Here is a 57,671-nt window from a genome sequence, read left to right on the forward strand (position 1 = left end):
TCTTTCACCTATTTTATCCCCTAAATATAGGTAAAACTAGGGGGAATTTCTTTTACCCGAATAAGAATGTACAAGAGAAGCATTGTGTATAAAGCACATATATGAATAATGCAATATTTTTCAATGTTACTGTAAAATGAAGTTTTGGCCCTGAATGCACCCAAATTGAGAATTTACACCTTCTAGCGCAAACGTTTGCGGATACGTTTACGTAACTTTTTCCTTGTAAAACCTTCATAATTAGTTTTATGCGATGATTTTTTTGATAACATTATGTAAGGAAAGTGCATCGAAAGATCCTTTTCTTAGCTATAAAAATGCGGTTACTGAGCTATGCAAACGTTTGAGTTAATGAACTCATCAAAAGTCGGAATCCGATCATTGGATTAGCTGAAATCTTAGAATAATTATATTTTAATTAAACACTTATGAAACGAAAATTACTATTGTTGTTACTTTCCTGTGCGGCCAGTTTTTCGGCACTGGCTCAGCAAACGATTTCAGGAAAAGTGACAGATTCGGATGATGGCATGCCACTTCCGGGCGTTAACGTTTTGGAAAAGGGCACAACTAATGGTGCCGTTACTGATGTTAACGGACAGTTTAGCCTAAGCGTAAAAGATGATGCCGTTTTAATCCTTTCTTATGTGGGTTATTCTACACAAGAAGTGGCCGTGAATGGCCGATCTTATCTTGATATTAAATTGTCTACCGATGTTACTCAACTTTCCGAAGTGGTGGTTGTAGGTTATGGTACACAAAAGAAAGAGGATGTTACTGGTTCAGTAACAGCTATTAGCACCAAAGATTTTAATAAAGGAGCTATAGCATCCCCACAGGATCTAATAAAAGGTAGAATATCGGGTGTGCAGGTAACTAACGCAGGTGGTGCACCAGGATCATCATCTACAATTAGAATTAGAGGTGGATCTTCATTATACGCTAGTAACGATCCGTTAGTGGTTGTAGATGGTGTGCCATTATCTAATGAAGGAATTAGTGGTGTAAGAAACCCATTAAGTTTAATCAACCCTAATGACATTGAGTCTGTTACGGTTTTGAAAGATGCTTCTGCTACTGCAATTTATGGAGCTAGAGCCTCTAATGGTGTTATCATGGTAACTACCAAACGAGGAAAAGCCGGTAGCGGAATGAATATTAACTACTCTGGCAATGTTTCACTGTATACCATACCTAAAACTGTGGACGTAATGTCTGGTGCTGAATATTCGGCTCTTGTAAATGAAAGAGTGAGTAGCGGACAAACTGCAGCTAGTGCTCTGGATTTATTAGGAACGGCTAATACAGATTGGCAAGATCAGATTTTTGAGCAGGCTATCGGTACAGAACACAATGTTTCCTTATCAGGATCTATGAAAGCTATGCCTTACCGTGCCTCTGTGGGATATACTAATCAGGATGGTATTCTAAAGACTACTAATTTCGAAAGAACAACTGCTTCGATAGGCCTAGATCCATCATTGCTAGATGATCATTTGAAAATCCATGTTAACCTTAAAGGTGCTTTAACAAATAATAGGTTTGCTGATGAAGGGGCAATTGGATCTGCAGTAACGTTTGATCCTACGCAATCTCCATATGATGAAACTTCCCCTTACGGAGGTTATTTCTACTGGGCTCAGAATGATGGAAACCGAATTACCATTGCGCCTACGAACCCTCTTGCTTTAATAGAACAAAGAAGAGATGAGTCAGATGTTAAGAGATATATCGCCAATACTCAATTTGAATACAATTTTCATTTCTTACCAGAATTAAGTGCCAACTTAAACTTAGCTTATGATAAATCTAGTTCAGATGGTACCATAGTAGTGCCTGAAACAGCAAGTTTTGAAGTGGATCAAACACTTGGAAATGGAAGAAGAGGTACATATTCTGCAGAAACTAAGAATGAGCTTTTAGAATATTACATGAAGTATAAAAAGGAGCTTCCATCTATTTCTAGCCGTATAGAAGTTTTAGGAGGATATTCATGGCAGCATTTCTATAGAGAGAATTCTGGAATGGCAAAAGCGTATTTAGAGGAAACAGTTAAAGACTCTCTTACAGTAGATAAATCTGAAAATTATCTAGTGTCTTTCTATGGAAGAATGAACTATACTTTTAAAGATAAGTACGCTCTTACAGCTACTGTAAGAAGAGACGGTTCGTCAAGATTTGCTGAGGATAATCAATTCGGTACTTTTATCTCAGGTGCATTTGCCTGGAATATAAAGGATGAAGAGTTTCTTAAAAACGTATCATTCTTATCAGATTTGAAGTTAAGAGTAGGTTATGGAGAAACAGGTCAGGAGAATGTAGGGCCTTCATATCCAGCAATTCCTACAATCACATACAGTAATGGAAGGGCAAGATATCCATTTGGAAATACATATTACAATACCATTAGGTACAACGGTTATGATGCTAACCTGAAATGGGAAGAAACGGTGACATATAATGCTGGTGTTGATTTTGGATTTTTAGATGGAAGAATCAATGGTAGTTTTGATTACTACATCAGAAAAACAGATGATCTTTTGAACGTTATTCCAATTCCTATTGGAACTAACTTTACCAATGAAATCCTAACCAATGTAGGAAACCTTGAGAACAAAGGTTTAGAGTTAAGTTTAAATGCCATACTTGTAGACGGTGATAAATTTAGATGGGATGCTGGTTTTAACTTAACAAGAAACCAAAATAAGGTAACTAAGTTAACTGCTGTTGACGATCCAACTTTTATTGGAAATTTAACCGGAGGAATTGGCGGAGCCACAGGTAATAATATACAGGTAAACAGAGTTGGCGAAAGTGCAAATTCATTCTTTGTATATCAGCAAGTATATAATGAGGCAGGCGATCCTGTTGAAGGCTTATATGTGGATCAAAATGAAGACGGGATCATTAATGACCTCGATAGGATAGTTAAGGAAAATCCTGCACCGAAAGTTTATATGGGCTTCTCTTCAAACTTCAGTTATGGAAAGCTAAGCCTTGGATTTAATGCAAGGATGAACCTGGGCAATTATGTGTATAATAACGTTGCGTCTCAATATGCCACTTATACCAACATTTACAACCCACAAGGTTATTTAAATAACGTTTCTACCTCAGTGAGAGAATCAGGATTTAACAATCCTCAATACTTTTCAGACTATTATATTGAAGATGCATCGTTCTTCAGAATGGATAACATGACCTTAGGTTATGATGTAGGTAGAGTAGGAACAGATGGATTAAATCTCAGCTTAAACTTTACAGTACAAAACGTATTTGTAGTATCTAAGTATGATGGCCTAGATCCAGAATTATCAAATGGTATTGATAATAACATTTACCCAAGACCAAGAACCTTTATGCTTGGTGTGAATTTTAATTTCCAAAAGTAAAGACTGAGTTAAAATGAAAAAGATATATATACACATATTAATCATTTTCGCGGTATTGACGTCGTCATGCGTAGATGATTTAAATGTATCACCAATAGATCCGGATGATCAAACCCCTTCAGATGTTTTGGTGGACGTAGATGCATACAAACAGCTGCTAGCTAAATTATATGGAGGTTTAGCACTAACAGGCCAGCAAGGTCCTGCCGGACAAGGTGACATAGCTGGAATAGATGAAGGTTTCTCTTCATATTTAAGAGGTTACTTCTTACACCAGGAAATGACTACTGATGAGGCTGTTATAGGTTGGAATGACCAGACGATAAAAGATTTTCATGATCTAGATTGGGGAGCAAGTGACGCCTTTATCAGAGGAATGTACTCCAGAATATTTTACCAGATCACTTTAGCTAATCAGTTCATTAGAGAAACTTCTGATGTAGGTGGTTTGTCTGCAAGTGAGCAGGATGAAATCACAGCTTTTAGAGCTGAGGCTAGATTCCTAAGAGCACTTAGTTATTGGCATGCAATGGATTTGTTTTCTGATGTTCCTTTTGTTACCGAGGCGGATGCCATAGGTGCATTCTTACCGGAGCAGGCTACAAGATCTCAAATCTTTGAATACATAGAGTCGGAGCTTATCGCTATTAATGAAGATTTAATTGCTCCCGGACAAAATGAATATGCCAGAGCTGATCGTGCAGCTGCTTGGGCTTTATTAGCTAAATTATATCTCAACGCAGAGGTATATGTGGGTGAAAATCATTATACAGAATGTATCGATTATTGTAAAAGAATAATTGATGCTGGTTATAGTTTAGAGTCAGATTACTCACACATGTTCTTAGCGGATAATCAGGATTCACCTGAATTTATCTTTCAAATTGCGTTTGATGGACAAAATACTCAGTCATATGGAGGAACTACTTTCATAATTCATGGGGCAGTAGGTGGATCTATGTCTGCAGCAGCCTTCGGTATAGATGGTGGATGGAGTGGTATGAGAACCACTAGCGCCTTTGTTAATAAGTTCTCTGATACTTCTGGAGATACTGATAGCAGAGCCATGTTCTACACTGATGGTCAGTCATTAGAAATAGATGATCTTACAGAATTTACTCAAGGTTACGCAATAGCAAAGTACAAAAATGTAACTAGTACGGGAGCTCAAGGTTCTAACGCTACGTTTACAGATACTGATTTCCCTGTTTTTAGATTAGGTGATATCTATCTTACTTATGCCGAAGCAGTTCTGCGTGGTGGTTCTGGAGGTAGTACAGGAGAAGCTTTAACATATGTGAATGCTTTAAGGGAAAGAGCTTATGGAGATGCTTCGGGTAATATTTCAGCCGCTCAACTGAACTTAGGTTTCATTCTTGATGAAAGAGCTCGTGAGTTATACTGGGAATGCCAAAGAAGAACTGACTTAGTAAGATTTGGACAATTAACCACCAGTGAGTACATCTGGCCTTGGAAAGGTGGAGTGAAATCAGGAAAGGCGGTTGATGTTAGGTATAACATTTTCCCATTACCTGCTTCAGATGTAGCGGCTAATCCTAATTTGAAGCAACCGGGTGATTATTAATTGTCAGGTTTAAATTAAAAGAAATCAAAATGAACAGATTTATATATATTCTTTCACTATTATTCGTGGGGCTTATTATGGCCTGCGAAGATGATTCTGAAAAGGTGGTGGTATCTTCAGATCCACTTGATCCGGAGTTGACTTTTCCTACCACACCTGGAATAGCTTTCGCAAAGGCGAACGAAGATTCAACTATTACTTTTAAATGGTCGGAGGCTGACTTTGCCATTAAAGCGGTGACACATTACGGTGTTCAACTTTCACTAGATGAATCGTTCGCAAGTAATGTTACTATATTAGAAGTTACTGAACAGCTGAGTGGTGGAGCTAAGGTGAGTGCCATCAATAAAGCCCTAATCGATTGGGAACTTCCTATTGATGAGTCGGTTGAAGTATTTAGCAGAGTTTTTGCTACCGTTAACCCTAATGTAGATACGGCATTTTCAACTGCTGTAAGCTACATTATGACTCCTTATGAGACACTTCCTGAGTACCCTATGGTATATGTACCAGGTGCCTACCAAGGATGGTCTCCAGGAGAAGTTAATGGTCGATTATTCTCATATGAAAGCAATGATGTTTACGAAGGAATTATTCGTCTTACAGGTAGTGATCCTGTAGAATTCAAGCTTACTCCAGCTCCTAATTGGGATAATTCTTGGGGAGGAACGCTAACAGCTGATGGTGATGGCTATACAGGTACTTTAGATGGAGGTGATAACTTAAAGGCAGCTCCTGGTACTTATAAGTTTACTTTTAACACTACAGATTTAACTATTACCCTGGAAAAAACTGATGATTGGGGTGTGATAGGTTCTTCTGTGGCACCGTTTGACTGGTCTGCCGATGTGGATATGTTCTACAATGGGCAGAGAAAGATGTGGGAGATCACGGATGATTTCAAAGCTGGAGAATTCAAGTTTAGAGCCAATGATGACTGGGCGAAGAACTATGGAGACTCTGAGCCGGATATGGTGCTCGACACAAATGATGGTAATAACATCAAACTTGATTCGGATGGAAATTATACCATTAGGGCCAATTTTGAAACAATGGATTATACAGTAGATCAAAACTAAAATGTAAGTGCCATTCGATTTTCGGATGGCACTTTTTTTCTATGCTTATGAACAAATTTTACTACTCAATACTAACCCTATTACTCATCTCATTTTCTGGTTATGCTCAAGTAACCACCAACCCCGAGATAGTAGTTGCTAGTGAGCCTGTAACTATTACTGTAGATGTTACTGGTACTGGCTTGCAGGACTATACTGATGATGTATGGCTTTGGACATGGATCAAGGAAGGCAACGCCACAGGTGATGCTCCTACTAATGTGAATCCGGCTACAGCGGCCCAGGATGCTGCTAAAATGACGCGCTCAAATGAAGATCCGAATATTTATTCTATCACCCTTACACTCAGTGAATTCTATAATGTAGACGCTGCTGATATGGATGTTGTTGGCCTACTGTTGAAAGGCCGTGATTGGAGTAACGGGCAGACGCCAGATTATTCAATCGATATTAGTGAGCCTGGGTTTTCAGTGAAAATAACTCAGCCTTCTACTTTTCCTTTATTCTTGAATGAAGGAGATAATCTGAATATTGAAGCGACAGCTGCTGAAGAGGCAAGTTTATCACTTCTTGTGAATGGAAATGAGGTGGCCTCAACTATCGGCAGTATATTGTCATACACATTAGAAGCCGGAGTGCCCGGAAAATATGTTGTAACGCTCAACGGTACAAGCGGTGAAGAGGAAGCTTCTGATTCCTTTACATTTCTGGTAAGAGAAGAAAGTCCTACGGCTTCACGGCCTGAAGGTGTTATTCCCGGCATTAATTATCATGAAAATGATAATACAAAGGCCACTTTATGTCTGCAAGCTCCGGATAAACAGTCGGTTTATCTGTTAGGGGACTTCAATAACTGGGAGATTGATCCAGATTATCAGATGAATAAAGACGGCGAATTCTATTGGTTGGAGATTACTGGACTTACACCAAATAAGGAATATGTTTTTCAATATCTGGTAGATGAAAGCATTAAAATAGGAGACCCTTATGCAGATAAGATTGTAGATCCCGCTAATGATCCATACATTTCTAATGATACTTATCCTGATCTAATAACCTATCCGGATAATAATGTAATCAGTGGTATAGCTACCGTACTTCAGACAGGACAAACGCCTTACAACTGGGAAATAACGGATTTCGATAAGCCTGCCAGTGAGGACTTGGTGATTTATGAGTTACTAATCAGAGATTTCGATATCAGACATGATTATCAAGGGGTACTCAATCATATAGATTACCTTGCTGGTCTGGGCATTAATGCCATTGAGCTTATGCCCATCATGGAATTTGACGGAAACCTTAGCTGGGGTTATAATCCAGCCTTCTTTTTAGCTTCTGACAAATATTATGGTTCTAAAAATGAATTAAAAAGGTTCATAGATGAATGCCACAAGAGAGGGATAGCAGTTATTTTGGATATGGTGCTTAATCATACTCATGAAAAGAATCCTATTGCTCAATTGTATTGGGACTATGATAACAACAGACCAGCGGCAGATAATCCATGGTTAAACCCGGAAGCGAAACATCCATATAATGTGTTTAATGACTTCAATCATGAGTCTTCTTATACAAAGGCTTTTGTGGATACAGTGAATAATTACTGGGTAAATGAGTACAAGTTCGATGGTTATAGATTTGACCTTACAAAAGGGTTTACTCAGAATTTTAATACTGATGTAAACGCCTGGAGTCGGTATGACCAGTCAAGGATAGACTTACTGACCAGAATGACTGATAAGATATGGGCCAATGATCCATCTACGTATGTGATTTTTGAGCATCTGGCAGAAAATAGCGAAGAGCTAGTGCTGGCTAATTACGGTATTATGCTTTGGGGCAATATGAACCACAATTATAACCAGATTACTATGGGTTATGCTGAAGAATCAGACCTGAGCTGGGCATACTACGGTACTAGAAACTGGAATGATCCCAATTTGATCTCCTACATGGAAAGTCATGATGAGGAGAGAATGATGTTTAAAAATATTAACTATGGAAACGCTGAGGGTGATTACAACACCAGAGAACTTAAGGAGGCTGTGGACAGAACTACAGCAGCTGCTGCATTTTACTATCTGATTCCTGGCCCTAAAATGTTATGGCAATTCGGAGAGCTGGGTTATGATATCAATATCGACTTTAACGGTAGAACAGGGGAGAAGCCTATTCCATGGGATAATTCAGGTGCTGGCTTAGATTATAATCTGGATGATGATCGTACAGACTTGTATGATGGTTTTGCTAAAATCATAAGCCTTAAAAATGATTATGGTGTTTTTAGGTCAGACAATGTAACCATGTTTGGAGGTAATACCCTCATAAAGGAGCTTTTGATAGAAAATGACACAGACACTGACAGCCCTGCAAGTGTAGATGAAATGGATGTGTATGTGGTTGGTAACTTTGGCGTATCAGAGACCAGCATTGCGGGACATTTTACTCACACAGGTGCCTGGTTTGATTATTTTTCTGGTAAGCAGCTGGACGTGGCTTCAACAGAGCAAGCTGTGGTTTTAAAGCCAGGTGATTTTAAGATTTATACTGATTTTAGAATTAGTGAAGAAGTAATCACATCAGTTCAAGATGCCGTTTCTAACGATGCCCAGTGGGGATTTTATCCTAATCCGGTATTGGATAGATTACAGTTGAAAACTGATGGTTTAAATAACTACTCTGTTAAGATTCTGGATATTAATGGAAGAGAGTATTTGAGTGAAGAAAATCTGCAGGAAAATGCATGGTTAGATGTTCATACATTGAAAAAGGGAATATATATTATCCGAATTTCGAACTCTAACCACACATTTGCGCAGAAGTTTGTTAAAAACTAATCCTTAATTGATCCCCAGGCTTACACTATCTTTATTGGATAGTGTAAGTCTTGGTTTCAAAGCCTATATAGCTAAAGACTAGTTTATCCGATTTATTGTTGAGTTTTATCTTAAATGAGCCATCTCTGTCGCTAACAGTACCTGAGGTTGAGTTCTCAATGATAATATTAGTGCCTGGCAATGGCTTTCCATCCTGATTTTTTACTATCCCCGTTACCTCAAGGCCATTATGCTTAATGTCTAGTTGAAAGGCATCTGAAGGAAGTTCTATTATGTCATTCATCTCCACTTGGGCTGTGTTATCATCATTTCCCAATTTGAAAGTAACAGGTAACACAATTCTTTGCTTTACAGCTTTGCCTCTTTGTTTACCAGGTTTCCATGGCGCTCCTTCAGCAGCTTTTAGCAGGGCAGATTTTGCTTCCTCATCGCATCCTGCTCCAATGCCTTTTACAGCTACCACGTTAGTTAATGCACCAGTTTCATCCACAACAAATTGCAAATAAACCTTACCTTCTACACCCATTTTTCGGGCTTGTTGAGGGTACTTCATAACTTTGGCTAATTCTTCATAAAAAGCCTGATATCCACCTGCAGGCATTGCCGGATCTTCAACGATTACAAAAGACTCTTCATCACCACTTTGGACATCAGCTACTTCCACAATTTTGTCAAGAGGTCCATCTTGGTTCACAATCATCCCTATCATTTCCCTTTCTTTATAAACTTTCATAAAGCCTATACTCTGTGGGTCGATGTTTTTAAGTCTGGCTAAAGCCTCATCATTACTTGCATCAGTTTCCATATACACAAAATGAGCATTAGGGTGTTTCTTTTGCAGAGATGCTAGTTCTGGCTTTAGCTCCTCAGGAATTTCACTTTGGTGAGCAGTAGCCATTACGTCTGATACATCTTGTATTACCTCATCATTACAAGCAAGAGCTATAATTAATAAAGAAACTACAGGTACCAGAGCAAACCATTTCCAGGTTTTAAATTTTGTTATTGGACGGTTCATCATTTTAATTCTTTTTAACGTGAAAGATTGATTGAAATGGTGAGCCAGACCCAGACTCATTTGATTAAGTGTCATTTTTGCAAGAATGTAACTATAGTGCTGAGTGTCAGTACTTTTTAGTATCGACTGATCAGCCAGATATTCATGAGTATGCTGTAGTCTTTTCTTTAAAAACCACACCAATGGGTTGAGCCAAAAGAGTACTTTAAGAAATTCGTAAATCACTATGTCCCAGCTATGTCTTTCTTTAATGTGGACCAATTCATGATCTATTATTTTTTGCCTTTCTTCTTCTGTCAGTTTAACGCTGTTGTCAAAAAACAGAAGGTTGAAAAAAGCAAAAGTGGGTAGCTGTCCGTCTGTGAAGATAAATTGATGATCTTCTTTAGGAGTAGACTTTTTAGTATTCTTAAAGTTCAAAATCTGAATAACACGATAAAAGAACACCGTTAATAGTATAGCGCTTATAGTTAAATAAATAAAGGTGACTACACCAAAAACTGTGAAATTGCCTAAGTCAATTGAAATGAGCGATATCTCACTACTTTCATCCTTGCCAAATACTGTAAATTCAGGTAGCGTAAGGATATTACTGATCCCAACTTCTGCACCACTTGTATTTTGCTCTATCGGAATAAACGACCCTAAGTGGAGTAGTGGTAAAACTAGAGATACCACTGCAGCTCCCAGTAGATAGAATCTAATAAATTTATGATGGTTTTCTTTTCTTAGGCAGCATATATAAAACAGCCCTAAAACTATCAGGCAAATATTAGCTTCAATGAAGAAATTGATAATATCATTCATCTGTATCTTGCTTTAAGTCATCTTTTACGTGCTTCATTAGCTCATCCATATCTTTTATATCTAAGTCATTTTCCTTAGCAAAGAATGATACCAGCTTTTCAAAAGAACCATTGAAATAGCCAGAAAGAAAGTTGTTGAAATAAAACTTGCTATAATTATCCTTTTGTACAATAGGGTGGTACTCGTAAGTTTTACCGTAAGCGGTATGATTTACAAAACCCTTTTGCTCCAAAATTCTAATGATAGTCGATACCGTATTATAGGCAGGCTTGGGGTCTGGCATTTTTTGTATAATGTCTTTTACAAAACCTTTTTTTAAGTCCCATAATATCTGCATCACTTGTTCTTCAGCCTTCGTTAGTTCTTTCATAATTTTATTATTCGCGAATTAATAGTTCAAACATAAAACTAATTACTTAGTTTATCAACTATTTTTTTAGTTATAAAAATTAAAATATTATTAACTGATTGATTTTCAGTTTATTGATATTGTGTAAAACAGTAAGAAATTATGTTAGCACCCATTTTTAATGCCTCTTGTCTCTTTGCTTCAGGATCATTATAAATGATCTGATCTTCCCAGCCATTACCCAAATCGGTCTCATAACTATAGTAACACACCAATCGGCCTTTGTAGATCAATCCGAAACCCTGGGCTGGTTTGCCATCATGTTCATGAATCTTGGGTAGTCCATTGGCAAATTCATACTTCTGATGATAGATAGGATGGTCAAAAGGTAGTTCTACAAATTCTAGTTCCGGAAATACCTTTTTCATCTCCAACCTCACAAACTGATCCAGCCCGTAATTATCATCTATGTGAAGAAAGCCACCTGCGGCCAGGTAGGTTCTGAGGTTTTGAGCCTCACTTTCAGAGAATACCACATTGCCATGGCCTGTCATATATATGTAAGGGTAGAGGAATATATCAGGACTTCCCACCTCAACGTATTCATCTTCAGGGTAGAGGTCAGTATTCAGGTTCTGATTACAAAATTTAATCAGGTTAGGCAGGGCAGTTTTATTTCCATACCAGTCACCACCACCATTATATTTTAGTTTGGCAATTTTAATCTTACCAGGGTTTTGTGCTACGCTTAAACTTACAGTGCTTAATAAAATTATGATGGTGAATATCTGTCTCATAGATGTAAAAATATAACATTCTGGCAAAGTGGCGAAGTATTTAACGTTTTGTTGTTGGCTGAATAATTTCTATCCTATAGATTTGATAACAATTTTAAAGTCTTGGATTCTAGTAATATCATAATAAATATAAGAAAGCTGGTTCGCCATGTTAATCTTGAATCTAAAAAGATTCAGAAGAATTATGGCATTAGCATACCCCAGTTGCTTACACTGAAGTACTTACAAGATAAAGTAGATTTCAAAGCCACACACGGAGAAATATCTCGTTACCTTAATTTGAATAATAGCACAGTTACCGGTATTGTGAATCGACTGGCCTTAAAAGGCCTTATTGCAAAGGAGCAGGACCAAAGGGATAAGCGCGTAGTTTATGCTGTTTTAACTCCGGGCGCTCATCAGATTATAAAGGATAGTCCGCAACTCATGCATGATGAACTCTCCGAAAAGCTATCACATCTTACACCAGAAAAGATAAGCCAAATAGAACAGGCCTTTCAGTTAGTGATTGAGGTGATGGGCATCCAAAATCTTGAGGCGAACCCCATGTTAGGTTCGGAAGAGGAGCCTATCTCTTCTAAATAGGCCATAAAACGATCTAAATAAGGATTCCTGCCTGAAAAATGGATTTTATCATATCATATCCATAGTTTTGCATCAAATTAGTTTCTATAGAAAATATTTTGTGAATGCACGTAGTGGATCTGGTGATTTTTGCCATTTATATGCTTTTAATGTTAGGCGTAGGCTTTTTCTTCCTGAAGAAAAATAAAAACACAGATGATTATTATGTAGGAGGGCGAAGCATGAGCCCATGGCACGTGGGGCTATCAGTGGTGGCAACCGATGTAGGAGGGGGCTTTTCCATTGGTTTAGGCGGTCTTGGATTTACCATGGGGATATCAGGCTCGTGGATGTTGTTTACCGGCTTGGTAGGCGCATGGTTAGCAGCGGTGCTTCTTATTCCAAAGGTAAGTAAGCTATCAAAGGACTTAAATCTGTTAACCTTTCCTCAAATTTTCGGACATTTTTACAATAAGCATGTAGCACTGTTAGCAGGAATCATTTCTGCGGTGGGATATTTAGGTTTTACCAGTTCTCAAATACTGGCTGGAGCCAAACTAGCCTCAGCATCATTTATTGAGCTGGATATGAATACGGCCTTAATCATTATGGGAGTTATTGCTATAGTTTACACCGTAATGGGAGGGATGAAAGCAGTAATTTATACAGATACTATCCAGTGGATCATTCTCATGTCAGGGCTCATATTTATAGGTCTACCGCTAGGATACTCCGCCATTGGTGGTTATGATGCTATTAAGAATACACTCTCAGCAGATTTCCTCTCTATGAGTAATCTCAGCTGGCAGACTTTTGTAAACTGGGGAATTACCATTATTCCCATCTGGTTTGTAGGTATGACACTTTACCAGCGTATTTATAGCTGTAAGGGCGAGAAAGATGCTAAGAAAGCGTGGTTCATTGCCGGTTTGTTCGAATGGCCAATAATGGCATTCATGGGGGTGCTTTTAGGGTTGTTTGCCAGAGTAGGAGCCGAGCAAGGTATGTTTGAGCACTTAGGTTACGAAAGCGTAGCCTCACTAGATGCTGAAATGGGTTTGCCACTTTTGCTAAGAACGGTATTGCCGGTAGGCTTAATGGGGCTTATGATGTCGGCCTATTTCTCAGCCATCATGTCTACGGCAGATAGTTGCCTTATGGCGGCATCAGGTAATTTACTTACAGATGTGTTCGGTAAATATTTTCATGTAAATAAAAGTGACAAAAGTATTCTGAGAACATCTCAGATTCTCACCTTGGTAGTAGGAGTAGCGGCTTTGATCTTAGCCACCTTTATGCAAAATGTGCTGGAGCTTATGCTTTATTCCTATTCTTTTATGGTTTCCGGGTTATTCATACCCATTATAGGAGCATTATTTATTAAAAACAGTAGCTCTCTGGCCGCATTTAGCGCCATGCTTACTGGCGGAGTTGTTACGCTCACGCTTATTCTAACAGGTGTAGAGCTGCCTTTAGGATTAGACGCCAATATCTATGGAATAATAGCCTCAGCCATTGTATTTTTCATTATTAATGAGGTGAGAAAGAAGCGAAAAGTAGAATTGAATTAAACTTATGAGTACAGTAAAAGTTAATAATAAGAAAGAAACAGAATATATGATTGAATATAATATCCTCAGACCTGCTAATACCGTGGGTCTAATACAAAGAGAAGAGGTAGCTAATTTTTTGTTTGAGCACCTGGACGAGTACGGGGATCCTAAAGAGGACATTTCTAAAGCCATTGACTACGCACTAAATACTGGTGTTACACCTGGTGGTTTCGTAGTTACGGCCAGAAAGGATAACGAGGTTATTGGAGCTGTAGTGATGAACAGAACAGGTATGAAAGGCTATATTCCTGATAATATTTTGGTTTACATAGCCATCAACTGTGATTACCGTGGTCAGGGTATTGGTAAAGAACTGATGAAAAGGGCCATCGATCATGCTGAAGGAGACATCGCGCTGCACGTAGAGCCTAATAACCCGGCTAAAATTCTTTATGAAAAACTAGGATTCACCAACAAATACTTAGAAATGAGGCTTAAAAAATAAGCTTCAGTACAGATGGAACTAGATAAAACATTTCTGCAGGTGCTGCAGGAGTTAAGGTACGATATACATCAATACCCAGAAGTGTCAGGCGAAGAAAAGCGCACCGCTGCTAAGATAAAGCAGTTTGTGGTGCAATATAATCCTGATGAGGTAGTAGAAGGAATAGGAGGAACGGGTTTAGCCTTTATCTTTAACGGGAAGGATTCTGGTCCTACAATAATGTTCAGGGCAGAATTAGATGCCTTGCCTATTCATGAAATCAACGATTTTGATCATCGCTCTAAGTATGATAATAAAGGTCATAAGTGTGGGCATGATGGTCATATGATAATGGTAGCTGGCCTGGCAGGTCTATTAGACAAAACGAGACCTGAGAGAGGAAAGGTAATACTCATGTTCCAGCCTGCAGAAGAGACAGGACAAGGTGCCAGATGGATGCTGGATGACGTGAAATTCGAAGGTATTAGGCCTGACTTTATCTTTGCGCTGCATAACCTTCCAGGTTTTTCAAAACATCAGATTATTTTGAAGGAAGGAACATTCGCCGCAGCCTCCAAGGGACTAATCATTGAGCTCGAAGGTAAAACCTCTCATGCCGCAGAGCCTGAAAATGGTAATAGCCCTGCTTTGGCTATGTCTGAACTTCAGAACTTCATGTATCATTTGGTTGATAATACAGCTGATTTACAAGGCTTTAGTTTAGCGACAGTGGTGCATTCGCGTTTAGGAGAGAGAGCTTTTGGAGTCACTCCTGGTCACGCAGTGGTGATGACTACCATCAGGGCCTATGATGATGAAGACCTTCGAAAAATGCAGTCAACGGCCGAAGTCTTTGCTCAGAAATTAGGGAAAAAGTATGGTCTTCAGGTGAAAATTTCGGAAACTGAGTCTTTTAGCTCAACATTAAATAGCCCTGAAGCTTTAGATATGGTGAAAGTAGCGGTTGACCAGTTGAATTTGGATACAAAGGAAAAAGATATTCCATTTAAATGGAGTGAAGATTTTGGGCTATTTACCCAAAAGTTTAGCGGATCTCTGTTTGGTCTCGGAGCCGGAATAGATACGCCTGATTTACATAATCCTGATTATGATTTTCCTGATGAAATAACTTCAACAGGCATTAAAGTATTTTATAACATAATTGATAACCTTTTGAATAAGGATGTTGCATGATACCTCATCTATCATGTTGGACTTTGACGCCTTGTCTTCCAATATTGATTTTATTAAAAGCCGCTTAAAAAGTGGAGTAAAGCTCTCGTCGGTGGTTAAGGGTAATGCCTACGGCCATGGCATTAAGGAACTTATCCCATTATTAGAAAGATGCGATGTGCATCATTTCTCAGTATTCAGCGCTCAGGAAGCTGCAGAAGCATATGCCGCAGCCACTCAATCATGTACCATTATGATAATGGGTTTCTTGGCTGATGCTGATTTGTTATGGGCTATAGAAAATGAAATCGAATTCTTTGTCTTTGACATTGAAAGAGTAGAGCAGGCACTCACTGTCGCTAAAGAGATAGGTAAAAAGGCAATCATTCATGTAGAACTTGAAACAGGGTTTAACAGAACTGGATTTAATAAAAAGGACCTTTTAGAACTCATTGATCTGATCAAAGAAAATGATCAATACTTAAAGGTTCGAGGTGTATGCACACATTATGCAGGGGCCGAAAGTGTGGCCAATTATGTTAGGGTCAAAAAACAAATTAGTAACTTTAACAAGCTTTACAAGTTAATAGAAAAGGCAGGTATTGAAGTAGAAATGAGGCATACGGCCTGTTCAGCTGCTGCCATGGCTTATCCTAAAACCCAAATGGATATGGTAAGGATAGGTATTTTACAATATGGTTTTTGGCCTAGCAAGGAAGTTTTTATCGATTATCTGAATAATAGTAAGAATGAAGATAAAAGAGATCCTCTGAGACGAATCATTACCTGGTCTAGCAGTATTATGACCATAAAGGAGGTGAAAACCGGTGATTTTATTGGTTATGGCACCAGCTATTTAGCACAACAAGACATAAAAGTGGGGATAGTACCGGTGGGCTATGCTTATGGCTACAGCCGCATTCTCAGTAACCAGGGCAGAGTGCTCGTAAACGGTAAGAGAGTGGGTGTGGTAGGAATGGTAAATATGAATATGATGATGGTTGATATTACTGAAGTTCCAGATGTAAAAAGAGGTACTACTGTAATATTAATTGGAGAACAAGATAATGTTGATATATCTGTGGCATCATTTGGAGAGTTAAGTAATCAATTGAACTATGAGCTTTTAACTCGCCTGCCCCATGATATTCCAAGAATAATAAAAGAATAATGGCTTTTTTAGAACTTTACAAGGATAGACTTAAACATAATTATAATTACTTAGCTACTTTATTTGAAGGTAGAGGCATAGAATGGGGAGTGGTAACTAAACTTCTCTGCGGAAATAAGGAGTACATTAAAGAGATCATTGATCTTGGAGCCACTGAGATTCATGATTCCAGAATCAGCAACCTCAAGGTGGTTAAAAGTATATCTGAAGATGTTCAAACCGTGTACATCAAGCCTCCGGCTAAGCGAAGTATCTCCAATGTAATCAAATATGCCGATGTAAGCTTCAATACCAGCTTTGCTACAATAAAAATGCTCTCAAAAGAAGCGCAGAAGCAGAATAAGGTGCATAAGATCATCATTATGATTGAAATGGGTGATCTAAGAGAGGGAGTTCTCGGTGAAAATGTGATTGAGTTTTATTCAAAGGTCTTTGAGCTGCCGAATATTAATATTTCAGGCATCGGAACCAATCTGAACTGCTTACATGGTGTTATGCCATCTCAGGATAAGCTCATCCAGCTAAGTCTGTACAAGCAACTGATAGAGGCTAAATTCAACAGGCAGATTCCTTGGGTTTCTGGCGGTACATCAGTGACAATACCTCTTTTACTGAAGGAAATGCGCCCGATGGGAGTAAACCATTTTAGGGTGGGAGAAATCCTTTATTTTGGACTTAACCTCTTCACAATGAAGAAGGTAGACGGAATGAAGGACGATGTATTTAAGCTTTATGCAGAAATCATCGAATTATATGAAAAGCCAAAGGTTCCTATCGGGGAATTGGCAGAAAATCCTTCCGGCGATATTCTGGAGATCAATGAAGAGGATTATGGCAAAACATCTTACAGAGCAATCATAGACATAGGCCTCTTAGATATCTCACCTGAGTATCTAATTCCTGACGACGATAGCATTGAGGTAACAGGAGCCAGCAGTGATATGCTGGTGATCGATCTGGGAGAAACCACTAGAGACTATAAAGTGGGTGATCTTATCTCATTTAAGCTGAGATATATGGGAGCACTTAGCATACTAAACTCCGATTATATAGATAAGAAGATCATTTAGATTCGTCATGATTTTTATGATGATGCTTACCCTGCTTACTGAATCTGATGGCACTAAACTTTATTACTGATACGAACACGACACCTCCGATGATATTTCCTATCGTAGTAAAAAACTGAAAATGCATATAATCAAACCAACTTACCTCATTAGAGGTGAGTACACCTGCAAAAACCTCTATTGATCCTACTATGGAGTGATGTAAGCCACCTACACCAATTAATGCGGTAATCAATACAACCATTATCATTCGGCTTATAGTTTCTTGAGATGACGTAACAAGCCATGAAAGTTGCCCCATAAGCCAACCGGCAAGAATGCTGCTTCCTGTAATGATCAACCAATCATACTTAACCAGTTTGTGAGCAATATGATAAAAAGCATCTACACTGATGATTTCCATTGACGGGCCTTGCAGCGCGAGTATTCCGGCCATAATATAACCACCTAAAAGATTACCCAGATAGACTATGCTCCAGAGTTTCAATAAGCTCTTAACATTCGTCTCTTTTTGTAATACCGGGATCACCGCCAGGGTGGTGTGCTCAGTAAAGAGTTCAGACCTACCTATCACCACAAATATAAATCCTACAGGATAGGCCGCAGCCAGAATTAGATGCATTACAGGTTCAGAAACCTTATCATGCACCAATGTGTAAAGAATGCCTACTAAGAACAGAGTAAATCCAACCTCTAAACCTGCGGCAAAGGAGGAGACAAAAAGTCCCAGGGGAGAACGTTTATGCTCAGCCAGTCCAGTATCTATCTGTTCTTGAAAAATGTGATAAATGGTCTTAGGTTCATTACTCACATCTTCCACCTTTTGTGGCTTAGGTTTTAAAAAATTGAATATGCTCATTAGTTAGGTTTTGTGAAGAATAATAAGCAGGAGAAGGGCTAAAATGTTTTAGTTTTTGTTGTGTATTTTTTTCTACATAAAGTTGTGGCAGCTACTCACCTGATATTCGTGTTTAAAAAATCACCCGTCCTATTGTGCAAATATGGCATATATTTTACCTTACAGTTGTTAGCATAGTTCTTGACACCTAATGATTAAAAAACATTAATAGTTATGAGCAATCAAACAGAAGTGAAAAAAGCGAAAGAAAATAAAAAATCAGAAAAGGGGAGTAGACTTTGGGCTTATAAGAAGCTTGGATTCTCAAAACCTGAAACTGCAGAAATAGTAAATACACTTAATCAGTTATTAGCCAATTATCACGTTCATTATCAAAAACTCAGAAACTATCACTGGAATGTGAAAGGTCCTGACTTTTTTGATATTCATGAAAAATTTGAAGATCAATACAATCAGGCTAAGCTAAACATAGATGCCATTGCAGAGAGAATTAGAGTATTCGGATATACTCCTATGAGTACTTTGAAAGAGTATTTAGAGCATAGTGAAATCAAGGAAACAGGTACTGATATGGACGGAATGTCTATGGTGAAGGAAATTTTAAATGATTTCGAAATCTTATTAGGTTTTATGGTGAATGTAGCTGATGCCGCTGTAGATGTGGGCGATGTAGGTACCGAAAATATGATCAATGGATTTGTAGAAACCATGGAGAAAAGTCACTGGATGTTTACTGCATTTGCAACAAAGGATTAAAAAGTTTAGATTAGTTAAACCACAAGGCTACATTCAATTGTAGCCTTTTAATGCTCTATTATGGAAGTTCGAGGAAACGAAATACTTGTCCCGGTTGACTTTACTTTAGCTGCAAAATATGGTGTAAATAATGCCATAAATCTTGCCAACCGCCTAAACACTAATATTCACCTAGTTAATTTCATACCACCACCAGATGCCAATAAAGGCAAGGAAAAGGAAGAAGAATATGATTTCAGCGAAGCGCTCAGATCTTCAATTAATCTTCTCAAAGAAAATCAAACCAAGCTCACAGAGTTGGTGCATGAGATAGATGGTTCGGAAAACATCCACTCTGAAATAAAGATGGATAAGTTCGCCAGAGGTATTAAAAAACAACTCAAGAATCAAAATATTGGACTAATTGTGATGGGGCTTAACGGTCACTTGAGTATCGGCGATTCACTTTGTCAAAATAAAAAGGCCAATGAAATTATAAGGTCAGGCTGCCCTGTTTTGGTATGTAATGAAAACGTTAATGACTTCAATCAGTCGAATTCAATAGTAGTCTCAATGGATGAAGATTCTTTTCTAGACGACAATTTTGATAAGTTCTTAAGGATCTCTAGAAACTTATTCAAGAAATGGTATTTCGTCCATGTAAACCATTCCAACGATAAAAAGACATGGAGTAAGTCTGGAATAGAACAATTTCTTGCTAAACATCAGGTGAAGCCTACATCTGTTCAGATAATTGAAAGTTCCGATAAGGAGCAAGCAATTTTAGAATACGCTGATGCTAAGAATGCCGGATGTCTAGCTGTTAACAGACACGGCAAAACATCAAGCTTCTCAGATTGTAAGGTAGAGGAAATCGTTAGTTCTGGAAAGTTTCCTGTGTTTATTTACTAAGAGCGTCGACACCCAATATCCAATTAGGATCTGGGCAATTCTCTAAATATTTAATCTTTTCAGAAGGTTTTGCTACACCTGGATAATCTCCGGATTTTCCGTCCAAATCTCTAATCAGTTGGAAATGTAAATGTGGTGGCCAGTGCACGTTCTCATCGTAAGCACCTAAAGTAGCTATTTGCTCACCTTTCTTGATAGACTGTCCTGCAGACTTCCCATCCAAAGAGGTCTTGCTGAGATGGCCATATAATAAATAGAACTTCTCTGAATCTAATTCATGTTCCATAATTATAGTTGGACCATAGTCTCCAATAAGATCATTATTCTGTAAGCTATGTATTTTGCCATCCAGTGGTGAGTATATCGCCGTACCTGCTTCATCCCAAATGTCGATTCCCAGGTGTATGGATCTTGCTTCATCATTAGGAGCTGCAAAATTGTGATTCATTCTATAGATAATTCTATCCTCACCGTAACCTCCAATAGCAGCTCTATATTTACCTCTGCTTATTTGGCCGAATATATACTTGCTAAGTAAATGATTATCAGAAAGATTAAGATTTAATAGATCGGTATTTTCAGAACTTAAATCAATGCGCCAAAGACGCTCTTTATTGAGGTCATAGGGCATGATTGAAGCAAATGTTGTTTGATAGCTTTTTAATGTTTTTTCAAAATTTGTCATAAAATTTTTATCTCCGATTAAACCTTTTCCTGTGTCGCTTATCTAAGTGTAAAATTAACGAACAAAATATTGAAATCTAAAAATCAAAATCTATGAAAAGTTTAAATGTCGTTATTGTAATGTTGTTTATGGCAGTTGGTTTGGTTTTAACAAGTTGCGATAAAGAGGCTGTAGAAACCAATAATAATGAAACAGTGGTAAATTCAGACTCTGATATGGAATCGTCATTTGAAGATATTGATGATCTTGCCAGTACTATACTTGAAGCCACTGAATCAAATTCAGGCGGTAGAATAGCCGGAGAAGCAGATGATAGAGTATGTGAAGGGGCTATTACATTTAGTGGTGATGCTAATTCAGGAACCATCGTTATTGACTTTGGCGCTGGCTGTGAAGATTCTTATGGCAATGTGCGAAAAGGAAAAATTAATATCGCCTATACAGGTGGCAGGTTCCAATCCGGTTCTGTTGTAACTACTACCTTAGATGGCTATTCAATTAATGATATCGCTATAGAGGGTACCAGAACTTTAACGAATATCACAGAATCAGCTAATGATTATCCTACCTTCAGCATTTCACTTACAGGCTGTAAAATCACCTGGCCTAACGATGATGTTGCAACTAGAACTGTAAGTAAAGTACGTGTTTGGAAAAGAGCCAGTAGCCCTATCAATGATGAAGTTTGGATTACTGGTGAGGCTTCAGGTGTAACTAGAAGAGGCGTGGCTTATAATACCACCATAACAGATTCTTTAGTATATAAAGCGTCTTGCCGAGTGAGCACTAGAGGAAGACTGGCGCTGGCTGGTACTAAAATAATTGAAACAGAAAATAAAATCATCACAGTAGATTACGGAGATGGTAACTGTGACAGAAGAGTAAGCATTGTTGTAGATGGTAAATCCGAGAATGTAAATCTGGACTAAGTCCGCAAAACTCCTAAAAATAGCAATGGCATCTACTCTCAGGGTAGATGCCATTTTTTTATTATAGCAAGTTTTATTTGTGATCCTCTATTTACTTATTGTCATTTTTTGAGTGAATAGTTTTATAATTCCACCATTTTAAGGGTTTACCCCGACCACATTTAAGTGTAATTACCTAAGCCTTATGAGGGTAAAGATTACTATTTAAAATACAAAATTTCACCGATTGAATGAGTGCTGTCAAAAGATACCTTTGTAAGAGACCGTAAGGTTAAAATACGACTTTTCTATTTAAACAAAAATCAAATGGCACTCGATAAAAAAGAAAACAAAGAAGTGGCTGTGGCCCAAAGCAGCAACGGTAAAACCGCTTCTTCGAAGAGCAAGAAAGTTACCGCTGAGGTAGATTTTCTGCAGGTTATGGAGGGAGCTGCCCTGCCCATAATTATGTCTAATGAACAAAACGAAATCGTTTATTTTAATAACGCAGCAGAAGAATTGTGGGGATACAGTAGAAGCGAAGTAATAGGAAAAAGTTCTACCATGCTGGCACCTGATTACGATGGTCAAGACTCTGAAGAGGATCTAAAAAACAATCCAACCATGGAGGCTGTGGTTCAAACTAAGAAAGGTAAGAAGGTGGATGTGTGGTTTACACGCAGTGAATGTATTACCAACGGCGAAAAATTATATACCTCTTTCATTCAGGATATAACAGAGAGAAAGAAACTGGAAGGAGAGTTCCAAAACCAAATTGAGCAATCTAAAGCTCAGGAAGAGGAGCTTCGGCAAAATATGGAAGAGTTAGCGGCAACTCAAGAAGAAATGCAGCGTCGCCAGGCCGAAATGGAACATCTGAAATCTAGTGTAGACTCAGGATGGGCTTCAATTGAGTTTGAACCGGATGGTACCATTCTTACAGCCAACGCTAATTTTTTAGACGTGCTTGGTTACGGATCTGTTGAAGAGATTGAAGGCAAGCACCACCGTATTTTCTGCGAAGATGAATATGTTAATTCTCATGAGTATAAAAAATTCTGGTCAGAACTGGCAGCGGGCAAGATACAAGATGGTGAATTTAAAAGAATAACAGCACTTGGGCAGGATGTTTGGATCAATGCCTCATACACGCCGGTGAAAGATGCTTCAAATAAGGTGATTAAGGTAATAAAAATTGCCTCGGACATTACCGATATGGTTGAAGCCAGGAGGCAGGGAGAAAATATTAAAAAGTCAGTCGATACAGGTTGGGCATATATAGAGTTTGAGCCAGATGGCACTATCACTTCATGTAATCAAAATTTCCTGGATGCTATGGGATATATGAGCGTGAGTGAAATTGAGGGAAAGCACCATCGTATCTTCTGCGACCCATCTTATGCATCCACAAAAGAATATAACAATTTCTGGAGGGACCTAGGATCAGGAATAAGCAAAAATGGTGAATATGAAAGAGTAACTAATGATGGTAAGAAAGTTTGGTTACAGGCAGCTTATACGCCCATCAAAAACGCAAAAGGCATTGTCGAAAAAGTAATCAAGATAGCGGCAGATATTTCTGAGGTGAAATTACCTGTGTTAGAGGTAAGTAAAATTATCGGTGATATGGCGCAAGGTGATCTTACTCAGTCATTTAATATGAATGCCGAAGGTTATGTGAAAGAGATGGGAGATGCTCTTAACGTAGCCATTGAAAATTTGAATGCACTTTTAGGTACTATAGATGAGAGTGCCCAGCAGGTGGCCAGTGCTGCAGATAATATGAAGGATAGGACAGATGGGATGAAAAATAATACTGCAGAAATGGCCTCTGCTATCTCTCAAATGGCAAAAGGTGCTCAGGATCAAGCTCAAAAGACAGATGAGTCTTCTAAACTAACCGAGCAAGTATTAGAGTCTGCAAGTTCTATGGAGGCCAAATCAGAAATCATTAACAGGGCAGCTGAGAAAGGTGTGAAAAGTTGTGAAGACGGGTTGAAAATCATTAAAAATCTGGTGACGAATATGACAGGGATTAATGAATCTGCAGGCTTGACATCAGAATCTATTAAAGTGCTTACTGAGAGAGCAGAAGAGATTGCGAGGACGCTCAATGTCATCACAGACATTGCCGCTCAAACTAATTTGTTAGCCTTAAACGCAGCCATAGAAGCAGCCCGTGCGGGAGATGCGGGTCGTGGGTTCGCAGTAGTGGCAGAAGAGATTAGAAAACTTGCTGAAGATTCAAGAAAGTCCGCTGTAGATATCGAGAAGATCATTGGTGATGTTCAGAAGGATACTCAATCAGCATCTAAGGCTATTGATATTATGACCACCAGCGTGAAAGATGGTTCAGGAGCTACCAGAGAAGCTGAGAAGATATTCGAGGAAATCTCATCATCATCTGAGGAGACTCTTGAGTTGAGTAAATTCATAAAAGAAGCCAGTTCCTCTCAAAAAGCATCGGTTGATACCGTGGCTAAGAACATTGAGCAAATCGTAGTAGTGGCAGAAGAAACCGCAGCAGGAACTGAAGAGATTGCTACTTCATCAGGCTCACTGAATAACGGTATGGAGGATGTTGCATCATCAAGTAGTCAGCTTACGCAGATATCACTTGAGCTAAAACAAAGAGTAAACAAATTTAAATTAAAAGGTTATGCAACGCATACAAGGCGATAAAGTCAAGGACAAGACTCAAGAGAATGACAATGAGCAAAAAGGTAAAGTGTCGCAGATAGTTGTGTTTAAGCAGGGAGAAGAGGAGTATGCGATGCACATTGACCAGATAAAAGAAGTAGTCATCACTCCTGGTATAACCAGACTGCCTCAAACACCAGAATATGTTCTTGGGGTAGCTAATATCAGAGGTAATATCATAGCCATTCTAGATTTGGAACAGAAGTTCGGTCTTAAAAAAGATGTAGCTAGAGAAGGTGGTGAGAAAAACTTTACGCTGGTCATAGAAAGTGAAGAGTTTAAAATGGGTGTATTGGTAAATGATGTTCCAAATACCCTGTCGGTTTACGAAAGTGAAATCGAAGAAAGTTTAAATGTAATACATGATTCTAGTATGGAGCAAAATTACATTAAGGGCATTGTGAAGAAGGATGGGAGACTGATTATTATGATAGACACCCTTAAAATAGTGAATGCCTCGGAAATGAACAGTATTGCTCAATCTGTAGCCTAAATTAAATTAATTTAAATATGTCAAAGAATGTATTAATTGTTGATGATTCGCTCTATATGAGAAAAATCATTAAAGATGCAATGGAAGCCAATGGATATACGGTTATCGGTCAGGCCGCTAACGGTGAAGAGGCCATAGATATGGCTTTTGAACTCATGCCTGATCTTATAACGCTTGATAATATACTGCCAGATATGATTGGTACCGATATTTTAAAAGTATATAAAGAAGAGGGTTTAAAATCTAAAGTGATCATGATCAGTGCGGTAGGGCAGGAGTCTGTTGTAAATGAAGGTATTTCATTGGGAGCGGTAGACTACCTGGTGAAACCATTTACTAATGACCAATTGATAGCTGCCATAGCCAAAACCTGATGATGAACATTCATGATTAAAACTCTGATAGTAGAAGATTCCGGGCTGATGAGGATGCGAATATCAGATGTGTTACGCTCTGCCGGGATCGTGGAAATTGTAGGGACTGCAAAAAACGGCGATGAAGGTTTAAAAGCTATTAAACTTAAAAGACCTGATGTAGTAATTACAGATATGGTTATGCCTGATTATGATGGTTTGTATTTGGTGAAAAATGCCATGAAAGAAAGTCCGGTGCCTATAATTGTCTTGAGCTCTTTGGATAGAAAAAGTGCTCAGGTTTTTGAAGCGCTATCTTCAGGAGCTTTTGAGTTTTTGGATAAGCCAAGAAGTCAAAGAGGACTAGGTTTTAATAAACCACTTATAGATCTGGTGAAGACAGCCGCAGGTGTAGACACCGACAGTCTGAAATCTACTGGCGCTGTTAGAAATCATTTAGAGCACACCTTTGATAGTTTACTTACCTATGAAGTAGTGGCAGTAGGGGCCTCAACAGGAGGGCCATCCGCCATTGAAGTTTTTCTGAAGGGATTGCCGGCCAATTTTCCAGTGCCTATTGTCATAGCACAGCACATGCCTCAGAGGTTTATAGAATCCTTCGCTCAGCGATTGGATACCTACACTAATCTAAAGGTTAAAACCGCAGAGATAGGTGAGACTTTACGTCCGGGGCATATTTATCTCTGTTCAGGTGAATATAACACTGAGGTGGTTCCAGATCATGGTAATGGCAGGCCAATCTTTGCAAAAAAACAAAGAAAGTATAAAGAATTTAATCACCCTTCAGTAGACTGTATGTTTGATTCTGTCGCAGAATATTATAAGAACAAGGCCATTGCGGTAATATTAACTGGGATGGGTAAAGACGGTATGGAGGGTATTGTGAAAATCAAAAAGGCCGGTGGGCTGACCATAGCTCAAAATGAAAAGAGCTGCGTAGTATACGGAATGCCAAAAGCCGCGGTAGATGCTAAGGCCGCTGATTATGTGGTTCATATAGATGAACTCCCCGGTTTCGTGACAAGTTGTTTTTGTTAACCTAAATCTAGGTGATTATGAAATCTAATGATGAAGAGTATAAAGAGATTTTTTTGGCTGAGGCACTGGAGAATTTTGAAGAAATTAACAAAGTTCTCACCCAACTTGAAAAGAAGCCTACGGATGCAGGTTTTATCAATACACTTTTTAGAATAACGCACACCATGAAGGGGAATGCTACAGCCATGGGCTTTGATGGCATTAGCTCTCTTACACATATAATGGAGGACCTTTTCGGTGAGGTAAGAAATAAGAAAATTGATCTCGATAGTGAAATATTCACCGCTTTATTTAAAGCCGTAGATGTATTAGAAGCCCTTATTAATTCTATTAAAACTGGTGATAAAGTCCAGTACAGAGGCATTCAAACCAAGCTTAAGGTAATTATAGAACGTGCCAAAGACGGAGGTGCTTCTGCTGATACAGAGGAAGTCAAAGAGGAAAAGAAAAAACCAGCACGCAAAGCCAGTAGCAAAACTAAAGCTAAGAGTCCAGCGAAAAAGAAAGAACCTGTGGCCAAGAAAGAGGATCCGGTTAATGAGTCTGAGCAGGAGTTAACAGATCAGGATCTGGAGCAAATGCTTGAGGAGCCTGTCCAGGAAGAAGAGTTAGAGGTGGTTTCAGATTCAAAAATTGTAGTATCTGATCTGGTACATGTGCCAGTAAGAAAGCTGGACAACCTCTTAAATCTTGTAGGTGAGCTGATCATAGAAAGAGATAGAATTCTAGCCTCCCATGGATCAGGTACGCATTCAAGTGAATTTTCAAGATTAAATCGTATCTCATCAGATTTGCAGTATTCGGTTATGAATGTGCGATTAGTACAGGTGGGGTTTCTCTTCAATAAATTCCACCGCGTAGTTAGGGATGCTGCTAATCTTGAGGGTAAGAAAGTGAAGCTAGAGTTGTCTGGAGTAGATACGGAGATTGATAGAAATATTCTTCAGATTATCAGCGATTCTCTTATTCATTTGATTCGAAATTCTGTGAGTCACGGTATTGAAGTGCCTGAGGAGAGAAAATCATTAGATAAATCCGAAGAAGGAGTAATATCACTTAGCGCTTATAATGATAGTGATGGCGTGGTCATAGAGATTAAGGACGATGGTAAGGGAATTGATGTTGAAAGGGTTAAAACTAAAGCTATCGAGAATGGCTTGATTAACGCGGACATGCTTTCTCTTATGAGTCAGGATGAAGTCCTGATGATGATTTTTGAGCCTGGGTTTTCCACCAGAGAAGAAGTCTCAGCACTCAGTGGTCGCGGTGTAGGCATGGATGTGGTTAAAAAGGCGACCGACTCAATTGGGGGTAACATAAAAGTGGAGACAGAAAAGAATAATGGAACCACTATACGTCTTAAGCTCCCATCTTCCATGGCTGTAAAAGGTACTCTTCTTTGTGTTATGGATGATGAAACTTATGCTATTCCATTATCATATACTGAGGCGGTGGTTTCCTTATACAAAAAGGACCTCCATAAACTTAGCAGTGGTTTAGTAAGTACTTACCTGGGTAAAACCATTTCTATTGTCTTCCTAAAAGATTTATTCCGCTTAGATAGGGAGAAGAATGTAGATAGAAGAAAAGTCCTTCAAATGGGGTTTGATAATCTACACCCAGAAGCGCAACTGCATGTGGTTATAGTCTCTCATAATGGACGCACCATAGGTCTGGTAGTAGATAAATTGCTTCAACAAAAAGAGATTGTAGAAAAGCCTCTTTTTAAACCTTTGGATAATATAAAAATAATTAGTGGGGTCACGATTTTAGGTAATGGCAGGGTATGTCCAGTCTTAAATATAGCCTCTATCAATAACATGGTATTCACAGCTACATTAGCTAATCAAAAAGCTTATTAAAACATGAAATTAGATAAAAAAACAGAACGAATTGCTATTAGTTTGCTTGATAAGGGGTATAAGAATGCTGCCAACTCATTTTCTGCTTTAACGAACGATGGAATTACCATAAAACCAGCCAGAATTGAAATTTTACAAAATGACTGGCGGGTTTTGCAAAATCTGAAATCTGAAGATGAATTGATATTATTAACCACCTCAATGATGGGAGAATTGGCCGGAAAAAGTTATCTTATATTTAACAGGCGCGAGGCAGATGAAATTCATGCAGCTTGCATGCCGCCCAAAGATAATGAGCAGGCCAAGATGATGGAAACGGAGGCTATTCTCATGGAATTGGATAATATCCTTTCAGCCGCTGTTATCACTGAATTCTCTAATTATCTTGGGGTTTCTATTTATGGAGATGTACCTCATTTATCCCGAATTAGTCACCATGACTTGGTGGATAAGTTAACCCATGATTTAAAAGATACAGGCATAGAAGACTGTTTCATCATGGCAGATACCGAATTTGTTTCAGAAAACAATTCAAAATTAAGACCCCAGTTTATCTGGAAATTAACCTCAGACTTTCTAGATAGAATTGGAAGTGTAGATACCAGACAAAAAGATCTTGTGTGATGAAATCCTTTAACGAATACATAAGCGCTGCTGCAATAATTACTACTGTAGTAGCAGTAGAGTTCATATTTCATAATTCCTGGCTTACGTCAGGACTTATTATTGCTGCAGCATCATTATGTATTTGGTCGAAGTATCGGTCTCATGAAGCCTTGGAGGAGCAGACTAAAACTAGAAAAATAGTAGAGAAAGGAATGAACGAGGCGTCAAGGGTGATTGCTAATCTAGGCAAGGAGGGAGAAAGGCAATTTTCTGTACTTGATGAAGAAAATGAATTAACCAAAGCTATTCTAAGGGTTGATGCTGATATGAAACGCTTCAACGAAGAAGAGCAAAAGAGAAATTGGAGGATTGAGGGGTTGGCAAAGTTTAGTGAGCTTTTAAGATCACATGATAAAAATGTAGAGCAGTTATCAGAAGATATAATTACTAATTTGGTGAGATATATCTCTGGTAATCAAGGCGGATTGTTTGTTCATAAGAACGATGAGATGGGTGAATATCTTGAGTTAACCGCCTGTTATGCTTATGATAAGGTTCGAATAAGGGAAAAGAGGATAGAGATAGGGCAAGGGCAAATTGGTCAGTGTTACTTAGAGAAAGAAACAGTCTACTTACTGGATGTGCCAGAAGATTATGTTACGATAACCTCTGGATTGGGGCAGTCAACGGCTAGAAATGTTGTACTTGTTCCATTAAAATTGAACGAAACTGTTTACGGTATAATTGAATTAGCTTCTTTCAATGCCTTTCCTGCATATAGGATAAAGTTTTTAGAGCAGCTGGGTGAAAATATAGCCTCAGTGTTCGCTTCAATGAGAAATAATGACCATACCACTCATTTACTTCAAGAGGCTCAGACTTTAACTACTGAGTTGCAGTCTAGGGAAGAGGAAATGAGGCAGAATATGGAAGAACTCAGTGCTACTCAGGAAGAGATGAGTCGCAAGCAATCTGAGCTGGATGGAATTGTTGGGGGTATCAACAGCACGATGGGCTTAATTGAGTTAAATACTTCAGGCAAGATCGTTCATTCCAATACTATTATATCTGAAATTCTTGAGTATTCTGAATCAGAATTGAGACTAAGGACTTATAATGATATAATTGGTATGGAAGATACCAATAGGGATTTTCTTAGGGAGATATGCAGCTGTCAAAAAGATACAAAACATTATCAGACCAGATCAAAAACAGGAAAGCCTAAATGGCTTTCGGTTTCATTTTCTCCAATACAGGACAATGCCGGGGAAACAAGTAAAATTCTTGGATTGGTAAGAGATATTACCTCCCGCAAACTCAAAGATCTGGAATTTGAAAAACTATCTCTTGTAGCTGATAATACCAATAATGCAGTAATTATATCTGATAAAAATGGCCTGATTGAATATGTAAATAAAGGGTTTACTGATATGACTGGCTATAAAGAGTATGAAGTAGTGGGGAGAAAACCAGGTTCGTTTCTTCAGGGAATTGATACTAACAAAGACACTATAAGCAGAATAAGGGAAGGACTTTTAAGAGAGGAGTCGGTTTACGAAGAGATTCTTAATTATAAGAAAACGGGAGAGAGTTATTGGATCTCTATGGCTATCAATCCAGTATTTGATAAAGACGGCAATATTGATAAATTCATTTCTATTCAAGCAGATATTACTGATACGAAGAAGCAAGCTTTAGATTATCAGTACAAGCTCAATGCGATAAGTAAATCAAATGCTATAGTTGAGTTTGATGTTGAGGGTAGGATGATTGATGTTAATGAAAACTTCCTTAAAATAGTTGGTTATACCAGGGATGAAGTTATTGGTAATCATCATGAAATGTTTGTTTCAAGAGATGAGAAATCTTCATCAGCCTATTTGGACTTTTGGAGAAAGCTTAAGAAAGGAGAGGTATTAAGTGATGAGTTTTTGCGCATTCGCAAAGATGGAGAAGAGGTTCATCTAAAAGGCATTTATAATCCTATTTTCGATATAAATGGGAAACCATACAAGATTGTGAAGTTCGTAACGGACATTACCCAGCAAAAAATCTTGAAGTTTGAAAAGCGTAAGCAGGAGGTGGAGTTGGCTAACCAAATGGAAGCGATCAATAAGACTATTGCTACAGCTGAGTTCGATTTAGATGGCCATTTGAGGAAAACCAATGAGATTTTTGATGGGATCACTGGAATAGACCTTACAGTGAATAATAAAATTCATTATTCAGACATTATCCCGCCGAGCGAGCTCCTAAAACCACAGACAGAGCTAATGTGGACTAATTTAAAAGATGGTAAATTCTTCAGTGGAGAATTCAAACTGAAGGATGTAAATGGCAAGGAGCTATGGTTAGTTGGTACTTTCAATCCCATAAATGACATCAGTGGCAAGCCTTATAAGGTGATGATGTATGCTCAGTTTACCACCCAGGAAAAGGAAAAGCAAAAAGACCTTGTGGGAATTGTTAATGCGATGAAGAGTACTACGCCAGTAATGGAGTTACACCCAGATGGCACCTTCAAAAATGGTAACACATTATTTATGGAGTTTTTTGGATACAATCGAATCGAATTACGAAGAAAACCTTTTCATGAGTTTGTTGACGGTGGAACACCTGCCATCATCAAAGGAATAATCAAGGAAATTAAGCAGAATAACTTTTTGGAAAGAGAATTCACATTTATCAATTCTGATGGAGAAAAGAAGGATTTTCAAATTTCATACAGTGCTATATATGATTTGGAGGATAAGCTATCGAAGATAGTGACTATTTTAATTGAGAGGAGTAAGGTAATAAAATCAGATCATCATGAACGTTACTAAGGCAGAGTTAGATTCATTCACTAATGTACTTTTTCAAAAGTATGGCTTCGATTTTACTTGCTATGAACCGCAATCATTATTGCGGAGAGTCAATAGAGTTCTGCATGTGTTTAAAGTAAATAGCGTACATGAGCTTTGGATTATGATGCTGCAGGATAGAAATCTGGTGTATAGCTTTATGGATCAGATTAGTGTAGGTCTAACCTCCATGTTCAGAGATCCACAAGTTTGGATAGAGCTCAAGACGCTTCTTTCTAACTATTCTGTGAATAGAAAGATAAGAGTCTGGAATGCAGGCTGTTCCACCGGAGAAGAGGTTTATACATTAGCCATTCTACTTGATGAGTTAAATATGCTCGATAACGTAGAGATATTAGCTACTGATATGAACCAGACAGCGATGCAGGAAGCTAAGAAAGGCATTTACCACAAGGTGAAAATGCTTGATTATGAAAAGAATTATAAAGTTTTTAACAAATTTTCTTCCTTCAGTAGATATTACGATACTGATGATAAACACATCATTATGAAAGATTACTTACTGAAAAATGTAAGATTTCAGTATCATAATCTTATCACAGATGCATTCCCAGGAGAGTTTGACTTTATTTTTAATAGAAATGTTCTGATCTATTTTGATCAGCGCATGAAAGAAAAGTTGGTGAACAAGTTTTATAATCACTTAAAGCCGGATGGATACTACATCATGGGCTTCTATGACTCTATGCTGTCAGACCAACAAAAGCAAAAATATAATACTACTCTCTCAAATCTCAGGGTATTTTCAAAATACCCTATCCCACAAGATATTTCCCAGGTGAGTGCTTAAGCACGCTAAATGCTTCTCTATGTGCTAATGCTAATTCTTTCAAAGAAAGATCATAGAGATTGTCAAATAATTCTACCTGGTTATCACATAGCTCCGACTGTCTGAGCATTGCGATAATGCTTTTTATGTACTCTAATTTCATAGGTTTGGAGTTAAGTTAAACCTAATATACACATTTATTTTTAAAAATCATGTGTGTAATATATTAATACAAAAGTAATTATTTTATTTATTTTTCTGAGTGAAAAATAGGATTATTAATGCTGGGAGCAATGTTAGGTCTATTATGAGGGCGAAAATCAATGTAAGACTTATGAGTAAACCAGTATAAAACGTTCCTCCAAAAGAGGAAAGTAGCAGGATCAAAAAAACCGCCTGATAAAATGATACTTGTTACCACAATAGCCTTACCAGTAGAGAGATAGGTTCGCTTCAACGCATAAAGTATAGACTTACCTTTTGACAATTCCATTCTAAATTTACTAGTAAAATGAATGGTGTCATCCACTGCTATTCCGAAGGCAATAGTAAATATAATTGAGGTACTCAGTTTTAGGGTGATAGCGAAGATTCCCATAAGTCCAGCTACTATCAGTAGTGGAATAATGTTAGGTACCAGGGTAATAATTATCATTTTGAATGATTTAAAGAGAAAGCCTGCAATAAGCGCAACGGATATAAAGGCTATTCCCAAGCCTATAAACATATTTTTTGCCAGATATTCGTTATTCTTATCAATGAGGTTAGAGGTGCCTGTAACTTGAAATTTCACTATTGAATTATCGGTATTGGCTTTAATAAAATTTCTTAAATCTTCAGTTCTCTTAAGCGATAAAGAACTTCCAATGTCACCCACTCTCATGCTTATTCTGCCAATTTTATGATCCTCACTTAGCAGGTTTGAGGGGAGTTTATTTCGATATCTCTTAAGTGCTTGATCTATTTTTTTCCAGTCTTTAACATTATTGGGTAGAGTATATTCCGTAGACACACCTCCATTTAAAGCTTGATTTACACCTTTTATGAAACTAACTGGCGATATAATATTTCCAGCTTTAAAATCTGATTTCAGATAGGCTTCAAGTTTATCCATTTCGATGATAACCTCAGGATCTAGTACATCGTGATCGGAATCTACTGTAGCTGTAAGCTCAAATGGTCTGGAGCCCCCGAAATTCTTATCAAAGAATGTAAAGTCTTTCTTCAAGGGGGCATCATCTGGTAAATCTTCAATGAGATAGGTATTGATATGTATTTTGGAAATACCAAATAGAGAAAGAATAGCCAGAGTAAATGAGATGATGAGAATAGGTTTTCTTTGAATCATCACCCATTTAAAAGATTTACTTAGAAATCCTGACCAGGTAGCCTGCTGATTTTTCTTGTCAGAAATTTTTGGTTTTGGTACGATGAGCAGGCACGCGGGTAACAGTGTAAAGGCTACCACATAAGCTATAAATACTCCAAGCGCCGTATATGTCCCAAATTCCTTGATAGGTTGGATGCTGGCGGTGAGTAAGGTTAGAAAACCAATAGAGGTAGTAAGAGACGTTAAAAATGTGGCTAGACCAACCTCCCGAACTGTGGATTTTACAGCTTCGATTTTGCTAAATCCATTACGCAATTGTTCTATATATCGAGTAAGGATATGTACTACATCAGACATGCCCACCACAAACATAATAGTTGGTAAAAGCACCATTAAAATATCTAGTGTTTTGCCCGTAAGTGCCATAATTCCCAGTATCCAAATAGTGGAAAGCATAACTATGATCAAGGGTACTAAAACGGCCCACCAGGTTCTGAAGGAAATAAGTAGGAAAACCATGACCAACAGCACTGAAGCAGATAGAAATACGGCTAGTTCCTTCTGCATCTTGGTTATAAATATGCCTTGCGCGTAAGTTTTTCCGGCTACATGGTAATCGTCAAATCCTAAAGTGTTTAGCTGAGTTATAACCTTATCTACCAGATCGTCTGCAGAGGTTTTATCCTTTAAAATATCATGTCTGATAACTATAATTGTAGCATTTCCTTCATTGTTAATGAAGTTCTCTTTCAGATTAGGGATGTTGTAAAGTCGAGTGCTGTCAGCTTTCAGTCTGGTTGAGGAAAGGTGGACCAGGGGTATCTGAAAAAGACCGGCCTTACTAATGACAGGAGTTTCAAAGTTGGTAAGCGATGTGACAGTATTAATCTCCTCAACGGCTTCCAGAGAATCCGTTAGCTGCTTTACATTCGATAGAAAAGTACTGTCAAAGACAGAGCCATCATTACTAAGACCTATTAGTAGATAATTATTGTCATTCTCAAAAATCTTCTCGAATTCCTGATAATATGCCAACTCTGGATCATCAGTAGGAAAGAAGCTTTCAAAAACGTAGTTAAATTTTAAATCTTTAAGAAAATAGCCAAATAGGATTGTGAAGAATGCTATGCCAATGAATACTAGACTCAGGTACTTTTTTGTCATGCGGCAAAATTATACAAGCATAGGCAGCAATTTGATTATTAGGTTTAAAAAGTGATTATCTTTTTGCTTTAATCAATTGAGCCATATTGAGCTTGGCCAGTAGCATGTCCTTATTTGGAAGTTCTACACCTTCCACCCAGTGGGCAACTTCTTTAATTTCCTTGTCGGTAAATGGAATATATTCAATAGACCCGTCATAATAATCTTTAACGGCTTGAATGATACGCTGGCGTTTAGGGCTGAAAAAATGTTTAATCATATAGAAATCCAGTTATTTGAATTAAAGCCCGTATTTAAGTATATGCATTTTATATAATAAAAATCAGATTATCAACATTTTAGATTATTTAATTTAAATAAATACTTCTATAGTTAATATTTCTGAGCTAGGGAGGGATTATCATCATATAAGTGTATTTAAAGATGTTAATCCTTATCTTCGCTATTTATAAAACTACATGTTTTAACTTTTGTTTGAATAATTTAAGGAGCGCAAAATGAGGCAATATTTAAACTTGATGAAAGATATTTTGGATAATGGTGTCCAAAAAGACGATAGAACGGGTACAGGAACTTTAAGTGTCTTTGGTAGGCAGTTAAGGTTCGATCTTTCGGAAGGTTTTCCCTTATTGACAACTAAAAAGCTTCACATAAGATCTATTGTCCATGAGCTGCTGTGGTTCTTAAGTGGAGATACCAACATCAAGTACTTAAAAGATAATGGCGTATCCATCTGGGATGAATGGGCAGATGAGAACGGAGATCTAGGTCCTGTTTATGGTTCTCAATGGAGAAGTTGGCCCACACCTAATGATGGCAAGGTTGATCAAATTGCCCAGGTAATCGAGCAAATAAAGAAGAACCCAAACAGTAGAAGGCATATAGTAAGTGCGTGGAATCCTGCTGAGGTTGATGAAATGGCCCTGCCGCCATGCCATGCTCTTTTTCAGTTTTATGTGGCCGATGGTAAGCTTTCATGTCAGCTTTATCAGAGAAGTGCTGATTACTTTCTTGGTGTACCATTTAATATAGCATCTTATGCATTATTAGTGCATATGTTTGCCCAGCAGTGTGATCTTGAGCCTGGAGAATTTGTCTGGACCGGAGGTGATGTACATCTTTATTCTAATCATATAGAACAAGCTAATTTACAGCTGAGCAGAGAGCCAATGAGCCTACCTCAACTAGTAATTCAGCGTAAGCCAGAGTCCATTTTTGATTATAAGTATGAAGACTTTAAAATTGAAAATTATGAGGCTCATCCTTCGATTAAAGCGCCTATAGCGGTATAATTAACTCGAGTAAACTTTTTTTAGCAGCTCAATGTGGTCTTTTTTCATGTTGAGCTGAGTACTTTCCAAGCTGGTGGCTAATTTAATTCCTAAGCTATTGGTAAGGAAGACCAGGTCGGCTAATTTTATATCTTCTAAAGGTATTTCTACTTCCTTCACTTCCATATCATGATGGCGTAGTTCATTCATCAGATGAGCTCGCCTTACACCTGCAACACAACCTGTATTGAGTGAGGGTGTATACACAATATTTTCCTTTATCCAGAATATATTAGATGAAATACACTCACTTATGTTTCCATTTGTGTCTGTTATGATTAGTTCATCTACATCTTTTTCATTTTTCTCTTGGGAGCCAATTATATAAGGGAGACTATTAAGTTTTTTATATTGTGACATATGCCATGCGTAGTTCGTAACCTTTTCACTAAGCCCTAATGAAATTTCTGGAAAACCTACTGAGACATGTGAAAGTGCCTTAGCTGTGATGAGGCTATTGGCTTCAGTATTATTACTGCTATAGCCTATCTGACCCTCATGTTGTCTCCAGATGATCAATTTAACTCTGGCGGTTTGCTCTGCGAGATCATTTCTATTTATTAAATCAATAAGTGGTACCTGATTATCTCTTAAGCTAAGGATGCTTTCAGGTAAGCTCAGGTTCATAGCAGACGCACCAGCCGATAGTCTTTCCAGATGATAGTTAAGAAGCCGCGGTTTATGATCTGAGAATAGTATAGTTTCGAAGAGACCGTCGCCAAATTGTAAAGCCCGATCATTAAGATTTAGCAAGATTTTATCTTCAATCCATTTATGGTTATATAAAGCAATCATTAATCAAGGATATTTATCAGAGATGCGCCTTTCACAGGTATTTAGTAATTTAATAAAAAGTTCATCATCCAAATTTGAATTTTATAATGGTTTTAAACCATTCATACTTTTAAATATAATTGCAGTAAAATTATCATTAATATTGAAATTGAGAATATGGCAGAGAAAAGTAGCGTGTTTGATATGATTGGTCCGGTGATGATAGGGCCGTCTAGTTCTCATACAGCAGGAGTGGTAAGGATTGCTCGTGCGGCGATTAGAGTTTTAGGAGGCAGACCTGATAAATCGGTAATTACTTTCTATAACTCTTTTGCCAAAACTTATGAAGGGCATGGAAGTGATAAGGCCATTATAGCCGGCCTTATGGACTATAAAACGGATGACCCTAGAATAAAGCAAGCGCTTGAAATAGCGGAAGCGGAAAAGATGGAATATGCATTTAAGTCCGTAGGAAATGCTTCAGTTTATCATCCGAACACTATTAAACTCAATCTCCAAAAGGGAGATAAAAAAGTTGAAATAATAGGAGAGAGTAAAGGTGGGGGGCTTATTAATATAGCTGAATTTGACGGTTTTAATGCAGATTTTTCTGCCAGCCTTCATACCCTTATATTAAAAGCTGACGACGTAAAAGGTAGTATTGCCTATATCGCTAACATTCTCTCTCATGACGATTGTAACATCGCCACCATGTCAGTTTCCCGAAAAGGTAAGAATGATCTCGCCTGTTTGGTCATAGAAATGGACAGTGGAATTAAAGAAGTTACGTTGGCTTATATAGAAAGCCTTAAATGGGTAAAAGAAGTAATTTATATACCAGATATTGATTTGTAAATAAAGATGCATATGAAAGCAGTTAGATTGCTTATTTTTTTAATGATTATAAGTTCAGGGGCATTTGCTCAGGATACACTGAAAGTTAATCGGTGGACACTTCCTGAGTGTATTGATTATGCCATGGGACATAACCTCAACATTCGAAGATCTATGCTTGATCTCCAAAGTCAGGAGATTGAACTTAGGCAATCTAAATTGGCTAAGCTTCCGGATTTAAATGGTAACTCTCAATATGGGTTTAGCTGGGGTAGATCTATTGACCCTACAACTAACCTTTTCGTTGAAAATGAGCGAATAGCCTCGGGTAGTGCTAGTTTATCAAGTAGCGTACTTCTTTTTAATGGTTTCAGGCTGAGAAATACGGTTTATCAAAATAAGTATGCCCTTAATTCTGCTGAAGAGAATTTACAAGCCAATAAGAATGATGTTGCTCTGGGTGTTTCTAGTTACTATATCAATGTGCTGTTTACTAAAGAATTATTAGAAAATGCTCGAAAGCAGCTAAACAGTACTGATGAGCAGGTAACTATTACTCAAAAACAAGTGGATGCGGGTGCACTCGCCAGATCTAACTTATTGGATATTCTGGCCCAGAAGGCTACTAATGAGCTTAATATTGTTACTGCGGAAAATGATTATACTACTGCCAAAATTCAGTTGAAGCAGTTATTGCAATTACCTCCTGAAGAACAAATTGATATCGTTATTCCAGAAATCGATACTGCTTCTATTAATCCTTTAATGGATGAAACACCAATTCAAATTTATGAAACTGCTCTGAATGGATGGCCAAGCATTAAAGCTGCAGAGTATAATAGCATGAGTTCTGAGTATGCAGTTAGAGCTTCAAAAGGCTTTCTTTATCCATCACTTTCATTGAATGGAGGATTTTACACAAGATATTCTGATGCTGCAGATCAACTAAGATTTGTTCCCGATGGCGGAAATCCTGTAATTATAGAGCAAAATCCCGTGATTGGATATATCGATGATGGTAGTCTTACAGAGGTTCGTTCGATCGATAACTTGACTAGACCTTCAGGTACTTATTATGATGGCTACTCATTTGGTGATCAGGTAGATGATAACCTTAGTAGATCAATTAATCTTAATTTAAGTATTCCTATTTTCAATGGTTTTTCGGCTAGGGCTGGTGTTCAGCGCTCAGTAATAAACCAAAAAAGAGCAGAGATTAACGAGAAGGATGTTAAATACCAGCTTTGGCAAAATATAGAGCAGGCTTATAATGATGTAGTGGCAGCTGCAAAATCATATAAAGTTTCTCAAATACAAGTAGAAGCCAGACAGGAATCATTTAGGGTGATTAAACAGAGATATGAAAACGGTGCGGCTAACTTCACTGACTTTCAAATAGCTGAGAATCAGCTTTTTCAAGCTAATTCGGATTTGCTTAGGGCAAAATATGATTATGTATTCAAACTCAAAGTATTAGACTTTTATCAGGGTAAAAAAATAGAATTTTAAATCACGATGGCAAAAAGACAAAAATCAAATAAATGGATTTACTGGTTGATAGGAGGTTTCGGACTCCTGATTGTTCTGTTGGTCGCCGCAAAATCTGCGGGATTAATAGGCAAGGCCAATGAACTTGAAGTAGACGTATCCAAAGCTAAACTTGTTTCCATTACTGAAAAAGTAAGTGCTTCAGGTATGGTTCAGCCCGTGGTTGAAGTAAAACTGAGCCCTGAAGTTTCTGGTGAGTTAATAGAACTTAATGTGGAAGAAGGTGACTCAGTAAGTGAAGGACAGATCTTAGCGAAAATAAGACCTGATAATTTTGAGGCAGCGGTGGAGCAATCAGCCGCTTCTTTAAATCAGCAGAGAGCTAACCAGGCATCTTCACAAGCAGCATTGTCAAGAGCTGAGGCTACTTTCAAAAGAGCTGAGTTAGACTACCAGAGACAAGAGAAGCTATATAAAGAGCAGGTTATCTCTGAGGCAGATTGGCAATTGGCGCAGCAAAACTATGATGTGGCTAAAAATGATCTTAAGTCAGCTCAGAAGTCTTTAGAGGCGGCCAGATATATAGTAAAAAGTAGTGTGGCCTCTTTAAGTCAGACACAAGAGAACCTGAGAAGAACTACAGTTACAGCTCCTATGAGTGGTACAGTATCTAAGCTTAATGTGGAGCAAGGTGAAACGGTATTGGGAACTCAGCAGTTTCAAGGTACTGAGATCATGAGAATAGCTGATCTTAACAAAATGGAAGTAAGAGTGGATGTGAATGAGAATGACATCATTCGTGTAGCTCTTGGAGATACTGCCATTATTGATGTAGATGCTTATTCGCACTTGGAAAAGGAATTTAAGGGCATAGTTACTTCTATTGCTAATACGGCTAATGAAAAAGCCAGTGCAGATGCGGTTACGGAGTTTGAAGTAAGAATCAGAATATTGAACTCTTCTTATGCTGATTTAGTGAAAGAAGGAAATAAGTTTCCGTTCAGACCAGGTATGACCGCTAGTGTTGATGTGATCACTAACAGTAAAAACAATGTCCTTTCTGTGCCATTATCATCGGTAACTACGAGAGATCCTAACAAGAAGAGATTTAGTGCAGATGAAGAAGGTGAAGATGATCAGCCTAAGAAAGATGAGGATACTAAGAGCAAAGTAGGAGAAGAGGTAAAAGAGGTTATATTCGTAAATGAAGCCGGAGTAGCAAAAATGAGAGAGGTGAAAACTGGTATCAGCGATTATGATAACATCGAAATTTTAGAAGGAGTTAAAGAAGGTGAAGAGGTGATCAGTGGTCCATTCTTGGCGGTATCTAAGCGTCTTGAAGACGGTAAGAAGGTGAAGGCTAACGGAGCTGAGAAGAAGGAGAAGAAAGCCGATAATGATGAGGAAAAGGAAGAATAACAACTTCTGATCATAAATGAAATACAAAAGAGCCTGGCATGTTGTCAGGCTCTTTTTCGTTATTCTGGAATTAGTTAGAAAGATAATTCCATTGTGCTATTTTTGTTTTTTTGAAAAAGTAAATGATTCACAATTTGGGAAACCCAGTGAAAATATCTGGAGTCATAATTACCTACAATGAGGAGCGGAATATAGCCGCCTGCATCGATTCAATGCAGGATGTGGTGGATGAGATTGTAGTTGTAGATTCACTAAGTACAGACAATACCGTTGCCATAGCTGAGAAATATGGAGCGAAAATTATAAGCCATGCTTTTGATGGCCATATTCAGCAAAAGAACTTTGCCATGAAACAGGCTTCGAATGACATTATTCTTTCATTGGATGCTGATGAGCGAGTTTCTGAAGATATGAAAGCTTCCATTTTAAAGGTAAAGAATAGTTGGGATGCCGATGGCTATGTGTTTAACCGGTTGAATAACTATTGCGGCGCATGGCTTAAATATTCATGGTATCCGGATAAGAAGCTGAGACTTTGGGATAGAACAAAAGGGCAATGGGGAGGAACTAATCCTCATGATAAGGTGATTGTAGAAGGGAAGATTAAAAAACTCAAAGGAGATATCCTTCATTATGCCTATGAGAATCTTGAGGAGCATTATGAGCAGATCAAAAAGTTTGCAATTATTGCTGCACATGCTAAGTATGAAAAAGGAAAAAATGCCAATTTTGTGCTGCAAGTAATATTTAGTCCGCTCTATAAATTCTTCAGAAAGTATATTTTGAGGTTAGGATTTTTAGATGGCTATTATGGATTTATCTTCAGCGGTTTAACTTCATATTTAAACTTTATGAAGTATCTCAGATTATGGGAGCTGAATAGAAACGCTAAACGAAAATGATACAGGATAAGAAAATATCAGTAATAATGGCCACTTACAATATGCCGGAGTGGTTGGAAAAGGTGCTTTGGGGCTATGAAAATCAGACTTTTAAGCACTTCGAAGTCATTATAGCTGATGATGGTAGTGGAGAAGATACTCGTGAAATAATTGAGCGTTTTAAAAAGGAATCGGCCCTCGATATCGTGCATCTATGGCATGAAGATCAGGGTTATAGAAGACAAACTATTCTTAATGTAGCCATTCAGAAGGCAAAGTATGACTACATCCTTTTCACTGATGGTGACTGCATACCGAGAGCTGATTTTGTGGAAACACATGCTATTTATATGGAAAAAGGCCGTTTCCTTTCCGGTGGCTATTGTAAACTATCCATGGATGTAAGCAAGGCCATTACCAGAGATGATGTGAATAGCCAAAGATGTTTTGATATTGATTGGCTGAAGAGTCAGGGTTTTCAGGGTACATCTCAATTTAGGAAATTAGGAGCTCAAGGAAAATGGGCTAATTTTCTTGATTTCGTAACTCCTGCCAATGCCTCATTCAACAATTGTAATAGCTCGGCTTATAAAGCGGACTTACTTCATATTAATGGTTATGATGAAAGAATGCGTTATGGAGGGCCAGACCGTGAAATAGGTGAGAGGCTTGAAAACTATGGTGTGAAAGGCAAGCAGATCAGGCACCGTGCCATCTGTGTGCATCTTGATCATGCCAGAGGATATAAAACAAAAGAATCTTTAGAAGCTAACCTGGCTATTAGAAAGAATACCCGAAAGAATAAGGTTGTGAAAACATCTTATGGAATCGGTCAGAAAGAAGATTAAAATTTAGCCTGTTCATTGAACAGGCTTTTTTTATATCACTTCTGTAGCCAAGCAAAAAGCTCCATGAGCCAGGCAATGCCGATATGAATTAGCACACCTCCGAAAATACTTCGGCTTTCCAGGGCAATTACTCCTAAAATATAGCCTCCAAATATTGAGCTTATGGCTTCACCTTCAGGCTTTCCAAAATGATAGAAACAATAAGTAACTACCATTGGTATAACCACATTTCTACCACAGATGGAGCACAAAGCCAAAATCATGAATCCGCGGTACATCAACTCAATGGTAAGGAAGTTCCAGCCATATGCCAGTTCATAAATTATGGCAGGCACCCATTCTGGAGTGCCTAATATTTTATAAGCCTGATTATCTTTATAGAGCGGGTAATAATTGGAGAAGTTATCTATGAATGAAGCTGCACCAATTAATGGAATCATCACAGCCAGCATAAACAGATAGGTTCTATAATCAAAACCTTTCACAGTCAAGCCGTAGAAGCTTTTTTGTTGCTTATCGTAATACTTGTAGAATAAGATTAGCGGAATAATGGTGGTGATAATATTCACCAGGTTTTTAGCTACTTTGCTGGCCCAGTAATAGACTCTTATGTCTACCACTTCTTTTAAAATGATATTATGGTAATGGAAAGCGGTATCAATGGCTAATATGGCCAATATCAACAGGGTCTTTATCCAATACTCTGGGCTTTTGAAAATATGCCATTGATTTTTAAAGTAGGCCATAATTACGGTGGCCGAGTAATAGGCGAAGCAGTAGAAAAGGAAATAATAAAATAGCCTTATACTTTTGCCATAATAGCTATCTAAAACGGAATCTTCAAAATCATAGTAGTAATTCACTGACATTGTGAATGTCAGAAATGCAGCTATGGTAAGGTAGTATGACCATTGAAAATCTTCCCTAAGGTGTCCCTTCAGGTATTTAATAATCTGTTTCAAACTACTGAAAATTGTTGATTAAGATATCATAAACTTTATGAACAGGGAGGCCTGCCACATTGTAAAAAGAGCCGCTCATAGCTGTCACGCCAGTCATACCAATCCACTCCTGTATACCATAGGCACCTGCTTTATCATATGGTTTGTAATTCGTGATGTAATAGTCTATTTCATCCTTAGAGAACGTTTTGAAAGTGATCTCTGTAGTATCTGAAATAATATGCTTTTGACTTTTGTCTGCAATACAGACCCCAGAACAAACCAAATGAGTTCTGCCAGACATTAGTTCGATCATTTCAAAGGCCTCATTATAGTCGGCGGGTTTTCCTAAAACTTGTTCATCTACAATAACCACTGTATCTGCGGTGAGCAAGATTTCATTATCCAGTTCTGGTAAGAAAGCATCTGCCTTTTTCTGAGCTAAAAAAGGGGCCACCTCAATGGCAGCCAGGTCAGCAGGATAGTCCTCATTGACATCTTTAGTTCTGATTTCAAAATCGAAACCAGCGGCTTTCAGTAGTTGCTGCCTTCTGGGTGACTTAGAAGCAAGAATTAATGGACTGTATAAATTCATCATCTTTAATAGAGCTAAATAAAAAACCGCAAATCACTTTAGGGTAGAAGTAAGTAGATTTTTGAGGCATAGTTTTACCACTATAGCAAACCTGTTTCACATCATCCATAGATACCTCATTGGTTATAATGGCCATCTGAGCTTCTCCGGTGATTACCTGTGTCAGGCAATCGCCCATACTTCTGTCAAAATTAATATGCTCGGAAGACCTTTGGTCTTTTCCTTTAATTCCTAATATTTTATCAATAATGAAATAGTGCATTACGGTCAGGTCAAGCTTTTTTACTTGCTCTGGAAAATCCCACGGGTTGCTATCAAGTACTTCCGGTTTAAGGCGCACTTTATAGGCATTTTCTTTGAAGATAAGACCAAAAGCCCACGGTTTACCCAAAATAACCTCATGAATGGTGTGCGCTTCTTCTACCGGCTTAATGGTACAATCGGCCGCTATCTTTTTCATGATTTCCTCTTCATCAAAATCTGATAAACCTTTGATGACCCTGTGAGTGGGTAGAATTCTTAAATCATCAGACTCAGTATTGGTGAGGAACATCATGTGGTAGTTATAACCTTCCTGACCAGTGTGATTAGGATTGTTTTTAGTCTGACTCTTTCTGTATTCTAAGGAGCCTTCATACCTATGATGTCCGTCCGCAAGGATAATCTGCTTTTCCTTAATCACTTCCAGAAATCTGCTGATAACTTTTGCATCATGGATAACACTTAAAACATCTCTAACTCCCTGATAATCTTCAGTTTCATAGAGAGGGTTTTTCATGCTTTCGTCCATATATTGCTCTAGCTCAAAAGTCTCATCGGTATATAGACCATGAGTAGGGCTTACATTAAGCTCGGTGTTTTTTAACAGTTCAATTCTATCATTTACCGCTTTTGGGATGGTGTTTTCATGCCTAAGGATTACATTTTCATCCCAATCATATGCCTTGATGTTACAGATAAAACCTTTCCTGCAGTATTTTCTTTGACTTCCAGGTAATGAGAAATGTTGGTAATAAACATAAATACCTTGTAGAGCATCTTGCTGAATGATGCCATCTGATTTCCACTGCTGCAACCTTAGTGCTGCAGCTTCTGCGGCATTATCTTCACCGGGAACGGAGAGATGAATACTATTAAGCGGATTGTTGTATAGCTTTTTTCTTTGTTTTTCTGATACTACATCAAAAAGAGGGGAGGTAAGATCTTCTATTTGAGTAATTAGTTCCGTATTATACCTCCAGGCCTTAAACGGTTTTATTTCTGCCATACTATCTTAATAATTTCTAGCTCTGCTTTTCCATTTGCTCTTTGTGGCAGAGGTAGAGACATGTTCTTGCTGATTACTTTTTTTGTTTTGTTCTATAAGCACAGTGGCAAATACAGCGGCAATTTGTTCTGCTTTTTCATCAGTATGGGCAGTGAGTACATCAGGTGTGAAATGTTGATCAACAAATTTAGTATCAAACTTACCTGAGGTGAACTCGTCATGTTTTAATACATACTTACAAAACTGAAGCGTGGTCTCAATGCCTGAAATTTCGTACTCATCTATAGCTCTGATCATTCGTTGAATAGCCTTATCACGGTCTTCATCAAAAGTAATCAGTTTGGCAATCATTGGATCGTAATAAATGGGCACTTGCATGCCTTCTTCAAAACCATCATCTACACGTACTCCAGGTCCTTGAGGTCTCTTATATATATTAAGGCGTCCTATGTCTGGCAAGAAATTGTTTTTAGGATCTTCCGCATATACTCTTACTTCTACGGCGTGTCCGTTTATGCTAAGATCTTCCTGTTTAAAACTTAGCGCCTGGCCTTCAGCAATTTTTATTTGTTCTTTTACCAAATCTAAGCCCGTAATCTGTTCTGTAACAGGGTGTTCTACCTGAAGTCTGGTGTTCATTTCCAGGAAGTAGAAATTAAGTTTATCATCTACAATAAACTCTACGGTACCAGCCCCGGTATAATTACAGGACTTAGCCACATTCACAGCGGCCTCGCCCATTTCTTTTCTTTTCTCTTCGGTAAGAATGGCAGAAGGTGCCTCTTCTATTACTTTTTGATGTCTTCTTTGTATGGAGCACTCTCTTTCAAAAAGGTGCACAATATTGCCATGAGAATCACCTAATATTTGAAACTCTATGTGCTTAGGTGAAGTCACGAATTTTTCTATAAATACGGCGCCATCACCAAAAGCTGACTTAGCTTCACTGATGGCACGATCCATCTGCTCTTCAAAATCTGCCTCTTTCTCTACTATTCTCATACCTTTACCACCACCACCGGCACTGGCTTTTATAAGAATAGGATACCCAATCTCCTGAGCTATCTTCTTAGCTTCAGGTATATCATCAATGGCTTTTTCTGTTCCCGGTACCAATGGCACATCAAACTTAGCTACGGCTGCCTTCGCCGCCAGTTTGCTACCCATGGTTTCAATGGCTTCCGGAGACGGCCCTATGAAAATAAGACCTTCTTCTTTTACTCGCTGAGCAAAAGCAGCATTCTCAGATAGGAATCCATAGCCCGGATGTATGGCATCTACGTTCAGTTTTTTACAAACTTCAATAATTTTATCTATCTGAAGATACGATTGTGCAGAGGGTGGCGGACCTATCAAAACAGCCTCATCTGCCTGCCTTACATGCAGGGCATTTCTGTCTGCTTCACTGAACACTGCAACAGTGCTAATGCCCATTTCCTGAGCAGAACGAATGATTCTTAAGGCAATTTCACCTCTGTTGGCAACGAGTATTTTTTTTATAGATGACATAGAAAACCGGGTATTGGTATATCACAATGCTACTTAAATATTTGCTATTTTCTAAATGCAGATTTAATTAAATAAACCTACACTTTTGAGAAGATGCTTATTAGTCTTAGATTTGTGTGCTTTTTTGAAAGAATCGAACGTTTTAGAATAAAATACAAAGAGTAGTGGATCTATTTGATAAATTAAGAGTAGAAGAAGGAGCGCTAGGACAGCATTCTCATCTCCCAAAGGATTATTTCATGTTTCCAAAATTGGAAGGTGAAATAGCTCCAAGAATGAAATTCAACGGGAAAGAAGTGTTGACCTGGAGTTTAAATAACTATTTAGGATTGGCTAACCATCCTGAAATAAGAAAAGTTGATGCTGATGCCGCTAAAGAGTGGGGATTAGGTTATCCTATGGGCGCTCGTATGATGTCAGGTAACTCTATACATCACATTGAGCTAGAAGAAAAACTAGCTGAGTTCATTGATAAAGAATCTGTTATGCTCCTTAACTTCGGTTATCAGGGTGTACTTTCTATTATTGATGCTGCTGTTGACAGAAAAGACGTTATCGTATATGATGCTGAGTCTCACGCTTGTATTATTGACGGTGTAAGACTTCACATGGGTAAAAGATTCGTTTTCCCGCATAACAACATTGAAAACCTTGAGAAGCAGCTTCAAAGAGCTAAGAAAATCACTGATGAAACAGGCGGTGGTATCTTGGTTATCACTGAAGGTGTTTTCGGTATGTCTGGAAACCAGGGTAAGCTAAAAGAAATTATTGAGCTTAAGGATAAATATCAGTTCAGATTATTCGTTGATGATGCTCACGGATTCGGTACTATGGGTAAAACCGGTGCTGGAACAGGTGAGGAGCAAGGATGTCAGGACGGTATAGATTTATACTTCTCTACCTTCGCTAAATCAATGGCTAGTATTGGTGCTTTCGTAGGTGGAAATGCTTCTGTAATTACTTACTTAAGATATACCTTAAGATCACAAATATTTGCGAAATCTTTACCTATGCCTTTAGTAATAGGAGCATTGAAAAGATTAGAGCTTTTAAAGACAAGACCTGAGCTTAAAGATAACCTTTGGAAGGTTGTAAATGCTTTACAGTCAGGGCTTAAAGAAAATAATTTTGATATTGGAACTACAAAATCACCTGTAACTCCAGTATTATTCCATGGTGGACTTGGCGAAGCTGCTAACATGGCCATGGACCTTAGAGAGAATTACAACATTTTCTGCTCTATGGTTATTTATCCGGTGGTTCCTAAAGATGTGATTATGCTTAGACTTATACCTACAGCTGTTCACACCTTAGATGATGTTCAGGAGACAATAAAGGCATTTGCGTCTGTGAAAGAAAAATTGGATAAAGGTGTATACCAAAGAGAAGAAATAATATCAATAACCAAGTAAAAAAATCAAAAAAAACTCGGTTTTTGGTTGAATTATAAACATTTTGAGTATATTGCCAGCTCAAAATCAATTGTAGAAAAATTTAAATAACCTAAAAAATTATCAAGTATGGAAAACAGATTTGAGCAACTGAAAGATTTAGTAATGTCATTGGAAGCTGACTTCGAAAAATTCTATAGTAAAGCAAATAACGCTGCAGGTACTAGAGTGAGAAAAGGAATGCAGGAGTTGAAAAATCTAGCTCAAGATATCAGAGTAGAAGTTCAAGACAAAAAGAACCAAGGATAATATAATTTACTCAGAAGATAGAAAAGGATGGTCTCAGACCATCTTTTTTTTTGCCCTGATTTTTTCAGGAATACTTCCCATTTTAACATCGAAATCATCGTTCTGATGCTTTCAGGCTTGTTTTGAGCAAATTCCCAAGTGTATTTGTGAGATTATGCATGGCTTCAATCAGCCTAAAATCCTCACTTTAGTAACTCCAAGAATTGTGCTGGATATGAACAAGCTTTTTAATACCATGGCTAATGCTTTTAAGAATAACTCTGATAAAGGAGATCGGAAAAATCTCAAAATGCTTTCCGTTATGGAGGTGTTTATAGCCCTGGTTATAGTGACTATGACACTGCTTGTCTTAAGCATGTTTATCTAATTAACCCTAATGGAAGTAATGATAAAAGACCCATTATTTTTTGTTAAACCTATTCTTTTACTGATAAGTTGCTTCACCTTTATCAATTATGAAGTTTCTGCCCAGCAAGTAAAGATGGTTGATGCTCAGGCGACTGCCAAAACTCAAAATTTATATCAAAATCTATTTAAACTATCAAAATCCGGAATGATGTTCGGTCATCAGGATGATTTGGCTTATGGAGTGGGGTGGTGGAATGAGGCCGATGAATCCGATGTAAAAAGGATTACAGGCAAATACCCAGCGGTATTTGGCTGGGATTTAGGCGTGATAGAAACCGGAAGGCACTTTAATATAGATACGGTGGATTTTAAAAATATGAGGAAATGGATTAAAAAAGCCTATAAAATGGGCAGCATTAATACCATCTCATGGCATTTGAATAACCCCGTGAATGGAGCAAATAGCTGGGATAAAACTCCATCTGTAAAACAGATTTTACCCGGTGGAGAGTTTCATGCTACCTATGTTGATTATCTGGATAAAGTAGCTGATTTTATCAAGAAATGTAAGGTGGGGTTTACACCAATCCCTATAGTTTTTAGGCCATTTCATGAACACAATGGCAATTGGTTCTGGTGGGGAAAAGGGTTAGCCAGTGAAGAAGACTATATTCAGCTTTACCGGTTCACGGTGTCATATCTAAGAGACGAAAGGAATATTCATCAGCTTATTTATGCCTATTCTCCAGACAGGAGCAGGCTGGACATGTCCACACCAGAGACCTCTTACTTCTATGGATACCCCGGCGATGATTATGTAGATATTATTGGCCTGGATAACTACTGGGACGTAGGTCATGGATCTAATAATGCTTCTATTGAAGAGCAGCAAGAGCAATTTAGGAAGAGCCTGGAGCTAATAAACAAGATAGCTCAAGAAAAAGGGAAGGTGGCCGCACTCACCGAAACGGGTTCTTTTGGAGTAAAGGATAAAGAGTGGTTCAGTAAATCCATCCTGGAGCCTATGGAAGCTTCTGGGGACGATTTGAAAATTGCCTGGATGCTGGTTTGGAGAAACCGATTCAGGAAAGAAACCTTCACGCCATATGCTAAGCACCCCGCTGTTGAAGATTTTCAAAAGTTTGAAGACGAGGATATGACCCTTTTCTCTGGCGACTTCCAAAATGTATACAAAAACAATAAACCGCTGATAAAATGAATTTATCTACCATAGATATCTTGATCATTCTTGGATACCTTGTGTCCACGATTTTTATTGGCATTTACTTAAAGAAAAGAGCCTCTAAAAATATCAATTCTTATTTTTTAGGGGGTAACACCTTGCCCTGGTACATGCTAGGCCTTTCTAATGCCTCCGGCATGTTTGATATCTCCGGCACCATGTGGATGGTAACGCTAATGTTTGTGTATGGCCTTAAAAGTGTATGGATTCCTTGGCTCTGGCCGGTATTCAATCAGATTTTCTTAATGGTTTATCTCTCGGTATGGTTGAGAAGATCTAATGTGCTTACAGGTGCCGAGTGGATTAAAACGAGGTTTGGAAATGGCAAAGGCTCCCACATGTCGCACATTATTGTGGTGGTTTTTGCTATTATTAGTGCCTTGGGTTTTTTAAGCTACGGCTTTATTGGAATAGGTAAATTCATTGAAATATTCTTGCCTTGGGATGCCATATCTCCTTATTTACCGTTCGATCTTTCTCCTGAGCAGGTGCCTAACTTTTATGGTATTGTGCTCACTTCTATTGCCACCTTTTATGTGGTTATGGGTGGGCTCATGTCCGTGGTATGGACAGACGTGCTCCAGTTTACGATCATGACGGTTTCAGCTATAGTTATTGGTGTTATAGCCATGAATAAGGTCAGTCATGATACGCTCATGACGGTGATTCCTGATGGGTGGGAAAGCCCATTTTTTGGTTGGAATCTTGATTTAGATTGGAGTAAAATTCTACCCTCAGTAAATGATAAAATTGCCTCTGATGGCTTCTCTCTTTTTAGTATCTTTTTCATGATGATGCTTTTTAAAGGTGTCTTTTCAAGCATGGCAGGGCCAGCTCCTAACTTTGATATGCAGAAGGTTTTGGCCACCAAAAGTCCATCTGAAGCAGCTAAAATGAGTGGTTTTGTGTCTCTGGTATTGCTTTTTCCAAGGTATTTTATGATTGCCGGTTTTACTATCCTGGCCTTGGTTTATTTTCAAGATGACTTTTTAGCCATGGGTGATCAGGTAGATTTTGAAACTGTACTGCCAATGGCTATCAGTGAATTTGTTCCTGTTGGGCTCATGGGGCTGTTGCTGGCAGGTCTTTTGGCGGCTTTCATGAGTACATTTGCTTCTACAGTTAATGCTGCACCTGCCTATTTAATAAATGACATTTACCTCAAATATATAAACCCAAATGCTTCACCTAAAAAGCTGATGAACTACAGCTATTTGGTGTCATTTCTAGTAGTGGCTATCAGTACTTTGATAGGTCTTTATATTGAAGACATTAATAGTGTTTTACAATGGATAGTATCAGCACTTTACGGGGGCTATATCGCCGCTAACGTGCTGAAATGGCACTGGTGGAGATTCAATGGCTCTGGCTACTTCTGGGGTATGGCAGCAGGCATCATTGCTTCCATGGTTTTTCCATTAGTGTTTCCTGGAGTTCTACCACTGTATTATTTCCCTTTAACGTTATTAGCATCAGTGATTGGTTGCGTGGTTGGTACATATAGTGCGCCTCCGGCAGATGAAAAGATTTTGATAGAGTTTTATCGCAGTGTAAGGCCCTGGGGCTTCTGGAAACCAATTCATAATAAGGTAGTTATGCTAGATCCTGCCTTTGAGAAGAACAGTCAGCTGAAGAGAAATACGATCAATATTATAGTAGGTATTATTTGGCAAACCTGCCTTACCATTATTCCGGTTTATATCGTAATAAGAGAGCAATTACCTCTGGTAATCAGTGTAGTTATTCTGATCATTACTATGCTCATCTTGAAGAAAAACTGGTACGATAAATTAGATCGCGAAGATGAAATTTTAGATCAGGAAATAGAAAACGGAACTATAGACATGCCGCAAAAAGAAGAAGCGTCTGTAGCTTAAATCAACCCATATAGATGTTAAAACCTCATTCAAAAGAAAATATTAAGAAGTTATTCGATGATTACGAATACTTAATTGGAGCTGTAAATTCACCTCAAGATGGTAACAATGGTGTGTATGAAAGGTATCAAAACCCTGTTCTTACAGCCCGTCATGCTCCGGTTCATTGGAGATATGACCTTAATCCTGATACCAATCATTTACTCTTAGAAAGGCAAGGAATCAACGCCGCTTTTAACGCCGGAGCCATAGCATTGAATGATAGTATATATCTCATGGTAAGGGTAGAGGGTGTTGATCGCAAGTCTTTCTTCGCGGTAGCTGAGAGTAAATCTGGTGTGGATGGATTTAGGTTTTGGGATTACCCTGTTCTACTGCCTGAAACTGTTAATCCTGATGTAAATGTGTATGACATGAGGCTTACACAGCATGAAGATGGTTGGATTTATGGCCTTTTCTGCACTGAAAGAAGAGATCCGAATGCTGGCTCGGGAGATTTTTCTTCTGCGGTGGCCCAATGCGGCATTGTCAGAACAAAAGACTTAAAAAGTTGGGAGAGGCTTCCGGATTTGAATACGCCTTCAAGCCAGCAAAGAAACTGTGTGCTTCATCCAGAATTTGTAAATGGTAAATATGCCTTCTACACAAGACCTATGGATGGCTTCATAGATACTGGATCAGGTGGTGGTATTGGTTGGGGGCTATGTGATGATATTACTAAACCGACCATAATAAATGAAATTATAATAGAAGATAGAAGGTATCATACCATAAATGAAGTGAAGAATGGCCAGGGACCGGCACCTATTAAAACACCGGAAGGATGGCTGCATCTGGCGCATGGCGTGAGAAATACCGCTGCAGGGCTTAGATACGTGCTCTATCTGTTTATGACTTCATTAGATGATCCTGCTAAAATTATTTACAGGCCTGCCGGCCACTTGATTGCACCTCAGCAGAAGGAAAGAGTAGGAGATGTTTCCAATGTGGTGTTTTCTAACGGCTGGGTTCAGCGAGGCAATGATGTGTTTATTTACTACGCCTCATCAGATACCAGAATGCATGTAGCCACCAGTACCGTAGAGCGCCTGGTAGATTATTGTAAAAATACGCCTGAAGATGGCCTGCGATCAGGGAAAAGTGTGGAAGTGCGACATGAGCTGATCAATAAGAATTTAGAATGGATGAAAAATAATGGATTCTAAGATGCAAAAACTGATATTAATAGTTTTAGCGGTAATGGTTTTTCAATCAACTGAAGCCCAGGATCTTACGCTACCAAAAATTTTCACTGATCATATGGTCTTGCAGAGAGATCAACCTGTAAAAGTATGGGGTTGGGCTAAAGCTGGAGAGAAAGTTACGGTGAGTATTGATGGTCTACAAGCTTCTACTAAGGCGGATGAGAAAGGTAGCTGGTTAGTTAGCCTCGGCCCACATAAAGCTGGTGGACCTTACACTTTGCGCGTTCAGGGGGCCACTTCCCTTGAGATAAAAGATGTATTTTATGGTGAGGTTTGGCTAGCGGGAGGACAGTCTAATATGGAATGGAAAATCGGCTGGAAGATAGACAACTGGGAAGAGGAACAGGAAGACGCTGAATATCCTGATATAAGATTCTTCGAGGTCCAGAATGTGCTTTCTCCTTATCCCAAAAGTGATATTCCTGCGGCCAATTGGATAAAAGCATCTAAAGAAACAGCTAAGGAGTTTTCAGCTGTAGCCTGGTTTTTTGCCAAGCATAATCATAAAGAAAAGAACATTCCGGTAGGAATTATAGACAGCAACTGGGGTGGTACGCCAGCAGAAGCCTGGACAGATGCTCATAAGCTTTTAACTGTAGAAGGATACGAAAAAGAGGCTGAGGAAGTGCTTGATCCTAAGGTGGATTGGACTGAAAAAGTAGCAGAAAACGAAGCTAATCAAGGGAAGAAGTTTTCGATAATAGGAGATAAAGAAGGTGCTAAAAAGACGGGTGCTCAGGAAATGGCATTTGATGATAAGAGTTGGCAGACGGTGAAGCTACCTAACCAAAATCCACTTTCTGATGTGGCCTGGTTGAGAAAGTCCTTTGATCTGAAAGCTGTTACTAACACTAATCAGCTCTATTTGGGTGATTTGGTGCAGGAAGCTATGATTTTTCTTAATGGGAAACTGGTGGCCGAGGAAAGCTGGCAAGACACCACCTCAATTATCTCCGTGCCTAAAGATTTACTCAAGAAGGGGAAGAACGTGCTAGCCTTGCGTGTTATCAACTCTTGGGATAACCGTGTAATGATCGGTAAGCCTGGAAAAATGTGGTTGAAGAATGGTAGTGAGACCATTAACCTGGAAGGTGACTGGAAGTATTCTAATGCTGTAGAACCGAAACTGCCCCAGGTAGAGTTTTATAACTGGCAGCCAGGTTTCTTGTACAATGCAATGATCGCTCCGTTGACTAACTATGGCTTAAAAGGCGTAATCTGGTATCAAGGGGAGAATAATGCTGGTGCACATCAATATTATGAAGGAGTTTTTAAAGCTTTAATTCAAGATTGGAGAGATAAATGGGAGCAACCGAACATGCCATTTCTTTATGTTCAATTGGCCAATTATATGGAGAGGAAAGGGCTGCAACCGAACAGCGATTGGGCCTATTTAAGAGATGCTCAAACGCATACTTTGGACCTGCCTAGCACTGGCATGGCCACGATCATTGATATTGGAGATGCTGGCGATGTTCATCCAAGAAACAAGCAAGATGTAGGCTACAGGCTTTGGCTGGCTGCTAGAAAAGTGGCTTATGGAGAAGATATCGTTTATTCAGGTCCAGCTTTCAAATCGATGCAAATCAAAGATAATCAGGTGATTATAAGTTTTGATCATATTGGTTCTGGCTTAAAAACACAGGGTGATCTAACAGCCTTTATTATTGCTGGTAAAGATGGTATATATCATCGAGCTACAGCAAAGATAGTAGGAGATAAGGTGGTGGTAAGTTCACCTGAAGTAGCAAATCCAGCGGCCGTGCGTTATGCATGGGCGGATAATCCAATGGCCACTTTGTATAATAAAGAAGGCCTGCCTGCTGTCCCTTTTAAAACGGATTGATCTATGCCAGATAAATCGAAAGTAGATCAGCTAAGCAAGCTGCGATCTGAATTTGAAGAGGAGCTTCACAGGTCATTATTATTCTGGATCAGGCGAATGCAAGATCCTGTTAATAATGGCTTTTATGGCCGAATTGATGGCTGTAATAAGCTTCACCCGCAAGCAGATAAGGCTGTGATTCTTAACACGCGCATTCTATGGACTTTCTCGCACATTGCCAATTTCTATCCAGATCATGGTTATCAAGAGATGGCGGAACGTGCTTATAGTTATTTGCTTCAGCACTTTGATGATGTAGATAACGGAGGTGTATTCTGGATGGTAGATCAGAAGGGAAAGCCTGTGAATAAGCGCAAGCAGATCTATGCTCAGACATTTGCTATTTATGCCTTCTCAGAATATTATGCTTTGACCCGAGATGAAGAAAGTCTTAAAAAGGCCATTGATATATTTCAGCTTATTGAAAAGCACAGTTTTGATCAGGATCAGAATGGCTATCTGGAGGCTTTCACTGAGAGTTGGGAGGAGATTGATGATCTTCGATTAAGTGAAAAGGATGCTAATGAGAAGAAGACTATGAATACTCATTTGCATGTACTGGAGGCATATACCAACCTTTATCGAGTTTGGCCCAATGAGATTTTGAAAAAGCAACTAAACAATTTGACAGAGCTGTTTCTAGCCCAATTTGTTCAGGATAATGCTCACTTCGGCTTATTTTTTAATGAAAATTGGCAGTTAAAATCCTCCGAAATATCATACGGTCATGATATCGAGGGTAGCTGGCTGTTGTGTGAAGCAGCGGAAGTATTAGATTATAATAATTTGATTGAGAAGTGTAGAGCTAATGCGCTGAGTATGGTGGAAGCGGTACTTGTTAAAGGAGTGGATCATGATGGAGCCATACTGAACGAGGCAGATGAACATGGAATCACTGACTCAGATAAGCACTGGTGGCCACAAGCTGAGGCTTTGGTTGGTTTCATGAATGCATTTCAGATAAATAGAGAACAGAAATATATAAATGCACTGGTTGCCAATTGGACCTTTATCAAAAAACATTTATTGGATTATGAAAATGGTGAGTGGCACTGGAAGGTCGATAAATCTGGAAAAATTCAGCTTGATGAAGACAAGGCAGGCCCCTGGAAGTGTCCATATCATAACAGCAGGGCCATGATGGAACTAATTCGAAGGATAGATACCTTAATAGAATGCTGATGATTTTTGATTAAATTGAAAATGCTACTGACTGAACCCTTATGAACCGAACTTTACTTCTTTTATGTATTTATTTTATTCTATTTTACCACCAAAACGCCTTAGCTCAACCTTCAGAACTTCTTAATAAAGATATCATTTTCCATCAGCCCCATGAAAATCTGGGGCTTTCGCAGCGATCTATCAACTGCATGATAGAAGATAAAAGGGGCTATTTATGGATTGGAACGTGGGAGGGGCTTATGCTCTATGATGGCTACTCTACCACTATATTTCAATCAGAAAATGATAATGATAACTCCCTGAAAAGTAATAAGATAACTTCACTGTTTGAAGATAGTAAAGGGAATATCTGGGTCGGGACTATGATGGGTGGGCTTTATGCCTATGATCCAATCAATAAGAAGTTCACTCATTTTCAGCATGATCCATCAAACCATAACTCTATAAGCGATAATAACATATGGAGCATTGTAGAAGCGGATAATGGTGATATTTGGGTAGGCACACAGAATGGATTGAATCGCTTGCATCGTAAACAGAACATTTTCACCAAGTATTTTCATTCTAGAGATCCAAAAAGTTTATCTTATAACTTCATAACCTCTTTAATGATTGATGGCAACAACAACCTCTGGATAGCTACGGAAAAGGGAGTTAACAAGCTTGCTTTAAATGATGTTGAGGGAGGGTTCACGAAATACTTTTATGAGAGTGAAAGTGAAAGGGCTATTCATAATTATTGTTATAAAATAGCCAGTTTTAAGAAAGATGGTAAAGATGTAATTTGTTGGTCAACCAAGCGGGGCCTCAAGATTCTCGATGGAACTGAGCTTACCAATTATCTATACCCAAATGCTTCTCAGCGTTTTAGTTTCTTCAGAACCCTTTACACTTACAATGATTCTGATGATTACATTATTCTAGGCTCTGAAGCTGGTTTGTCCATGTTCGATCCTAAGACCAGAACTTTTAAGAAGTTCTTTGGGGACTATAGTGAAAGAGTCAACCTGAGCCATAATACGGTAACTTCTATATTCATAGATAATACTGGCGTGCTATGGGTAGGCACCAAAAAGGGAATTAATAAATTCGATACTTACAATAAGAATTTTGAACTCTAT

49 protein-coding genes (1 of these 49 only partly in view) are annotated in these 57,671 nt (G+C 38.4%); 36 read left to right on the plus strand and 13 right to left on the minus strand.

The genetic code is table 11. The features are described 5' to 3' along the window. The first annotated feature begins 428 nt into the window (after positions 1–428). The 4 genes from LVD16_RS15330 to LVD16_RS15345 are packed head-to-tail and all read left to right on the plus strand — an operon-like array spanning position 429 to position 8,896. Positions 429–3,392 carry a SusC/RagA family TonB-linked outer membrane protein gene (locus tag LVD16_RS15330; protein WP_233769150.1) on the plus strand — a complete coding sequence of 988 codons (2,964 nt, stop codon included), beginning with the start codon at positions 429–431 and terminating at the stop codon, positions 3,390–3,392. A gap of 13 nt (positions 3,393–3,405) precedes the next feature. Continuing rightward, positions 3,406–4,977, plus strand: coding sequence for a RagB/SusD family nutrient uptake outer membrane protein (locus tag LVD16_RS15335; RefSeq protein WP_233769151.1), 1,572 nt, complete (start codon positions 3,406–3,408; stop codon positions 4,975–4,977). 29 nt (positions 4,978–5,006) lie between these two features. Next, complete coding sequence (locus LVD16_RS15340) at positions 5,007–6,056, plus strand: SusE domain-containing protein (protein ID WP_233769152.1); 1,050 nt, start codon at positions 5,007–5,009, stop codon at positions 6,054–6,056. 47 nt (positions 6,057–6,103) lie between these two features. Continuing rightward, positions 6,104–8,896 carry an alpha-amylase family glycosyl hydrolase gene (locus LVD16_RS15345; protein WP_233769153.1) on the plus strand — a complete coding sequence of 931 codons (2,793 nt, stop codon included), beginning with the start codon at positions 6,104–6,106 and terminating at the stop codon, positions 8,894–8,896. Between the two features lie 31 nt (positions 8,897–8,927). On the opposite strand, the gene LVD16_RS15350 is transcribed toward LVD16_RS15345, so the two are convergent. From LVD16_RS15350 to LVD16_RS15360, 3 genes are all read right to left on the minus strand, one after another. Beyond that, positions 8,928–10,721: a M56 family metallopeptidase gene (locus tag LVD16_RS15350; RefSeq protein WP_233769154.1), complete on the minus strand. Its 1,794-nt coding sequence runs from the start codon at positions 10,719–10,721 to the stop codon at positions 8,928–8,930. Further along, complete coding sequence (locus LVD16_RS15355; protein ID WP_233769155.1) at positions 10,714–11,091, minus strand: BlaI/MecI/CopY family transcriptional regulator; 378 nt, start codon at positions 11,089–11,091, stop codon at positions 10,714–10,716. Before LVD16_RS15355 ends, LVD16_RS15350 begins: the two co-directional genes overlap by 8 nt. 110 nt (positions 11,092–11,201) lie before the next feature. Beyond that, positions 11,202–11,867, minus strand: a complete 666-nt coding sequence (locus LVD16_RS15360; RefSeq protein ID WP_233769156.1) for a DUF4159 domain-containing protein — start codon at positions 11,865–11,867, stop codon at positions 11,202–11,204. 102 nt (positions 11,868–11,969) lie between these two features. Between LVD16_RS15360 and LVD16_RS15365 the strand changes: the two genes are divergently transcribed. The 6 genes from LVD16_RS15365 to LVD16_RS15390 all read left to right on the plus strand — a co-directional run bounded on the left by LVD16_RS15365 (position 11,970) and on the right by LVD16_RS15390 (position 17,882). After that, complete coding sequence (locus tag LVD16_RS15365) at positions 11,970–12,452, plus strand: MarR family winged helix-turn-helix transcriptional regulator (protein WP_233769157.1); 483 nt, start codon at positions 11,970–11,972, stop codon at positions 12,450–12,452. Between the two features lie 104 nt (positions 12,453–12,556). After that, positions 12,557–14,002 (plus strand): sodium:solute symporter family protein, encoded by a 1,446-nt coding sequence (locus LVD16_RS15370; protein WP_233769158.1) that lies wholly within the window; start codon positions 12,557–12,559, stop codon positions 14,000–14,002. A gap of 46 nt (positions 14,003–14,048) precedes the next feature. Further along, positions 14,049–14,489, plus strand: coding sequence for a GNAT family N-acetyltransferase (locus tag LVD16_RS15375; protein ID WP_233774601.1), 441 nt, complete (start codon positions 14,049–14,051; stop codon positions 14,487–14,489). 12 nt (positions 14,490–14,501) lie between these two features. Next, complete coding sequence (locus LVD16_RS15380; protein ID WP_233769159.1) at positions 14,502–15,662, plus strand: amidohydrolase; 1,161 nt, start codon at positions 14,502–14,504, stop codon at positions 15,660–15,662. Further along, positions 15,652–16,812, plus strand: coding sequence for an alanine racemase (gene alr, locus LVD16_RS15385; protein WP_233769160.1), 1,161 nt, complete (start codon positions 15,652–15,654; stop codon positions 16,810–16,812). The genes LVD16_RS15380 and alr overlap by 11 nt, the downstream gene beginning before the upstream one ends. Beyond that, positions 16,812–17,882, plus strand: coding sequence for an alanine racemase (locus LVD16_RS15390; RefSeq protein ID WP_233769161.1), 1,071 nt, complete (start codon positions 16,812–16,814; stop codon positions 17,880–17,882). Before alr ends, LVD16_RS15390 begins: the two co-directional genes overlap by 1 nt. Here LVD16_RS15390 and LVD16_RS15395 read toward each other — a convergent pair. Next, complete coding sequence (locus LVD16_RS15395; protein WP_233769162.1) at positions 17,875–18,741, minus strand: formate/nitrite transporter family protein; 867 nt, start codon at positions 18,739–18,741, stop codon at positions 17,875–17,877. The two genes, LVD16_RS15390 and LVD16_RS15395, sit on opposite strands and share 8 nt — an antisense overlap. 213 nt (positions 18,742–18,954) lie before the next feature. On the opposite strand from LVD16_RS15395, the gene LVD16_RS15400 reads away from it, so the two are divergent. Together LVD16_RS15400 and LVD16_RS15405 are read left to right on the plus strand one after the other, a co-directional pair. Further along, positions 18,955–19,497, plus strand: a complete 543-nt coding sequence (locus tag LVD16_RS15400; RefSeq protein ID WP_233769163.1) for a Dps family protein — start codon at positions 18,955–18,957, stop codon at positions 19,495–19,497. A 60-nt stretch (positions 19,498–19,557) separates the two neighbouring features. Then, on the plus strand, positions 19,558–20,388 hold the full coding sequence (locus LVD16_RS15405) for a universal stress protein (RefSeq protein WP_233769164.1): 831 nt from the start codon (positions 19,558–19,560) through the stop codon (positions 20,386–20,388). On the opposite strand, the gene LVD16_RS15410 is transcribed toward LVD16_RS15405, so the two are convergent. Beyond that, on the minus strand, positions 20,378–21,073 hold the full coding sequence (locus LVD16_RS15410; RefSeq protein WP_233769165.1) for a peptidoglycan DD-metalloendopeptidase family protein: 696 nt from the start codon (positions 21,071–21,073) through the stop codon (positions 20,378–20,380). The genes LVD16_RS15405 and LVD16_RS15410 overlap by 11 nt on opposite strands. A gap of 92 nt (positions 21,074–21,165) precedes the next feature. On the opposite strand from LVD16_RS15410, the gene LVD16_RS15415 reads away from it, so the two are divergent. The 9 genes from LVD16_RS15415 to LVD16_RS15455 all read left to right on the plus strand — a co-directional run bounded on the left by LVD16_RS15415 (position 21,166) and on the right by LVD16_RS15455 (position 32,708). After that, entirely contained in the window at positions 21,166–22,002 is an 837-nt protein-coding gene (locus LVD16_RS15415; protein WP_233769166.1) for a hypothetical protein, read from the plus strand. Between the two features lie 306 nt (positions 22,003–22,308). Next, positions 22,309–24,663 carry a methyl-accepting chemotaxis protein gene (locus LVD16_RS15420; protein ID WP_233769167.1) on the plus strand — a complete coding sequence of 785 codons (2,355 nt, stop codon included), beginning with the start codon at positions 22,309–22,311 and terminating at the stop codon, positions 24,661–24,663. Continuing rightward, on the plus strand, positions 24,641–25,174 hold the full coding sequence (locus tag LVD16_RS15425; protein WP_233769168.1) for a chemotaxis protein CheW: 534 nt from the start codon (positions 24,641–24,643) through the stop codon (positions 25,172–25,174). The genes LVD16_RS15420 and LVD16_RS15425 overlap by 23 nt, the downstream gene beginning before the upstream one ends. A 17-nt stretch (positions 25,175–25,191) precedes the next feature. Further along, positions 25,192–25,548, plus strand: a complete 357-nt coding sequence (locus tag LVD16_RS15430; RefSeq protein WP_233769169.1) for a response regulator — start codon at positions 25,192–25,194, stop codon at positions 25,546–25,548. Positions 25,549–25,560: 12 nt separating this feature from the next. Further along, the gene (cheB, locus tag LVD16_RS15435) at positions 25,561–26,586 is read left to right on the plus strand and encodes a chemotaxis-specific protein-glutamate methyltransferase CheB (protein ID WP_233769170.1); all 1,026 of its coding nucleotides are present in this window, start codon (positions 25,561–25,563) and stop codon (positions 26,584–26,586) included. A 17-nt stretch (positions 26,587–26,603) separates the two neighbouring features. After that, positions 26,604–28,448, plus strand: a complete 1,845-nt coding sequence (locus tag LVD16_RS15440) for a chemotaxis protein CheA (protein ID WP_233769171.1) — start codon at positions 26,604–26,606, stop codon at positions 28,446–28,448. A gap of 3 nt (positions 28,449–28,451) precedes the next feature. After that, the gene (locus LVD16_RS15445) at positions 28,452–29,072 is read left to right on the plus strand and encodes a hypothetical protein (protein ID WP_233769172.1); all 621 of its coding nucleotides are present in this window, start codon (positions 28,452–28,454) and stop codon (positions 29,070–29,072) included. Beyond that, complete coding sequence (locus LVD16_RS15450; protein ID WP_233769173.1) at positions 29,072–31,879, plus strand: PAS domain S-box protein; 2,808 nt, start codon at positions 29,072–29,074, stop codon at positions 31,877–31,879. Before LVD16_RS15445 ends, LVD16_RS15450 begins: the two co-directional genes overlap by 1 nt. Continuing rightward, positions 31,866–32,708 (plus strand): CheR family methyltransferase, encoded by an 843-nt coding sequence (locus tag LVD16_RS15455; protein ID WP_233769174.1) that lies wholly within the window; start codon positions 31,866–31,868, stop codon positions 32,706–32,708. Before LVD16_RS15450 ends, LVD16_RS15455 begins: the two co-directional genes overlap by 14 nt. Here LVD16_RS15455 and LVD16_RS15460 read toward each other — a convergent pair. The 3 genes from LVD16_RS15460 to LVD16_RS15470 form a co-directional block, all read right to left on the minus strand. After that, complete coding sequence (locus LVD16_RS15460; protein ID WP_233769175.1) at positions 32,674–32,850, minus strand: hypothetical protein; 177 nt, start codon at positions 32,848–32,850, stop codon at positions 32,674–32,676. The genes LVD16_RS15455 and LVD16_RS15460 overlap by 35 nt on opposite strands. An 87-nt stretch (positions 32,851–32,937) precedes the next feature. After that, the gene (locus LVD16_RS15465) at positions 32,938–35,181 is read right to left on the minus strand and encodes an efflux RND transporter permease subunit (protein WP_233769176.1); all 2,244 of its coding nucleotides are present in this window, start codon (positions 35,179–35,181) and stop codon (positions 32,938–32,940) included. Between the two features lie 55 nt (positions 35,182–35,236). Then, positions 35,237–35,440 carry a hypothetical protein gene (locus tag LVD16_RS15470; RefSeq protein ID WP_233769177.1) on the minus strand — a complete coding sequence of 68 codons (204 nt, stop codon included), beginning with the start codon at positions 35,438–35,440 and terminating at the stop codon, positions 35,237–35,239. Positions 35,441–35,678: 238 nt separating this feature from the next. On the opposite strand from LVD16_RS15470, the gene thyA reads away from it, so the two are divergent. After that, positions 35,679–36,473, plus strand: coding sequence for a thymidylate synthase (gene thyA, locus LVD16_RS15475; protein WP_233769178.1), 795 nt, complete (start codon positions 35,679–35,681; stop codon positions 36,471–36,473). On the opposite strand, the gene LVD16_RS15480 is transcribed toward thyA, so the two are convergent. Continuing rightward, positions 36,474–37,307 (minus strand): aminotransferase class IV, encoded by an 834-nt coding sequence (locus tag LVD16_RS15480; protein WP_233769179.1) that lies wholly within the window; start codon positions 37,305–37,307, stop codon positions 36,474–36,476. It lies immediately after the preceding gene. A 156-nt stretch (positions 37,308–37,463) separates the two neighbouring features. On the opposite strand from LVD16_RS15480, the gene sdaAB reads away from it, so the two are divergent. The 5 genes from sdaAB to LVD16_RS15505 all read left to right on the plus strand — a co-directional run bounded on the left by sdaAB (position 37,464) and on the right by LVD16_RS15505 (position 42,756). Beyond that, positions 37,464–38,141, plus strand: a complete 678-nt coding sequence (gene sdaAB, locus LVD16_RS15485; protein WP_233769180.1) for an L-serine ammonia-lyase, iron-sulfur-dependent subunit beta — start codon at positions 37,464–37,466, stop codon at positions 38,139–38,141. Positions 38,142–38,153: 12 nt separating this feature from the next. Further along, positions 38,154–39,629 (plus strand): TolC family protein, encoded by a 1,476-nt coding sequence (locus LVD16_RS15490; RefSeq protein ID WP_233769181.1) that lies wholly within the window; start codon positions 38,154–38,156, stop codon positions 39,627–39,629. Between the two features lie 6 nt (positions 39,630–39,635). Beyond that, positions 39,636–41,027: an efflux RND transporter periplasmic adaptor subunit gene (locus LVD16_RS15495; RefSeq protein ID WP_233769182.1), complete on the plus strand. Its 1,392-nt coding sequence runs from the start codon at positions 39,636–39,638 to the stop codon at positions 41,025–41,027. A gap of 122 nt (positions 41,028–41,149) precedes the next feature. Beyond that, positions 41,150–41,929 carry a glycosyltransferase family 2 protein gene (locus LVD16_RS15500; RefSeq protein WP_233769183.1) on the plus strand — a complete coding sequence of 260 codons (780 nt, stop codon included), beginning with the start codon at positions 41,150–41,152 and terminating at the stop codon, positions 41,927–41,929. Further along, complete coding sequence (locus tag LVD16_RS15505; protein ID WP_233769184.1) at positions 41,926–42,756, plus strand: glycosyltransferase family 2 protein; 831 nt, start codon at positions 41,926–41,928, stop codon at positions 42,754–42,756. The genes LVD16_RS15500 and LVD16_RS15505 overlap by 4 nt, the downstream gene beginning before the upstream one ends. 35 nt (positions 42,757–42,791) lie before the next feature. On the opposite strand, the gene LVD16_RS15510 is transcribed toward LVD16_RS15505, so the two are convergent. Genes LVD16_RS15510 through accC form a run of 4 tightly spaced genes read right to left on the minus strand, consistent with a single transcriptional unit; the run spans position 42,792 to position 47,068 of the window. Continuing rightward, positions 42,792–43,718, minus strand: coding sequence for a CPBP family glutamic-type intramembrane protease (locus LVD16_RS15510; RefSeq protein ID WP_233769185.1), 927 nt, complete (start codon positions 43,716–43,718; stop codon positions 42,792–42,794). A 1-nt stretch (position 43,719) separates the two neighbouring features. Then, positions 43,720–44,295, minus strand: a complete 576-nt coding sequence (locus LVD16_RS15515; protein ID WP_233769186.1) for a Maf family nucleotide pyrophosphatase — start codon at positions 44,293–44,295, stop codon at positions 43,720–43,722. Next, positions 44,258–45,559, minus strand: a complete 1,302-nt coding sequence (locus LVD16_RS15520; protein WP_233769187.1) for a DUF1015 domain-containing protein — start codon at positions 45,557–45,559, stop codon at positions 44,258–44,260. The genes LVD16_RS15515 and LVD16_RS15520 overlap by 38 nt, the downstream gene beginning before the upstream one ends. A gap of 6 nt (positions 45,560–45,565) precedes the next feature. Next, a complete protein-coding gene (gene accC, locus LVD16_RS15525) occupies positions 45,566–47,068 on the minus strand; it encodes an acetyl-CoA carboxylase biotin carboxylase subunit (RefSeq protein ID WP_233769188.1) in 1,503 nt (500 codons plus the stop codon). A gap of 164 nt (positions 47,069–47,232) precedes the next feature. On the opposite strand from accC, the gene LVD16_RS15530 reads away from it, so the two are divergent. From LVD16_RS15530 to LVD16_RS15570, 9 genes are all read left to right on the plus strand, one after another. After that, positions 47,233–48,480, plus strand: coding sequence for an aminotransferase class I/II-fold pyridoxal phosphate-dependent enzyme (locus LVD16_RS15530; RefSeq protein ID WP_233769189.1), 1,248 nt, complete (start codon positions 47,233–47,235; stop codon positions 48,478–48,480). A 108-nt stretch (positions 48,481–48,588) separates the two neighbouring features. Next, complete coding sequence (locus LVD16_RS15535) at positions 48,589–48,768, plus strand: BF3379 family histone-like protein (RefSeq protein ID WP_233769190.1); 180 nt, start codon at positions 48,589–48,591, stop codon at positions 48,766–48,768. A gap of 154 nt (positions 48,769–48,922) precedes the next feature. Next, the gene (locus tag LVD16_RS15540) at positions 48,923–49,135 is read left to right on the plus strand and encodes a hypothetical protein (protein WP_233769191.1); all 213 of its coding nucleotides are present in this window, start codon (positions 48,923–48,925) and stop codon (positions 49,133–49,135) included. A gap of 9 nt (positions 49,136–49,144) precedes the next feature. Next, on the plus strand, positions 49,145–50,335 hold the full coding sequence (locus tag LVD16_RS15545; RefSeq protein WP_233769192.1) for a glycoside hydrolase family 26 protein: 1,191 nt from the start codon (positions 49,145–49,147) through the stop codon (positions 50,333–50,335). Next, positions 50,332–52,236: a sodium:solute symporter family protein gene (locus LVD16_RS15550; RefSeq protein WP_233769193.1), complete on the plus strand. Its 1,905-nt coding sequence runs from the start codon at positions 50,332–50,334 to the stop codon at positions 52,234–52,236. Before LVD16_RS15545 ends, LVD16_RS15550 begins: the two co-directional genes overlap by 4 nt. Positions 52,237–52,250: 14 nt before the next feature. Further along, a complete protein-coding gene (locus LVD16_RS15555; RefSeq protein WP_305038987.1) occupies positions 52,251–53,441 on the plus strand; it encodes a glycoside hydrolase family 130 protein in 1,191 nt (396 codons plus the stop codon). Position 53,442: 1 nt separating this feature from the next. After that, positions 53,443–55,326, plus strand: coding sequence for a sialate O-acetylesterase (locus LVD16_RS15560; RefSeq protein ID WP_233769194.1), 1,884 nt, complete (start codon positions 53,443–53,445; stop codon positions 55,324–55,326). Positions 55,327–55,329: 3 nt separating this feature from the next. Next, the gene (locus LVD16_RS15565) at positions 55,330–56,547 is read left to right on the plus strand and encodes an AGE family epimerase/isomerase (RefSeq protein ID WP_233769195.1); all 1,218 of its coding nucleotides are present in this window, start codon (positions 55,330–55,332) and stop codon (positions 56,545–56,547) included. A gap of 41 nt (positions 56,548–56,588) precedes the next feature. Next, positions 56,589–57,671 carry the 5' end (the start) of a two-component regulator propeller domain-containing protein gene (locus LVD16_RS15570; RefSeq protein ID WP_233769196.1) on the plus strand. It continues 3,093 nt past the right edge of the window, so 1,083 of the gene's 4,176 nt are visible here — the first part of the coding sequence; it begins with the start codon at positions 56,589–56,591; its stop codon lies beyond the right edge, outside the window.

The organism is Fulvivirga ligni (assembly GCF_021389935.1).
In the GTDB taxonomy this organism is placed as follows: Bacteria; Bacteroidota; Bacteroidia; order Cytophagales; family Cyclobacteriaceae; genus Fulvivirga; species Fulvivirga ligni.

Bases quoted from the DNA above. Each gene is read 5' to 3' on its own strand.
- LVD16_RS15560 (WP_233769194.1), top strand. From the start codon at position 53,443: ATGCAAAAACTGATATTAATAGTTTTAGCGGTAATGGTTTTTCAATCA.
- LVD16_RS15535 (WP_233769190.1), top strand. From the start codon at position 48,589: ATGGAAAACAGATTTGAGCAACTGAAAGATTTAGTAATGTCATTGGAA.
- LVD16_RS15380 (WP_233769159.1), top strand. From the start codon at position 14,502: ATGGAACTAGATAAAACATTTCTGCAGGTGCTGCAGGAGTTAAGGTAC.
- LVD16_RS15360 (WP_233769156.1), bottom strand. From the start codon at position 11,867: ATGAGACAGATATTCACCATCATAATTTTATTAAGCACTGTAAGTTTA.
- LVD16_RS15370 (WP_233769158.1), top strand. From the start codon at position 12,557: ATGCACGTAGTGGATCTGGTGATTTTTGCCATTTATATGCTTTTAATG.
- LVD16_RS15540 (WP_233769191.1), top strand. From the start codon at position 48,923: ATGCATGGCTTCAATCAGCCTAAAATCCTCACTTTAGTAACTCCAAGA.
- LVD16_RS15335 (WP_233769151.1), top strand. From the start codon at position 3,406: ATGAAAAAGATATATATACACATATTAATCATTTTCGCGGTATTGACG.
- LVD16_RS15340 (WP_233769152.1), top strand. From the start codon at position 5,007: ATGAACAGATTTATATATATTCTTTCACTATTATTCGTGGGGCTTATT.
- LVD16_RS15465 (WP_233769176.1), bottom strand. From the start codon at position 35,181: ATGACAAAAAAGTACCTGAGTCTAGTATTCATTGGCATAGCATTCTTC.
- LVD16_RS15350 (WP_233769154.1), bottom strand. From the start codon at position 10,721: ATGAATGATATTATCAATTTCTTCATTGAAGCTAATATTTGCCTGATA.
- sdaAB (WP_233769180.1), top strand. From the start codon at position 37,464: ATGGCAGAGAAAAGTAGCGTGTTTGATATGATTGGTCCGGTGATGATA.
- LVD16_RS15555 (WP_305038987.1), top strand. From the start codon at position 52,251: ATGTTAAAACCTCATTCAAAAGAAAATATTAAGAAGTTATTCGATGAT.
- LVD16_RS15425 (WP_233769168.1), top strand. From the start codon at position 24,641: ATGCAACGCATACAAGGCGATAAAGTCAAGGACAAGACTCAAGAGAAT.
- alr (WP_233769160.1), top strand. From the start codon at position 15,652: ATGTTGCATGATACCTCATCTATCATGTTGGACTTTGACGCCTTGTCT.
- LVD16_RS15400 (WP_233769163.1), top strand. From the start codon at position 18,955: ATGAGCAATCAAACAGAAGTGAAAAAAGCGAAAGAAAATAAAAAATCA.
- LVD16_RS15390 (WP_233769161.1), top strand. From the start codon at position 16,812: ATGGCTTTTTTAGAACTTTACAAGGATAGACTTAAACATAATTATAAT.
- LVD16_RS15455 (WP_233769174.1), top strand. From the start codon at position 31,866: ATGAACGTTACTAAGGCAGAGTTAGATTCATTCACTAATGTACTTTTT.
- LVD16_RS15440 (WP_233769171.1), top strand. From the start codon at position 26,604: ATGAAATCTAATGATGAAGAGTATAAAGAGATTTTTTTGGCTGAGGCA.
- accC (WP_233769188.1), bottom strand. From the start codon at position 47,068: ATGTCATCTATAAAAAAAATACTCGTTGCCAACAGAGGTGAAATTGCC.
- LVD16_RS15495 (WP_233769182.1), top strand. From the start codon at position 39,636: ATGGCAAAAAGACAAAAATCAAATAAATGGATTTACTGGTTGATAGGA.
- LVD16_RS15480 (WP_233769179.1), bottom strand. From the start codon at position 37,307: ATGATTGCTTTATATAACCATAAATGGATTGAAGATAAAATCTTGCTA.
- LVD16_RS15410 (WP_233769165.1), bottom strand. From the start codon at position 21,073: ATGACAAATTTTGAAAAAACATTAAAAAGCTATCAAACAACATTTGCT.
- LVD16_RS15545 (WP_233769192.1), top strand. From the start codon at position 49,145: ATGGAAGTAATGATAAAAGACCCATTATTTTTTGTTAAACCTATTCTT.
- LVD16_RS15395 (WP_233769162.1), bottom strand. From the start codon at position 18,741: ATGAGCATATTCAATTTTTTAAAACCTAAGCCACAAAAGGTGGAAGAT.
- LVD16_RS15565 (WP_233769195.1), top strand. From the start codon at position 55,330: ATGCCAGATAAATCGAAAGTAGATCAGCTAAGCAAGCTGCGATCTGAA.
- LVD16_RS15500 (WP_233769183.1), top strand. From the start codon at position 41,150: ATGATTCACAATTTGGGAAACCCAGTGAAAATATCTGGAGTCATAATT.
- LVD16_RS15430 (WP_233769169.1), top strand. From the start codon at position 25,192: ATGTCAAAGAATGTATTAATTGTTGATGATTCGCTCTATATGAGAAAA.
- LVD16_RS15330 (WP_233769150.1), top strand. From the start codon at position 429: ATGAAACGAAAATTACTATTGTTGTTACTTTCCTGTGCGGCCAGTTTT.
- LVD16_RS15450 (WP_233769173.1), top strand. From the start codon at position 29,072: ATGAAATCCTTTAACGAATACATAAGCGCTGCTGCAATAATTACTACT.
- thyA (WP_233769178.1), top strand. From the start codon at position 35,679: ATGAGGCAATATTTAAACTTGATGAAAGATATTTTGGATAATGGTGTC.
- LVD16_RS15375 (WP_233774601.1), top strand. From the start codon at position 14,049: ATGATTGAATATAATATCCTCAGACCTGCTAATACCGTGGGTCTAATA.
- LVD16_RS15405 (WP_233769164.1), top strand. From the start codon at position 19,558: ATGGAAGTTCGAGGAAACGAAATACTTGTCCCGGTTGACTTTACTTTA.
- LVD16_RS15520 (WP_233769187.1), bottom strand. From the start codon at position 45,559: ATGGCAGAAATAAAACCGTTTAAGGCCTGGAGGTATAATACGGAACTA.
- cheB (WP_233769170.1), top strand. From the start codon at position 25,561: ATGATTAAAACTCTGATAGTAGAAGATTCCGGGCTGATGAGGATGCGA.
- LVD16_RS15490 (WP_233769181.1), top strand. From the start codon at position 38,154: ATGAAAGCAGTTAGATTGCTTATTTTTTTAATGATTATAAGTTCAGGG.
- LVD16_RS15420 (WP_233769167.1), top strand. From the start codon at position 22,309: ATGGCACTCGATAAAAAAGAAAACAAAGAAGTGGCTGTGGCCCAAAGC.
- LVD16_RS15550 (WP_233769193.1), top strand. From the start codon at position 50,332: ATGAATTTATCTACCATAGATATCTTGATCATTCTTGGATACCTTGTG.
- LVD16_RS15415 (WP_233769166.1), top strand. From the start codon at position 21,166: ATGAAAAGTTTAAATGTCGTTATTGTAATGTTGTTTATGGCAGTTGGT.
- LVD16_RS15345 (WP_233769153.1), top strand. From the start codon at position 6,104: ATGAACAAATTTTACTACTCAATACTAACCCTATTACTCATCTCATTT.
- LVD16_RS15505 (WP_233769184.1), top strand. From the start codon at position 41,926: ATGATACAGGATAAGAAAATATCAGTAATAATGGCCACTTACAATATG.
- LVD16_RS15470 (WP_233769177.1), bottom strand. From the start codon at position 35,440: ATGATTAAACATTTTTTCAGCCCTAAACGCCAGCGTATCATTCAAGCC.
- LVD16_RS15445 (WP_233769172.1), top strand. From the start codon at position 28,452: ATGAAATTAGATAAAAAAACAGAACGAATTGCTATTAGTTTGCTTGAT.
- LVD16_RS15355 (WP_233769155.1), bottom strand. From the start codon at position 11,091: ATGAAAGAACTAACGAAGGCTGAAGAACAAGTGATGCAGATATTATGG.
- LVD16_RS15460 (WP_233769175.1), bottom strand. From the start codon at position 32,850: ATGAAATTAGAGTACATAAAAAGCATTATCGCAATGCTCAGACAGTCG.
- LVD16_RS15515 (WP_233769186.1), bottom strand. From the start codon at position 44,295: ATGATGAATTTATACAGTCCATTAATTCTTGCTTCTAAGTCACCCAGA.